Genomic DNA, 55,110 nt, shown 5'->3' with positions numbered 1-55,110 from the left:
CTTCGGCACGGTGACCGAGAAGTCGGTCTGGGACGCACGGGTGTCCCCCGCGGGCAGCTTGAGGTACGGCTCGGTGAGCGGGACCCCGTTGACGGACATCTGTCCGAGGTCGTTGCAGCACTTGACCTCGTCCCCCGGCAGCCCGATGACGCGCTTGATCAGGTGGTCGTCGCTGTCACCGGTGCCGAGTCCGACCTGCGTGAGCAGCCAGTCGGCCGCCTTGCCGATCGAGGTCGTCGGCTGGACGTTCGGCAGGGTCTCTCCGGTGAGCCACCCGCCCGGGTCCTTGAACACGACGACGTCGCCGCGCTGCAACTTGACGGCCCCGGGGACCAGTTCGTTGACGATCACGCGGTCGTTGACCTGCAGCGTGTTCTGCATCGACTCGGACGGGATGTAGAACGACCGGATCAGGAACGTCTTGACCAGGAAGGAGACCAGGAGGGCCGCGATGAAGATGATGACGAGGTCCCGCAGGAAGGTCAGGACCCCGTTGCGCGGCTTCTTCGCCGTCCGGGGCCGACGGGCTCCACCCTCTGTCGTGTCCGTCATTTCCGCTCTCGTCGACCTGTTCCCGGCACTGCTCCCGAGATGGTTCTGCCCCGGTGGCGACGGACTCCAGGAACGAACGAGCCCCCCGCCGATGCACAACCGTACATGGGCGAGGGGCTCGCAGAGGAACCGGCTTCCCGGTGCTCCCTGTGAAGGCGATCAGTTGTCGCGCTTCTCCTTGATCTTGCGGCGGGCCGCCTTGCCGCGGAGTTCGCGGAGGTAGTAGAGCTTCGCGCGACGGACGTCACCGCGGGTGACGATCTCGACGTGGTCGATGATCGGGGAGTGCACGGGGAACATGCGCTCGACGCCGACCTGGAAGCTCACCTTGCGGACCGTGAAGGTCTCGCCGATGCCGTGGCCCTGGCGGCCGATGACGACACCCTGGAAGACCTGGATACGCGAGCGCGTGCCTTCGACGATGTTGACGTGGACCTTGACGGTGTCGCCGGGGCGGAAGTCCGGGTGGTCGGTGCGCAGGGCACCGGCGGTCACGTGGTCGAGGAGCTGCATGATGGTGTCACTTCCTGCGGACGCACACGGGTCGCCGCGGATCGATTTCGGAAAGAACGAGACGTGCCCGGTGTCGGCGACTCCCCCGTGGCAGAGTCCAGCCAGGGCACGATCGATCATCATGCCACAACAAGTGCACTGCAGCCAACCGGCAGGATGGTCCCATGATCGAACTCCGCACCCCCGCCGAACTCGACGGACTGCGTGTCGCCGGCCGTTTCGTCGCTGATGTCCTGGACGCCCTGCTCGAGACCGTCGACGTCGGCGTGAACCTGCTCGACCTCGACCGCGTCGCCGCACGCATGATCGCCGAGCGCGGGGCGGAGAGCTGCTACGTCGACTACCACCCGTCGTTCGGCAAGTCGCCCTTCGGCAAGAACCTCTGCACCTCGGTGAACGACGCCGCCCTGCACGGTCTGCCGTACGACCTGGTCCTGCAGGACGGCGACCTGGTCAGCCTGGACTTCGCGGCGAGCGTCGACGGCTGGGTGGCGGACTCCGCCGTCACGGTCCAGGTCGGCACTCCGCGCGACGAGGACCAGCGACTCATCGCGACCGTCGAGCAGTGCCTGGCCGCGGGCATCGCGCAGGCGGCACCCGGCAACAAGCTCGGTGACGTCTCGGCCGCGATCGGTTCGGTCGCCCGCGGTGCCGGCTACGACGTGAACCTGCAGTTCGGTGGCCACGGCGTCGGACACACCATGCACGGCGACCCGCACGTCCCGAACGACGGGCGTCCCGGCCGCGGCATGAAGCTCCGCCCCGGACTGGTCGTCGCCATCGAACCCTGGCTCATGCAGGGCACGGACGAGCTCTACCAGGACGAGGACGGCTGGACCCTCCGCAGCATCGACGGCTCGCGCGCCGCACACGTCGAGCACACGGTCGCGGTCACCGAGCAGGGCCCCGAGGTCCTGACGCTCCGTCGCGCCCAGCGCGACGCCTGACCCGGGACCACCCACGTCACGGGAGGCCCGTCACCAGCTGGTGACGGGCCTCCCGTGGTGTCCGTGGTCGGTGCGCGACCCGCTCAGTCCGGCAGCAGGTCCGGTCGGACGCGTCGCGTCCGCTCCACCTGCTGCTCGTGCCGCCACGCGGCGACCCGGCCGTGGTGCCCGCTGAGCAGGACGTCCGGTACGTCGAGACCACGCCACGACGCCGGCTTCGTGTACGAGGGGTACTCGAGCAGGCCGTCCTCGTGGGACTCCTCGACGAGGGACTCGGGGTTGCCGACCACACCGGGGACCAGCCGACCGACGGCTTCGATCATGGCCATCGCCGCGACCTCACCGCCGTTCAAGACGTAGTCCCCGAGCGAGAGCTCGACGACGGTGCTGCGGGTCGCGGCCCACTCGAACACCCGGGCGTCGATCCCCTCGTACCGCCCGCAGGCGAAGACGAGGTGCTCGTGCTCGGCGAGCGAGCGGGCGATGGTCTGGCGGAACGGCGTGCCCGCGGGCGTCGGGACGACGAGGGTCGACGAGCCGTCCGAGCGCAGGATCGAGGACAGTGCCTCGGCCCACGGCTCGGGCTTCATGACCATGCCGGCGCCGCCACCGTACGGGGTGTCGTCCACCGTGCGGTGTCGATCCGTCGTCCAGGACCGCAGGTCGTGGACGTGGAGGTCGAGCAGACCGCCCTGCCGCGCCTTGCCGAGCAGGGAGACGTCGAGCACCCCGAAGAACTCCGGGAAGATCGTGACGATGTCGATCCGCACGGATCAGTCCTCGGTGTCGGGAGCCGACGCGTCGGGAACCGGCGTCACCGTCTCGGGACGGCTCAGGTCCTCGGGGTCCTCGAACAGACCCGTCGGCGGCGTCACCGTGACGGTGCCGGCCTCCAGGTCGACCGCGGGCACGATCGCCGCGACGAAGGGCACGAGGACCTCGCCGCGGGACTCGGTGTCGACCGCGAGCAGGTCCTGGGCCGGCATGTGGTCGACCCGTGCGACGGTGCCGACCTGCACGCCGTCGCGGAGCACCTTCAGGCCGACCAGCTGGTGGTCGTACCAGGCGTCGTCCTCGCCGGTCTCTTCCTCGGTGTCCTGCTCGACCCAGAGGATGGCGCGCGCGAGGGTCTCGGCGGCACTCCGGTCGGCGATGCCCTCGAAGAAGGCGACCGGGTGCGAGTTGTACCAGCGCAGCTCATCGAGCGCGATGGTCTTCCCCGACCAGGGAGAGTCGTCGGGGACCTGGAGCGTGAAGACCGCTCCCGGCGTGAACCGACGATCCGGGTCGTCGGTGTAGAGCTCGAGCTTGATGCCGCCCTTGAGCCCGTGCGCCTTCGTGATGCGACCCACCCGGAGCTGGGTCGTCTCCCTAGGAATCGCTGTCCACCACGTCGACCCGCACGCGCTTGCCGTCGGCCAGGGCCGTGACGAGCGTGCGGAGCGCCTTCGCAGTGCGACCGGCGCGACCGATCACGCGGCCGAGGTCCTCGGGGTGCACACGCACCTCGAGGACCTCGCCACGCGCAGAGGTGGAGCTGGCGACGCGCACGTCGTCAGGGTGATCGACGATCCCCTTGACGAGGTGCGTCAGCGCGGATTCGAGCAAGGACTACGCCTCGGTCGTCTCGTCGGCGGTCTCGGCTGCGGCCGGAGCGGCGGGGGCCGTCTTCTCCGACTTGGGCTTGAGGACGGCCTTCTTGGAGCTGTCGACCGTGAAGGCCGGCTTCGGCTCGCGGACCTTGACCTTGGACTCGGTGTCCTTCTCGCCCTTGAACTTGGCCCAGTCACCGGTCAGCTTGAGGAGCGCGGCGACCTGCTCGGTCGGCTGCGCACCGACGCTGAGCCAGTACTGCGCACGCTCGGACTGCACCTCGATGAACGAGGGCTCCTCGGTGGGGTGGTACTTGCCGATCTCCTCGATCACACGACCGTCGCGCTTGGTGCGCGAGTCGGCGACGACGATGCGGTAGTAGGGCGCTCGGATCTTGCCGAGGCGCTTGAGACGGATCTTGACAGCCACAATGACTCCTGTTGCGTACGTGTTGTGGTTGAACCGGAACCGCGGGCGTGGGGGCACACACGGTGGAAGCTCGATGAGATCGTGATCCGCTGGATAGAGGGTCGAGCGGACACGATTCGACCGTTCATTCTTGCAGATTCCGGAGCGGGAAGCGAGCCACCTCCCGCGGCGCGTCGGCGGACCGCTACGGCGCCAGGCGTCGGACGGCCTCGAGGGCCTCGCTCGTGGCCCGGACCGCATCGACGCTGCGGGCGTCCCGTGCTCCGCCGACGACCGCGTACGGAACGTCTGCGGTTGCCAGGCCCGACGTCAACTCGTCCCGCGCCTCCTGTCCGGCACAGACCACGACGACGTCGGCCGGCACCGCGACGTCGTTGCCGCACTCGTCCCGGATCCAGAGCCGGCCTGGTTCGATCCGCAGGTACTCCTGCACCCCGCCGACCATGCGGACACCGGCGTCCCGCAGCCGTCCGAGCGCGACCCAGCGTGAGGTGAGGCCGATCCCCTGCCCGAACTTCCCGGTCCGGCGGAGCACCGTGACCTGGGACCCGGGCCGGACGGTACGGTGCGCGGTGGGCTGGCGCTGCGGCAGGTCCCCGACGAGTTCGCCGGAGACCGGCACCTGCCACCGCGCACCGAACTCGGTGGCGCGGACGGCCTCGTCCGGGGACTCGGTGAGGAACGCCGCGGTGTCGACGCCGATCCCGCCACCGCCGATCACCGCGACCGTCCCGTCGGGCACGCCGTCGCGGAGGGCCTGCTCGTAGGTCATGACGTGCGGCAGGTCCACCCCGGGGAGGTCGACCACGCGTGGGGTCACCCCCGACGCGAGCACGACGGCGTCGCTGTCCCCGAGGTCCGTCACGGTGGCCACGCGACCCAGGTGGATCGTCGCGCCCCGTTCCACCAGTTCCGCGCGGGCGGCCTGCACGGGGCCGGCGTAGTCCTCTTTCCCCGGGATCTCGGCGGCGAGTCCGAACTGTCCGCCGAGGACGTCCGATGCTTCCCAGAGCCGGACGTCGTGTCCACGCCGGGCAGCGTCGACGGCGGCGGCGAGCCCAGCCGGTCCCCCGCCGACGACGTCCACACGCTTCGGCACGGTCGTCGGACGGAGCGGGAACTGCACCTCGCGCGCGGCTCGCGGGTTCACCAGGCACGACACCGGCGCGCCGACCACGGACCGGTCGAGGCACGCCTGGTTGCACCCGATGCAGGTGTTCACGAGGTCGAAGCGTCCGGCCAGGGAGCGTTCGACGAGCCCCGCGTCGGCGAGGAACGGCCGGGCGAGCGCCACCGCGTCGATCCGACCGTCGGCGAGGACCGCTTCGCCGTCACGCAGGTCCGTCATCCGGTTCGACGCGATCACCCGCACGTCCGGGTGGTCGGAAGCCCGGACCACGTCCGCGATCCGCGCCGCCTGCTCGATCCACGCGCCGTGTGGCACGGACGCCTGGATCGTCGGGGTCCGCGACTCGTGCCAGCCGATGCCCACCGAGATCGCGTCGAGTCCGAGCGGCAGCAGTTCGCGCACCAGGGCGTCGACGTCGGCGTCGGTGGAGGACCCCGGCATCAGGTCGGCGCCGGAGAGCCGGATCGTGACGGCGAGGTCGGGCACCGCGGCGCGGACGGCCCGGACGACCTCGACCGCGAAACGACGACGACGCTCCGGAGTGCCGCCCCACTCGTCGTCGCGCAGGTTCGTCAGCGGCGACTGGAACTGGTTGACGAGGTACCCCTCGGAGGCCATGATCTCGACGCCGTCGAAGCCGATCGCCGCGGCGGTCCGGGCGGCCGTGGCGAAGTCCTCGATCGTCCGCCGGACTTCGTCCGCCGTCAGCTCCTCGGGCACCACGCCCCGCGCGGCCGCCCAGGGCAGCGCCGAGGGCGCCACGGCGCGCTGCGGTCGACCGGAACGGTCCGTCAGACCCCCGACGAGCGCGTAGCGGCCGGCATGGAACAACTGCGCCAGGACGGCGCCGCCCTCGTCGTGCACGGCCGCGACCGCCCGGCGGAAGCGTTCGTCCGCACCGCCGACGCCGAACACGGCGAAGTCCGGGCCGCCGCGGGCCTCGTCGCTCACCGCGATCCCCCCGGTGATGATGCACGCGGCACCGCCGGCAGCACGCTCCCGGTAGAACTCAGCCATCGCGACGCCGTCGTCGTCCAAGACCTCGAGTCCGGTGTGCATCGACCCCATCACCACCCGATTGGACAGGTGCAGGGGCCCGAGCGTCCAGGCCGAGGCCACGGTGCGGAGCTCGGCGGGCACGTCGGCAACGGGCGGAACGACAGTGGTCACGCAACGAACACTAGGCGAACGTGCCCGCTCACCGGCAGACCGGACACGCCGGGCTCTCCGTCGTTCCCGCGGGACGGACGGGCAGGATGGCCCCATGGACATCCGGTTCTCCGAATCCGCCCCGTCGACGATCGGCGTCGAGTGGGAGTTGCCCCTCGTCGACCGTGCGACGGGCGACCTCACACCGCGCGCCCCGGCGGTGCTCGCCGCCGTCCGGGAACGCCTGGACGATCCGGACCGGGTGACGGAGGAGCTCCTCACGAACACGGTCGAGGTCGTCACCGGCGTGCACCGCAGCGTCGGTGGCGCCACCCGCGAGCTCTCCGGGATCATCGGCCAGGTCATCGACGCCGCCGAGCCCCTCGGTGCGCAGGTGATGTGCTCCGGCACCCACCCGTTCGCCGTGTGGGACCAGCAGGAGATCACGCCGGACAGCGAGCACTACACGGAACTCATCGACCGCACCCGCTGGTGGGGCCGGCAGATGCTCATCTGGGGCGTGCACGTGCACGTCGGCATCGACGACCGTGACAAGGCCGTCCCGATCATGAACGCGATGCTCGGCTACGTCCCGCACCTGCAGGCGTTCACGGCCTCGAGCCCGTTCTGGGCGGGGACCGACACGGGGTACGCCTCGAACCGGGCCCTGATGTTCCAGCAGCTCCCCACCGGTGGGCTCCCGCCGCAGCTCGGGGCGTGGGCGAACTTCGAGGAGGTCGTCGGCGACCTCGTGCACACCGGCGTCATCGACGGCGTGAAGGACCTGCGGTGGGACATCCGCCCCTCCCCGGGCTGGGGCACGCTCGAGAACCGCGTCTCGGACGGCATCTCCACGCTCCACGAGGTCGGCGCGGTCACGGCCCTCGTGCAGTGCCTGGTCACCGAGAGCTCGGACCGGATCGACGCCGGCGAGACCCTGCAGGCGATGCAGCCCTGGTTCGTCCGCGAGAACAAGTGGCGTGCAGCCCGGTACGGCATGGACGCCGAGATCATCACGAACGTCGCCGGCGACGAACGGCTGGTCACCGACGAGGTCCACGACCTGGTCACCCGCCTGGACCCGATCGCCGAACGGCTCGGCTGCCAGGAGGAACTGCACCACCTCGACACGATGATCGAGCGCGGCGCTTCCTACCAGCGTCAGTTGGCGGTCGCGCAGGCGAACGGCGGCGACCTCCGCGCGGTCGTCCAGCACCTGGTCGGCGAGCTCCGCGACTCGCTCTGATCCGTCGCGACGCGACCACGGCCGGACGGGCGCGCCCCGCGTGCCGCTGGCGCGTCACGCTGAGCGGGGCGCGCCCGTCCGTCAGGTGGTCGGATCAGCGACCGAGGAACTTCTGCAACGACGCGAGCTCTTCCTCGGACGGCACCCCACCGTTCTTGCCGGCGCCCATGCCGAGCCCGAGACCCGCGCCCTTCGGCGCCTGCTGTGGCGCGGGGGCGGTACCGGAGGCGAGGGCAGCGCGCTTCGCCGGGTTGCCGACCTTCTTCTTCTTGCCCTGCGGCTGCTGCTTCTTGCCGCCGTGCATGCCCGGGATCGGGCCCATGCCGGGCATCTGCGGCACCCCGCCACGGGCGACGGTCTTCATCATCTTCGCGGCCTGCTCGAAGCGGTTCACGAGAGCGTTCACCTCGGTCACCGTGGAGCCGGCACCGCGCGCAATCCGCAGGCGACGGGACCCGTTGAGGAGCTTCGGCAGTTCGCGCTCCTGCGGGGTCATCGACTGGATGATCGCCTCGGTGCGGACGATCTCGCGCTCGTCGAAGTTGTCGAGCGCTTCCCGCATGCCCTTCGCGCCGGGGAGCATGCCGAGCATGCCCTTGATCGAACCGGCCTTCCGCAGCTGCTGCATCTGCTGCAGGAAGTCGTTCAGCGTGAAGTTGTCGGTCGCGATCTTCTCGGCGACCGCACGGGCTTCGTCCTCGTCGAAGGCGGACTGCGCCTGCTCGATGAGGGACAGGATGTCACCGAGATCGAGGATCCGGCTCGCCATCCGGTCCGGGTGGAACGGCTCGAAGTCGTCGAGGCCTTCGCCCGTGGACGCGAACATGATCGGGCGGCCGGTGATCGAGGCGACCGACAGGGCCGCACCACCGCGGGCGTCACCGTCGAGCTTGGACAGGACGACGCCGGTGAAGTCGACGCCCTCCTGGAAGGCGCGGGCCGTCGTGACGGCGTCCTGACCGATCATCGCGTCGATGACGAAGAGGACCTCGTCCGGGTCGACGGCCTTGCGGATGTTCGCGGCCTGCTTCATCAGCTCGGCGTCGACACCCAGGCGACCGGCGGTGTCCACGATGACGGTGTCGTACTGCTGGTCGACCGCGGCCTTGATCGCGTTCTTGGCGACCTTGACCGGGTCGCCGACGCCGTTGCCGGGCTCCGGGGCGAAGACGTGCACGCCGGCCTGCTCGCCGACGACCTGCAGCTGCTGCACGGCGTTCGGACGCTGGAGGTCCGCCGCGACGAGCATCGGGGTGTGGCCGTCCTTCTTGAGCCACTTGCCGAGCTTGCCCGCCAGGGTCGTCTTGCCGGCACCCTGCAGGCCCGCGAGCATGATGACCGTCGGCGGACGCTTCGCGAACTCGAGGCGTCGCTGCTGCCCGCCGAGGATGCCGACGAGTTCCTCGTTGACGATCTGGACGACCTGCTGCGCCGGGTTGAGCGCCTTGTTGACCTCGTCCGAGAGCGCCCGCTCGCGCACCGAGGCGGTGAAGGACTTCACGACCTCCAGCGCGACGTCCGCGTCGAGCAGCGCCCGCCGGATCTCGCGGACGGTGCCGTCCACGTCGGACGGCGTCAGCCGTCCCTTGCTCCGCAGGTTGCGGAAGGTCTCGGTGAGCCGATCGGAGAGTGAACCGAATTGCGCCATGATCCGACCATCCTACCGTCCGTGGCGTGCGGCCCGGGAGGCTCGGCACCGGCCCGCCCCGCCGGCGCCGGTCACGCGCGCTCGCGTCGGAACCGCTGCGGCACGCGTCGGGCGACCGTCAGGGCGACGAGCGCCATCGCGGTCGAGCCCACGGCCATGAGGGCCGACGCCGCGTCCTCGGCGGCGAAGTACCGGAGCGTGATGGTCCCGGCGACCGCCCACGGCATCCAGGCCACGGCGAGCGCCGCGGCGAGGACGGGGCGCCGATGTCGGACGAGTTCGACGACCGCGACCAGCACGAGCACCCCCACCACGCCGAGGAGGGCCGGCGTGACCCCGGCTCCCCACCACGCTCCGTCAGTGAGCAACGTCGACTCGAACGGGTGACCGGTCGGCAGCTGCAGTCCGACGAAGAGCGCGAGTCCGCCGGCGACGACCCCGAACGCGATGCCGAGTGCCCGGCGGTCCCGCGGCGCCCCGACGTTCGCGACGACGACGAGCGCCGCCACCGTCACGAGGGTCGTCGTCCCCGGGCCGTTCCAGTTCTCGGTCGCCTGCACCGTGACGCGCGCGACGACGATGCCGAGCACCGCGAGGAGACCGGCCAGGTGCGCGAGCATCCGCTGCCGGCCGAGTGCGGCGAGCGCGCCGAGCAGGACCGGGACCGCGAACAGGACGCCGGGGTTCCGGAACGGCCCGAACCCGGGCATGTCGGGCCAGGCAGTGCCGGGCGGTTGACCCCACGGCACCCACGAGACCGCGAGCAGGTAGACCAGGGCGAACCCGGCGGCGGCCCCGGTGCCGATCGACGCCGCGAGCACGCGCACGTCTCCCGGCACGACCGCGTTCACGCGCTCGCGGACGCCCTGCCACCGCAGTTCGGCGAGCTCGCCGGGCGCCGGTCGGCTGCGACCCTCACCGTCGGCGACGTCGAGCAGCGTGCCGAGCATGGCCGGCCCGTGCGTCCGTCGCCACCGCGTCGGGTACCACCCGAGCGCCCTGCCGTAGTCCTGTTCCAGCCTCGTGTTCGTCACGACACTCCCCCCGGTCGGATGCGGATGCTGCGCGTGGCCGGAGTCGGCCGCCACGCGGTGAGCCGCGCGCGTGCGGCTGCGGCGTTCGCCTCGATGCGACGGACCTCGGTGTCGAGGGCATCGGCTCCGGCGTCGGTGAGTTCGAAGTAGCGCCGGAGTCGCCCGTCGACCACCTCTTCCCCCGCCTCGGAGACGAGCCCCTGGTCGAGGAGCCGGTCGAGGACGGCGTAGAGCGTGCCGACCTTCAGTCGCACCCGCCCGTCGGACAGTTCGGCGGCGTCGCCGATGAGCCCGTACCCGTGCTTGCGCCCTCCGGCGAGGGAGGTCAGCACGAGCAGGGTCGGTTCGCGCATCTCGGCATTGCTCATGCGGCGAAGATACTCTGTTGCCCAGAGCATGGCAAGAGGCGCGTCAGACCGGACCGGCGGTCAGTCCGGTCCGGCCCCGCCGCAGACGGACGGGAGGCTCCCCACCAGCTGGTGGGGAGCCTCCCGTCCGTCGTCGTGCCGTGCGTCAGACGCGCGAGCCGCCACCGCGGACGCGCCGGAGGATCCAGCCGATGACGGCGAGGACGATGAGCACCAGGCCAATGAACAGCAGGACCTTCAGCGCGGCGCTGACGATGCCGGTCACCAGCAGGACGACGCCGACGATCAAGGCGATGATGAGCAGTGCAGGCATGTGGGGTTCCTCTCCCGGTCGGTCACGTACCAGGCGGACGGTACACGCCCGCCGTGCCCGACGACCGGGGCAGGCTGCCTCGAGGGGCGCGGAGGCTCAGCCGACGAGGTTCTGCACGAAGACGTGCGGCGTGAAGCCCGTGAGGTCGTTGATGCCCTCGCCCTGCCCGATGAGCTTGATCGGGATGCCCGTCTTCTCCTGCACGCTGAGCACGAACCCGGCCTTCGCCGACCCGTCGAGCTTCGTGATGACGAGACCGGTCACGCCGGCACCCTCGATGAAGGCCTGCGCCTGCGCCAGGCCGTTCTGGCCGGTCGTCGCGTCGAGGACGAGCAGGACCTCGGCGATCTCGGTCTGCTTCTCGACGACGCGCTTGATCTTGCCGAGCTCGTCCATCAACCCGGCCTTGGTGTGCAGTCGGCCTGCGGTGTCGATGACGACGATCTCGATGCCCTGCCGGATCGCCTGCTCGACGGTCTGGTACGCGACCGAGGCCGGGTCCTGCCCTGGCTGCGAGGGCCGGACGACGTCGACGCCGGCGCGCTGCGCCCACGTCGCGACCTGCTCGACGGCCGCGGCTCGGAAGGTGTCGGCGGCGCCGACCAGGACCGTGCGGTCGTAGGTGCGGAGGAACTTCGCGAACTTCCCGATGGTCGTGGTCTTGCCGACGCCGTTCACCCCGACGACGAGCACGACGGCCGGTCGGGCGCTGAGCTTCAGCGTGGTGTCGAGCTTCGACAGGCGCTCTTCGAGGACCTCGCGGAGCATGCGGTTGAGGTCGGCGGGGTCGGTGGTGCCGTACCGGTCGACCCGGGCGCGGAGGTCCTCGATGATCTCCTCGGAGATGTCCGGACCGAAGTCGGCGCCGATGAGTGCGGTCTCCAGGTCCTCCCACGTCGTCTCGTCGATGGTCTTCCGCTGGAAGAGACCCCGGAGCCGGGAGGACAGTGACCAACTACTCGCCATGTTCCCAGCTTAGAGGGGCCCGGGTGAGCGCGACCTTCGGTAGTGTCGGAGACGCGAAGGGGAGTATTCCCTCTCGGCGACCCCGTCAGTACGGCCCGGAACGACCCGGACCCGGGGCGTCGGTCGCGGCCCAGCTCGGAACCGACCTCGTCGGACACCGGACAGGACCGCGGCGGAAGAGACCTTCAGGCTCTGGCGTACCCGTTTTCCGAACCACTTCCGTGGTCGGAGCTCGTCGATGGACGATGTGGTGCGCCCCTGACCTGGAGGTTCCAGTGGACGTTCCCCTGTACGTGTGGCTCATCACGATCGCAGGCATCCTCGCCTTGCTCGTGTTCGACTTCTTCTCGCACGTGCGCACCCCGCACGTGCCGCACATCCGCGAATCGGCCTTCTGGTCGGTCGTCTACATCGCCCTCGCGATCCTGTTCGGCGTCGGCGTCTGGGTGTTCGGCGGCGGACAGGCCGGCGGCGAGTACTTCGCCGGCTGGTTGACCGAGAAGGCGTTGTCCGTCGACAACCTCTTCGTCTTCCTCATCATCATGACGACGTTCGCGGTGCCGAAGGAGTTCCAACAGAAGGTCCTGCTGGTCGGTGTCGCGATCGCCCTCGTCGCTCGCGGTGTCTTCATCGCCCTCGGTGTCACGATCATCGAGAACTTCTCGTGGGTCTTCTACCTGTTCGGTCTCCTGCTGTTCTGGCTCGCCTGGTCGCAGGCGAAGGGCGGCGACGAGCACGGCGCCGAGGACGGCGACTCGAAGCTCATCCGTCTGCTCCGCCGTGTCATCCCGACCTCGGACCACTTCGACGGCGACCGCATGACCACCCGGGTCAACGGCAAGCGCCTCTTCACCCCGATGCTCCTCGTCATGGTCTCGATCGGCCTGACGGACGTGCTCTTCGCGCTCGACTCGATCCCCGCGATCTTCGGCCTCACGCAGGACGCGTTCATCGTGTTCACCGCGAACGCGTTCTCGCTGCTCGGGCTGCGCCAGCTCTATTTCCTCATCGCCGGGCTGCTCGAACGCCTCATCTACCTCGGCCAGGGTCTTGCCGTCATCCTCGCCTTCATCGGCGTGAAGCTCGTCTTCCACGCGCTGCACGTCAACGAGGTGCCGTTCATCAACGGCGGCGAGCACGTCGAGTGGGCACCGGAGATCCCGATCTGGTTCTCGCTCGGGTTCATCCTGCTGACGATCACCGTGGCCACGGTGGCGAGCCTCGTGGTGTCGAAGCGCCGTCAGCAGCGCGGCCTCACCCCGACGGGCGACAAGCCGGTCGAGGCCGACGTGCAGTAGGCGTCCGCACCGCACGACGGGAGGCCCGGTACCAGCTGGTACCGGGCCTCCCGTCCGTCGTGGGTCAGGCGGTCAGGCGACCGCCGGCTCCGCCGTCGCCTCCGTGGCCGGCTCCGGTCGCTGCACCCGCTGGCCGACGACCGCCGAGACGCCGTCCTGCCGCATCGACACCCCGTAGAGCGCGTCCGCGATCTCCATCGTCCGTTTCTGGTGCGTGATGACGATGAGCTGCGATGCCTCGCGCAGGCGGCCGAACACGGTCAGCAGACGGCCGAGGTTGGCGTCGTCGAGGGCCGCTTCGACCTCGTCCATGATGTAGAACGGGCTCGGCCGGGCGGTGAAGATCGCCACGAGGAGCGCCACCGCAGCCAGGGACCGCTCACCACCGGACAGCAGCGTCAACCGGTCGATCTTCTTGCCGGCCGGCTTCACCTGCACGTCGATGCCCGTCGTCAGCATGTCGTCGGGGTTCGTCAGCGAGATCGAGCCCGATCCGCCCGGGAACAGGATCGGGAACACGACGTCGAACGCCGCCCGGGTGTCCTCGAACGCCGACGCGAAGATCGTCTGCATCTTGCCGTCGAGTTCCTCGATGATCGTGAGCAGGTCGGTGCGCGTCTGCTGCAGGTCCTCGAGCTGCTCGGACAGGAAGGCGTGCCGCTGCTCGAGTGCCTGGAACTCCTCGAGCGCCAGCGGGTTCACCTTGCCGAGCCGCCCGAGGTCGCGTTCGGCGGCAGCGAGCCGGCGTTCCTGCTCCTCGCGGACGTAGGGGGTGGTCGGGACGTCCGCCGGGTCGACGTCGGGTGCCTCGAACTCCGGCAGCGCTGGGCCACCGGGCAGGGTCGACTCGGCGTCGACGAGCGCGGTGTCGGCGTCGACGAGCGCGGTGTCGGCGTCCGCCTCCGTGTCCGCAACGGCTTCCGAGTGGTCGGCCTCGACCTCGGCATCGGGTCCGGCAGCCGCAGCCGCACGCGCAGCCTCCCGGTGGCGTCGTGCCAGGACGCGCGGGTCCACCAGCACGTCGACCGGCACCGGCACGTCCGGCCCGTACTCCGCGACCAGGACGGACTCCCCCAACCCGAGCTCGCTCTGCGCCCGGTCGAGGACCCCGGTGACGTGCAGCCGCTTCTCGTAGATCTCCATCTCCAGCGAGTGCACGCCGTCCGTGAGGGTCTGCAGCCGGTCGCGCAGCTCGCGCTCCTCGTTCCGGATCGTCTGCAGTTCGGAGTTGCGACGGGAGCGCTCGGACTCCTCGGTCGCGAGCTGCACCCGCGCCTCGGCGAGCGACCGGTCGACGGCGGCCAGCACCACCGGCAGGTCCGCGAGCACCCCTTCGGCCGACGCGATCTGGGCGCGGCGGATGACCGCCAGCCGCGCCGCTTCCTCCGCCGCGGCCCGCTCGGCCTCGAGCTGCCGTTCCAGCTGGTCGGCACGTCGACGCTCGGCACGCGCCCGTTCCCGGGCGGTCTCGACCTGCAGCCGGTGCTCGATCTCCGCGGCCCGGGCGGAGTCGACCGCGTCCTGCGCCGCCGGCCGGGCCGAGGCGTCGACGACGGGCTTCGGCCGGTCGGTGAAGTCCCGGAGCGCCGCTTCCGCCTCTGCCAGCGCTGCCTCGGTGACGGCCGTCGTGCCGTCGGTCTCGGCCAACGCGGCCCGCAGACGCTCGACCTCGGCGACCGTGTTCTCCGCGCGGGCCCGGGCCGACGCACTGGCCCGGTCGTACTCGGCACTCGCGCGGGCGTGTTCGCGGGCGGCACGGTCGGCCTCGTCCACGGCGCGTCGCGCCGCCTCGACCGCCGTGCGCGCGGCCTGGAGGCCCGTGGCCGCGTCCTCCGCCTCCGTCACGACCGTCCGTCGTCGCGTCTCGGCGGCGTCCCGGTCGGCGACGAGCTCGATGCGGGAGGTGGTCCGTGCCCCGCCCCCGGTCACCCGGGCAGCGCGGACCAGGTCGCCGGACCGCGTGACGACGGTGGCGTCCGGGGCGGCGGCGAGCACGGCCTCCAGGTCGACGTCGTCGGTGTCCGCGACCAGCGTGTCGGCCAGCAGGGCGGTGAGGGCCGGCGGTCCGTCCACCAGGTCGAGCGCCCGCCGGACGGACGACGGCAGCACGGCCGGCAGTCGGGACCCGGAGCCGGCGACGTCGGCGACGACCACGTCGATCCGGCCGAGGTCGGCGGACCGGGCGTGCTCGACGGCGCCGAGTGCGACCGCGCGGTCCTCCGCGAGGACGGCGTCGGCCAACCCGTCGAGCGCCGTCGCGACGGCCGCCTCGAACCCGGGCGTGACGGTGAGGCGGTCGGCGAGACGGCCGACGATGCCGTCGCGGCAGGCGTCGATGACCGCCTGGGACCCGTCGCGCACGTCGATCGACAGCGCCAGGGCTGCGATCCGGGCGTCGAGCGCGTCCCGTTCCCGCTCGAGCGCGTGCAGGCGATCACGGTGGCCGTCCCGGTCACCCTGGGCGTGGTCCAGCTGCTCGCGCGCGGCGGTGAGGGCGTCGGTCAGGGCGTCCTCGTCCGTGTCGAGGGAGGGGTCACGGCCGACGTCCTCGAGCGCGGCGGCCGCCTGCTCGGCACGGGCGACGGCCTCGGTCAGCGAACGCTCCCGACGCTCTCGGTCGCCCGCGGCCGCGGAGCGCTTCGACCGGGCGACTTCGACCGCACTCGCCAGACGCTGCCCGTCGAGGTCGTGCTGCGCGACGAGGGCAGCCTGCGCCGCGATCTGCTCGTCCAGGGCGTCGAGCGCGGCACGGGCGGCCCGGACCTGGTCGCCGACCCTCGTCGTGCCGCCCTGCATGTCGCGGGCCCGCTCGTCGAGCCGGTCGGCCTCGGCGCGGACACCGGCGACCCGCTCCGGGGTGATCGTCGGACCCTGCTGCGGCGCCTCGGCCTGCTGCGCCAGGAACATCAGGCGCTGGTTGGCCAGCATCGACAGGCTGCGGAGGCGCTCCTGGACGCTCTCGAGCCGGTGCACCACGGTCCGGGCGCGGTCCACGTCGTCGCCGACCATGCTCGCCTCCACCTGCTGCTGGCGCTGCCGGATCTGGTCGAGCCGCTCCTGCAGGACGCCGCGCTCGGACTTCCGACCGGTCTCGACCGCCAGGTGGTCACGGAGTTCGCGGCGGAGGCGCACCACGTCGTCCGCGAGGAGCCGCGCCTTGGCATCCCGTGCGACCGCCGCGACGGACTGCGCCTTGCGGGCCACCTCGGCCTGACGACCGAGCGGCTTGAGCTGGCGACGGATCTCCCCCGCGAGGTCGGACAGCCGGGTGAGGTTGGTCTGCATCGCCTCCAGCTTGCGGAGCGTCTTCTCCTTGCGGCGACGGTGCTTGAGGATGCCCGCGGCTTCCTCGATGAAGCCGCGTCGGTCCTCGGGGGTGGCGTGCAGCACCTTGTCCAGCTGCCCCTGCCCGACGATGACGTGCATCTCGCGGCCGAGGCCGGTGTCACTGAGCAGCTCCTGCACGTCGAGCAGCCGGCAGTTCTCGCCGTTGATGGCGTACTCACTGCCGCCGTTGCGGAACAGCGTGCGGGAGATCGTCACCTCGGCGTACTCGATCGGCAGCAGACCGTCCGCGTTGTCGATCGTCAGCGTGACCTGTGCCCGACCGAGCGGCCCGCGGGTGGCGGTGCCGGCGAAGATGACGTCCTCCATCTTGCCGCCGCGCAGGGTCTTCGCGCCCTGCTCCCCCATCACCCAGGCCAGGGCGTCGACCACGTTCGACTTGCCGGAACCGTTCGGACCGACGATGCACGTGACGCCGGGCTCGAAGGCGAAGGTGGTCGGCTGCGCAAAGGACTTGAACCCCTTGATGGTCAGGCTCTTCAGGTACATGCGGGTCTCCGGGCGGTCATCGGTATGGCTACGCGCTTGTTCCGCAAGACTAGTGCCAGCGAACTCGCACCGCCGGCGTACCACACGGGCAGCCCCAGACTTTTGTCGCCGAGGTTAACCCGCCTTGATCTCGTCGATCGACACCTTTTTAGCAAATTCTTTGAATGCATCCGGCTGCAGGTTTTGGAGAGCCTGGAAAAGCCCCTCGAACGCCGAAATGGCCGCTTCTTTACCCTCACGAGAAACCCGCCCTCGATTGAAGGCAGGAAGCAGTTGGTCCGATAGAGGCAGCACTGCATCAATCACTGTACCCCAAAGGCCAGCAGCATCCGAGAGCGAGACGTTTCCCTTGAATCGAAGTCCGAAACGATTTGGAATCGTCTTACCTAAAATCGACTCTAGTGCACGTGCGATCACCTCGGCGAGAAGGTAAGGTGCTCCCTTGAGGGACAAGAACTCAAGTTCCTTGGCCTCCGCCTCAGTGAGCGGCGCATCCGCGCTTCGCGTTTTCTCCCTAAGCGTCAGAAGTCGAGTAGTGAGCGCGTCGTAGAGGGAGTATGCAAATAGGATATGCGTTGCCGTCGTTCGCTCGGAGAAGATGCGCGAATACATCGCATCATCAACCCAGATGTCCGCCTTTTTGTCATAAGCAGCAACTGGGTCACCATGGAAGGCCGTGAGGACCTGCCCGACCGTATAGGAAGCCAAAGCTGTTCTGCTCCGTTTGATGGCGTCACTCGACCCCCCGCGCCGACCACCGTCGTAGGAGACCCCGGTCATCTGAGCGAACTCAGCGCGCAAACGGTTCTGAATTTCGTCACCGCTGCGGAAGTCAGCAGCCTGCACTTTATTCTGAAGATTATTGAATTTGACGATTCGACCCAACAAATCCTCGTCGCTGGATTTGACGAAGCGAACAGGAACAAGCAAATCTTCAGAGGGCTCGTCGCTAAGAGAACCAATCGAGCCAGTGGTCTGAGCACCGTTCACGACGGAGATGCCAGTTATATCGAGACGCCTACCGTTTCTCGATCGGCCGCCAAGCTTGTAATCTAAAACAAGGGCAGTTAGCCCATTGTTGTAAACTGAAAAGTCTGCAGGCTCATCAACAGCAGTTTCTTTTATTCCGTTGTTGATATTCGCGTCACTACGCCGGGATCCGAGATAGTTCCGTACGTTTGCCGAGAAGAGATCCTCTTTGTGGTCCGCGAACATCCGGTGCAACCAAGCTCCGGACACCAGTGTTGTAACGGCACTCCACCGAGCACTCTCGGTTTCGATCGCGTCAGATACGCGCAGCGAGAATTTGTCCGTGACCTTAATAGTGCGCTTCGACCCTAGGTACCAACGCTCAAGGGTTTCTGATCCTACTTCCGCGCCGAATATCTGAATGCCACCGCGCTTAGCCAGCAGCTTCGCCGCCGTTTTCTCGGCATTGCTGACTTCAGCACTGGCGTTGCGAGATTCGGGCGCATTATGCACATACCAAAGGTGGAAATCCTGAATGAGATCCGCGTCGATCGCGTCCCGAACCTCAGAAACTCTGCCGCGCAGGCCCTCCGGAACGGATTCGAGGCTCGAGCTCAACAGCCAAGCAACCGCTGTGTTCAAATCCGATGCCTTGTTCGCGGGGGCCGATGCTTTAACCTTCGGAGACTCAAAACACTGAGCCACGACGAGAAGACCGCGATTCACATCCATGTAGATGATGTCTAGCTTTTTGTCATCTCCACCCCCGGTGATTGACTCCGCAGCGGCGGTGCGAACGTCATCGATCCCAAAGCGCTGATCGATAGCAAATAGGCCGATTCCGTCCACGCCGAGCTCGAAGCTGCTCGCGAATTGCTTGAAAGCCGCTTTCCAACTCTCGCCAACCTTGGTGCTCGACTGTGCCACAGTTACCCCCATCTACTCGTCCTAGGCACTCTGCAATGAGCGCCAGATCAGCCTAGCGGTCGTGTCGCAACAGCCTCCTAACGACCCTGCCGGATCGTGACGCGGTTGCGGGAGCGGACGCGCGGGACGGGCTGGCACACGGGGCAACGGTGGCTGGAGCGGTTCATCCACGGCTCGCGCACGATCGGCGTCCCGCACCGCGGGCACGGCTCGCCCTGCTGCCCGTACACCGCCAGGCGCTGCGAGAAGTAGCCGGACTGCCCGTTCACGTTGACGTACTGGGCGTCGAAGCTCGTGCCGCCGTCCTCGAGCGCACGCCGCAGCACCGCCCGGACCTCGTCGAGGAGCCCGCGGAGGGTGGCTCGCGGCAGCCGGTCGGCGGGGCGGTCGAAGTGGAGCTTCGCGGCCCACAGCGACTCGTCCGCGTAGATGTTCCCGATGCCGCTGATGACCCCCTGGTCGAGGAGGACCCGTTTGATGCCGCTCGACCGCTTCCGTGCGGCGGCGAGGAACCGGTCGTCGTCGAACGCGGGGTCGAGCGGGTCGCGGGCGATGTGTGACACCTGGAACGGGATCCGGCGACGCCAGGCCGCGTCCGGGTCGGTCGTGTCCACGGCACCGGCGAGCCCCGCGGGAGCACCGTCGATCGTCGGCAGCATGCGGTCGATCGCCATCGACCCGAAGGTGCGCTGGTCGACGAACTCGAGCTGCACGGGAGCTTCCGGAGCGCCGTCGCGGTCCGTGCCGGGAGGCTGCACGTCGAGGACGATGCGCCGGTGTCGGGCTGCGGGCCGGTCGCGGCCGAGGAGGATCTGGCCGCTCATGCCGAGGTGTGCGACGAGGGCCTCGGAGGGCCGGGCTGCGGGGTGCTGGGCTGCGGGGTTTCCGGCGCCGGTGCGGGCGACTCCGGGGCGCTCGGCTCCGGGGCGCTCGGCCTCGGGGTCGTCCTCGAGCGGGAACCACATGAACTTGCCGCGGCGGACGGCGGCGGCGATCGTCCGGCCGGTCAGCCGGTGCACGAAGTCCTCGGCCGGGCCGTCGTGCCGGGTCAGGGCGCGCTCGTCGAGCACCTGCACGTCCAGCACCCGAGCGCCGGTCACCGCGGGTTCGAGGCCGGCGCGGACGACCTCGACCTCGGGGAGTTCGGGCACCTGGTCAGGCTCCGGCGGTCCGACCGGAAAGTCGCGTCCAGGCGTCCAGCGCGGCCGACATCTCGGCGGTCTTCTTGCTCGTCCCGGTGCCGGTGGCGATGTCCTCGCCCTGCAGCACGACGGTGGCGTGGAAGGTCTTGTCGTGGTCGGGGCCCGCCTCGGTGATCCGGTAGGCCGGGTTGCCGAGGGTCAGCGCGGACGCCAGCTCCTGCAGGCTCGTCTTCGGGTCCATCGCCGCACCGAACCGCGCGGGGTCGACGAGCAGCGGCGCCACGAGACGCAGCACCAGGTCCGTCGCGGAGTCCGCACCCGCGGACAGGTAGGTCGCACCGATCACGGCTTCGACGGTGTCGGCGAGGATCGAGGACTTGTCCCGACCGCCCGTCTGCTCCTCGCCCTTGCCGAGCCGGAGGTACGCGCCGAGGCCGATGAGTCGGCCGATCTCCGCCAGGGCGACCGTCGACACGAGGCTGGCACGCCGCTTGGCGAGCTCACCCTCGTCGAGCTCCGGGTAGTCCCGGAAGAGCTTGACGGTCACGGCCTGGCCGAGGATGGAATCGCCGAGGAACTCCAGCCGCTCGTTGTGCCGGATCCCGCCGTGCTCGTACGCGTACGAGCGGTGGGTCAGCGCGAGCTGGAGGAGCTCGAGGTCCACAGGGACCCCGAGGAGGTCACGAAGACGAACGACGTCCGGCCCCACGGGGCTGGACCCCGCGGCGCCGGACGTCGCAGTCATGAGTGCGGTCCGATCAGACGTCGGCGACCTTGCGGCCCTTGTACTCCATGTACAGAGGGGTGCCGGCGGAGTCCTCGACGACCTTCGCACGGTGCGGGAGGCTGTAGACGACCTTGCCGTTCTCGATCGTCTTCACGAGCTGGACCGGTGCGGCCTTCCACTGCGATCGACGGGCGTGCGTGTTCGCACGGGACTGCTTGCGCTTGGGGACGGCCATGGTGGTTCTCTTTCGCTTGGTCGGTGGTCAGTCGCGGATGGTGGCGGTCACTCGGCCTGGTCGGCCGGCGTCCGCTCCTCGTCCGCGGTGGTCTGGTCAGCGTCGTGGTGCCCGCTGGTGTTCTGGTGCTCGTTGCTGTCGTCGTGCTCGTCGTTGTCGTCGGGCTCGTCGTTGTCGAACTGGATCCCGCCGAGCGCGGCCCAACGGGGATCGGCGGCCGACGGAGCCGGCTGTTCGCCGACGTCTGCCAGACGCTCACCCGTCACCGGGTCGAGTCCTGGGCAGTCCGGTCGGCAGACCGGGGTGAACGGCAGCGACAGCACCACCGCGTCTCGGACCACCGGTTCACAATCCACGTGGTCGTCGTGAACCTGGTAGTCGAATTCCTCCGAGGCATCATACGCGAACACTTCGGCGAATTCGACATCGACGGGCTCGCTGATGTCGATGAGGCAGCGCGAGCACTCCCCCGTCGCTTCAGCCCGGGCGTGTCCGGACACCAGGATGCCCTCGTGCAGACCCTCGAGCTTCACGTCGAGGTGCATCTGGTCGCCCTTACGCACGGCGATCAGACCGGCACCGAGCGTGCTCGGCACGACGATGTCGACCGAGACCTCGCGCATGTCGCCCGCCCGTTGCGCGAGGTCACGCACACGCAGGGCATAGGGGCTGTTCACGGAGGAATACACGATCAACCAGCCTAGCGCGCCCGAGCCGAGGAGTCGAGCACCCGACGCGTGTCGCGGACCGTGGCGAGGGTCGTCGACGGCAGCGCGGTGTCAGTGCCGGTCGTCGAGCGCTCGCGCCACGACCCGGGGCACGTACGGCGTGACGTCCCCGCCCAGGCCGGAGACCTGCCGGATGAGCGAGCTCGACACGTGCGCACGGGCGGCGTCCGGCAGCAGGAACACCGTCTCGACGCCGGCGAGGTGGCGGTTCATGATCGCCATCGGCGTCTCGTACGCCACGTCCTCGCCGGAGCGCACGCCCTTCACCAGGATCTTCGACCCGACCTGTCGGCAGTAGTCGACGAGCAGCCCCGACGTCCACTCCCCGACCACGACGCTGCCGGGCACGCCGACCTCGGTCAGGGACTCCTCGATGAGCCGCACGCGGTCGCCGGCGTCGAACAGGGCGGACTTCTTGTCGGGGTTGTGCACGACGAGCACGTGCACCTCGTCGAACAACTCGGCGGCACGGGCGATGACGTCCAGGTGCCCCAGTGTCACGGGGTCGAAGGAACCGGGCACGACGGCGATCTTCGTCATGCAGGCGACCATACCGGCGCCCGGTCCCGGCCAGCCCGGTCCTGGCCGGCCCGGTGCTGATCGGCAGCGGTCAGTTCTTGCCGAGGAACGCCGCGTCGGACTCGTCGAGGCGTCGTGCGAGGGCATCCCGCAGCGCCGGGCTCCCGCTGAGGTCCGGGTCGTGCTCCAGGAGCCGCTCGGCCTCTTCCCGCGCGTCGATGATCACGTCGGCGTGCTGCACCACCCGCAGCAGGGTCAGCGACGACCGGCCGCCGGACTGCCGTTCGCCGAGCACGTCGCCCTCGCGGCGGAGCTCCAGGTCCACCCGGGCCAGTTCGAACCCGTCATCGGAAGCGGCGACCGCGTCCACACGCTCACGCGAGACCGTCTCGGCCTCGGCGTGGGTGACGAGCAGGCAGACGCCGGCGTACTGCCCGCGGCCGATGCGTCCGCGGAGCTGGTGCAGCTGCGAGACGCCGAACCGGTCGGCGTCGAGCACCGCCATCATCGATGCGTTCGGGACGTCCACGCCGACCTCGATCACCGTGGTGGCGACGAGGACGTCGACGGCCCCGTCGGCGAAGGACGTCATCACCCGGTCCTTCTCCTCAGCCGTCATCCGCCCGTGCAGCACCTCGATCCGACGACCCTCGAGCACCGGCATCGTGCGCATCCGTTCGGCGGTCGCCAGGACCGTCGCGGGCTTCCGGGCCGGTGTGCCGTCCGGGTCGCCGCCGTCGGCGGTCGGCTCGGGGGCGCCGTCGTCTTCACCGTGGGCGTCGTCGATCGCCGGGCAGACGACGAACGCCTGCCGGCCGTCGGCCAGCTCCTCGGCCATCCGTGTCCAGATCCGGGACTCCCACCCCGGGTGCTCGGCCAGTCCGACCGTGAAGGTCTCCACCCCGGCGCGACCGGAGGGCATCCCCTGGATGGTCGAGACGTCGAGGTCACCGAACACCGTCATCGCGACCGTTCGCGGGATCGGCGTCGCGGTGAGCACCAGCACGTGCGGCGGGGTCGTGCCCTTCGTCCGCAGGGCTTCGCGCTGCTCGACGCCGAAACGGTGCTGCTCGTCGACGACGACCAGACCGAGCTCGGCGAAGTCCACGCGGTCACCGAGCAGCGCGTGCGTCCCGACGACGAGCCGGGACCCGCCCGAGGCCGCCGCCAGCAGTGCCCGTCGGCGTTCGTCGGTGGACTGCGAACCGGTCAGGATCACCGGTCGGAGCTCCGCGGCGAGGTCGGGGCCCAGGAACTTCACGATCGACCGGAGGTGCTGCGCCGCCAGGACCTCCGTCGGGGCGATCAGGGCGGACTGGCCGCCCGACTCGGCGACGGTGAGCATCGCCCGGATCGCGACGAGGGTCTTGCCCGAACCGACCTCGCCCTGCACCAGTCGGTGCATCGGCCAGGTGCCCGCCATGTCCTGCGCGATCTCCGCACCGACCGCCCGCTGGTCGTCGGTGAGCGTGAACGGCAGGGTCGCGTCGAAGCGCTCGAGGATCCCGCCCGGTGCGGCCGCCCGTGACACCGAGGCCGTCGCGCGGGCCGCGATCCGGCGCTGCACCAGCGCGGTCTGCAGCACGAAGGCCTCGCGGTAGCGCAGGGCGTCCTGGGCGCGCTTGAAGTCCGCCACCTTCTCGGGCCGGTGCAGCATCTCGAGTGCCTTCCGGAACGGCACCAGGTCGAGACGGGTGCGCACCGAGGCGGGGATCGGGTCGGCGACGTCCGGCAGGGTGTCGAGCACGATCCCCATCGCCTTCGCGATCTGCCACGACGACAGCGACGCGGTCGCCGGGTAGATCGGGATCGGCTGTCGCGACCACCGCATCGCCTCTTCCGACTCGGGGTCCGCCGAGGCCCGCGGGTCGTCGCGGTCGAACAACTCGTAGTCCGGGTGCGCCAGCTGCCGAGCGCCGCGGTAGTCGCCCACCTTGCCGGCGAACACCCCGCGGGCGCCGGGGACGAGGTCCTTCGTGCGCCACCCCTGGTTGAAGAACGTCAGCGTCAACAGGCCCTTGCCGTCCCCGATCTTCGCCTCGAGGATCGAGCCGCGCCGCGCCCGCATCGTGCGCTCGCGGACCTCGACCACCTCGGCCACGATCGTCACCGGCTCGCCGATGGCCAGGGAGTCCAGGGCGGTCAACGCGCCGCGCTCGGCGTACCGCCGGGGGGCGTGCTCCAGGAACTCGCCGACCGTGCGGTGCCCGAAGGCCTTCTCGATCGCCTTCGCGGTCCGCCCGCCCAGGACGTTCGCCAGCTTCACGTCGAGCGGCGCCGTGCCCCACTGCACGTCAGGGGTCGGCACGTCGGCGGGGCCGTCGGGGGTCGTCGGAGCGGTGTCGGCGCGGGAGGTGACCACACGCCAACGGTACCCGGGACGACCGACCCGTCACGGGCCTCGCGGACGCCTGTGGAGAACGCCGGAGGGCTGCTGACGGCCCGCTACGGTGACTACATGACCCGCATCATCGCCGGTGCCGCCGGCTCCACGACGCTCCGGGTGCCGAAGTCCGGCACCCGGCCGACGAGCGACCGCGTGCGCGAAGCGCTCTTCTCGTCGCTGGAGGCGCGCGGGCTGATCGACGACACCTCGGTTGCCGACCTCTACGCCGGGACCGGTGCCCTCGGGCTCGAAGCGGCGTCACGAGGTGCGGTGGAGGTGTCCCTCGTCGACCGGGCGGCGCCCGCCGCGGCCGCCTGCCGCGACAACGCCAAGGCGGTGCAGAAGCGTGTCCCCGGCGTCCGCATCGCCGTGCACGCGCAGCCCGCGCTCGGGTACCTGCGGACCACGGCGAAGACCTTCGACCTGGTGTTCATCGACCCGCCGTACGAGGTCCCGGAATCCGAGCTCACCGACGTCCTCGACGCGCTGGTGTCCCGGCTGACGGCCGAGGCGGTCGTCGTCGTCGAGCGGGGCACGCGGTCGCCGGAACCGACGTGGCCGGCCGGGCTGACGCCGTTCAGCAAACGGTCATGGGGCGACACCGTCGCGTGGGAGGCCGTTGCCGACTCCGCCGGCTGATCCGCGCCGACCGCCTACTGCGCAGTCGGGCGCGCGGCCGTCAGCCCGCCGCGCCGTCCCAGTCGGCGTAGGGGTCCCAGCCCGTCGTGGGGACCGGCTCCCCACCGCGCACGAGGTCGACACCGTGGCCCCGGTCACCGCCGTGGTCGTCGTCCGCGACTCGAGCGCGGACGAGTCCGATCCGTCGGAACCCGCCCGGGAGGCCCGCCCCCGCCGGGAAGGTCGCCAACAGTCCGTGGTCCTCACCGCCGTGCAGCGCGACCGGGTCCAGCGCCGGCTCGACGTCGAGTTCCAGCGTCACCCCACTCGCGCGGGCCAGCCGACCGGCGTCGATCGCCAGGCCGTCCGAGAGGTCGAGCATCGCGGTCGCCCCGGCGGCGGCAGCGAGCGGTCCGTCGGTGACCGGCGGGACCGGACGGCGCTGCCGGGCGACGTCCGGATCAGCGTCCGCACCGTTGGCCCGCACCCGGCCGGCGTCCGGCTCACCTGCGTCGTCGACCCCGTCGCGGAACAGACGGGCGAGTCCTCGGGCGGCGGGCCCGAGTTCGCCCGAGACCGCGAGCACGTCGCCGGGGCGGGCGCCGGAGCGGACGACCGGGGCGCATCCGCCGAGGTCGCCGAACGCGGTCACGGTCAACGAGAACGTCGCCGATGTCGACAGGTCGCCGCCGACGACACCGATGCCCGGAGCGAGCGCCTCGATCGCGAGCCGGAACCCGTCGGCGATGCCCTCGAGCACCGTCACCGGCGTCTCCTGCGGGGCGGCGATGGCGACGACGAGGCCCGAGGGTGCTGCGCCCATCGCGGCCACGTCGGACAGGTTCGTGGCGGCGGCCTTCCAGCCGACGTCCTCGGGCGAGGACCACGCCCACCGGAAGTCCGGACCGTGCACCATCATGTCCGTCGTCACGACGAACCGCCCGTCGGGAGCGGCGACCACCGCGCAGTCGTCCCCGGGGCCGAGCAGCGGCGAACCGGGCGGCAGACGCCGGGTCACGCGGTCGAGCACCGCCAGTTCACCGAGCGCCCCCACCGTCTCCGCCGGGGTGCCGGGGCTGTGCTCGTGCGTCGCGTCCACACGAGAACGGTAGCCTGGACGTCGATGGACACCGCACCCCGCCGCCCCCGGAACGCCCGCCGTCGGCTGGGCAGCGCGTTGGGCGGTGTGGCCCTCGCCGCCGCCGTCGTGGTGGGACTGACCGGCTGCACGAACGCGGTCGCCATGCAGCCCGCGCCCTCGGCGAACGCCGCCGCCTGCGCCGGTGCGCAGGTCCGCCTGCCCGCCACCCTGAACGGGACGCTCCCGCTGCGGAACACCTCCGCGCAAGCGACCGCCGCGTGGGGCTCCCCCGCCGCGGTGCTCTACCACTGCGGCGTGGCCGTGCCGACGGTCTCCGACCTGCCGTGCTTCGCACAGGGCTCGGTCGACTGGATCCGCGACGCCCGGGGGCAGAACGTGGTCTACACGACGTTCGGGCGCTCCCCCGCGGTGCAGGTCGTCATCGACACGAAGCGGGCCACGCCGGATGCCCTGCAGGACCTGGGCGACGCCTTGTCGACGCTGCCGGAGGACGGTCACCGCTGCCTCGACCCGCAGGACGTCGGCTAGGACGCTCGGCACCCTGGCACTGCCGACGTGCCTGCAGCCGACGTCCCAGCCGACGTCCCGGAGCGTCAGCGGACCGCGATGCGTCCCAGCTCGATGAGCTCGGCGACCAGCTCCGGGTAGGCCAGGCCCGACGCCGCCCAGCAGCGCGGGTACATCGAGAACGGCGTGAAGCCCGGCATCGTGTTGACCTCGTTGACCACGAAGCCGTCGTCCGTCAGGAAGCAGTCCACGCGGGCCAGACCCGCGCCACCGATCGCCTCGAACGCACGGGCGCCGATCGACCGGATCTCGTCCGTCTCGGACTCGCTCAGCGGGGCCGGGCAGAGCAGCTGCTCGTCGCCGCCCAGGTACTTGGCGGTGAAGTCGTAGAAGCCGTCCTCAGCGACGACGATCTCGCCCGGCAGGCTCGTGCGCGGAGTGCCGTCACGGCCCTCCAGGACGGCGACCTCGACCTCCCGACCGATCACCCGGGGCTCGACGATGACCTTGCTGTCGTGCTCGAACGCCAGGTCCATCGCGGCCCCGAGCTGTGCGGGGTCGTCGACGCGCGAGACACCCATGCTCGACCCCGCACGGGCGGGCTTCACGAAGAGCGGGAACCCGTGCGCGGCGACCGACTCGGCGACGTCGACGGGGTCCGACTGCCACTGTCGTCGGAGCACCGTCGTCCAGGGCGCGACCCGCAGTCCGGCGTGTTCGAGGACGGCCTTGGCGACGTGCTTGTCCATCGCCAGGGCACTGGCGAGCACGCCGTCGCCGACGTACGGCAGGCCGGCGGTCTCCAGGAGGCCCTGGATCGTGCCGTCCTCACCGAACGGGCCGTGCAGGATCGGGAACACCACGTCGACAGACCCGAGGGACTCCACCGACCCATCGGGCAGCTCGACGAACAGCTCCCGGGAGTCGCCGGAGACCGGGAAGCGGACGCGGGTGCCGTTGTCCGGCACCGTCGGCAGCTCCTGGCCGAGCAGCGCCCAGTCCGACGGGTCGTCGGGCTGCAGGGTGAACGCGCCGTCCTTGGTGATGCCGATCGGCAGCAGGTCGTACCGGTCGCGGTCGACGACGTCCATGATCCCGCCCGCGGTGACGCAGCTGATCTCGTGCTCGCTCGATCGTCCACCGAACAGCACGGCGACGGTGGTCCGCTCGGCGTCGGTCGACGCCGCGGGCACGGCTGCGTCGATCGGTTCGGGTGCGGGCGCGGTGCTGCTCATGGACGCTCCAAGCGGTGGGTACCGGGACCGGTCACTCGCCCTGGGGCTCGTCGGTCTCCGTGAGGTGCGGCGCGATGTTGCGCGGATCGAGCCTACCGGCGAGGACCTCGCCGACCTGTCCGACGATGGGCATGTCGACGCCGTTCGCCCGGGCCAGTTCGAGGATCGGCGCGACCGACGCCAGGCCCTCCGCGGTCTGGTTCATCTGCCGGACGACCTCGTCGAAGCGGTACCCCTGGCCGAGCAGCCGGCCCGCGGTGTTGTTCCGCGAGAGCGGCGACTGGCACGTGGCGATGAGGTCACCGAGGCCAGCCAGCCCGGACAGCGTCGACGGCTGCGCACCGAGGGACACCGCGAACTCGGTCATCTCGGCGAGACCGCGGGTGATGATCGACGCCTTGGTGTTCTCGCCGTAGCCGACGCCGTCGACGATGCCGATGGCCACCGCGATGAGGTTCTTGAGGACCCCGCCGAACTCGGTGCCGATGACGTCCGTGTTGATGAACGAGCGGAAGTAGGGGTTCGTCGCGACCGCGGCGACGGCGGTCGCGGTGTCCACGCTCGAGGACGAGACCACGGCGGCGGTCGGCTGTCGGCGGGCGATCTCGAGCGCCAGGTTCGGCCCGCTCGCGACGGCGATGCGGTCCTGGTCGATGCCGAGCCCCTCGAGGAGCACCTCGCTCATCCGCAGCCCGCTGGCCTTCTCGACGCCCTTCATCAGGCTGACGACCGGCACGTCGGCCGGCAGGAGCTCACGGATCGCGGCGAGGTTCGAGCGGAGGGTCTGCGACGGCACGGAGACGTACACCTGCTCGGCGCCGGCGAGCACCGCGGCGAGGGACGTCGACGCGGTCAGGGTCCGCGGCAGGTTGATGCCGGGCAGGTACTCCGAGTTCCGCTTGGTCTCGGTGATCTCCCGTGCGATCTCGGGCCGCCGGGCCCAGAGGACGGTCTGGGCGCCGCCCTCGGCGAGCACCTTCGCGAACGTGGTGCCCCAGCTGCCCGCGCCGATGACGGCCACGCGTGGCTTGTCCGTCGACTGCATGACGACGCGGATCGCGGCGGTGTCGACGGCGCCACGGGCGGCGACGGAGGGGTCCGGGCGGTCGTCGTGCGGTCGGAGACCGGGGGCTGTCCCCCGGTCGGCTGCGTCACTCAAACTTGCCGGTCTCCTTCTGGCGGTTGGCACTGGGGTCCCAGCGCTGCTCCGGAGCGCGCTCACCGCGGAGCTGCTCGACGAGCTTGGTGATCTCGGCCATCAGCGCGTCGGTGACCTGCTGCAGGAGCGCCTGGTCGATCGGCTTGCCGCGGTACGCGGACAGGTCCATCGGCTCGCCGAACAGGATGTCGACGTTGGCCTTCCGGAACAGGTTGAGGCGCTTGGAGTACCGCGGCAGGATCCGCTGCGTGCCCCAGTGCGCCATCGGGATGAGGGGCACGTCGTTCTCGAGCGCGATCCGTGCCGCGCCGGTCTTGCCGCGCATCGGCCACAGGTCCGGGTCACGGGTGAGCGTGCCCTCCGGGTAGACGATGACCGCCCCGCCGTTCCGGACGAGTCCGCCACCGCCCTGCAGTGGGTTGCTGGAACGGGTCCGCCCGGAGCGTTCGACGGGGATCTGTCCCATTCCGGACATCAGCTTGCCGACGACGGGCACGTCGAAGATCGACGCCTTCGCCAGGAACAGCGGTGGTCGGCGGCTCACCCAGACGGCGGTGCCGACCACCAGCGGGTCGATGTTCGTGTAGTGGTTCGGCGCGAGCACGAACGCCCCGTCCGCCGGCAGGCGGTTCGGGCCGTGCCAGCGGTACGCCGCGACCGCACGGAACAGCGGGATCACGAAGACCGAGGTGATCCGGAACGCGACGTTCAGGTCACCACGCTTCCAGCGCCTCCCGGGGTTCGGGAGGCCCGTGGTGACCTGCTCCACCGCACCGGCTCGGGCGTCGGCCGGCTCGGCGCTCATTCCGCGAAGTCGAAGTCCGCGCCGAGCTTGCGGAGCTTCGGGATGAAGTGCTCGTAGCCACGGCTGATGATGCCGACGTTCGTGATGCGCGACTCGCCCTCGGCGGTCAGCGCCGCGATGAGGTGGCTGAAGCCACCGCGGAGGTCGGGGACACGGACGTTCGCACCGTGGAGCTTCGTCGGGCCGGTGATGACCGCGGCCTGCTCGAAGGGACGACGGGCGACGCGGCGGTCGTGACCCGGCAGGCCCTCCTTGTGCACGACGATGTCGGCACCCATCTCGTTGAGCGCGTCGGTGAAGCCGAAGCGGTTCTCGTAGACGGTCTCGTGCACGACGCTCTGGCCCTCGGCCTGCGTGAGCGCGACGACGAGGGGCTGCTGCCAGTCGGTCATGAAGCCGGGGTGCACGTCGGTCTCGATGACGACGGGCTTGAGGACGTCCAGCTCGCGGTAGAACCGGATGCCGTCCTCCTGGATGTCGAACCCGCCGCCGACCTTCCGGAAGACGTTCAGGAACGTCATGAGCTCCTGCTGCTTGGCACCCTCGACGAAGATGTCGCCGTTGGTGGCCAGCGCGGCGGACGCCCAGCTCGCGGCCTCGTTGCGGTCGTTGATCGCACGGTGCGTGTACCCGCGGAGCGACTTGACGCCCTCGATGAAGATCGTGCGGCTGGGCTCGACCGTGACGATCGCACCCATCTTCTGCAGGATCGCGATGAGGTCCATGATCTCGGGCTCGATCGCGGCGTTCCGCAGCTCGGTCGTGCCCTCGGCGAGGACGGAGGAGAGCAGGACCTGCTCGGTCGCACCGACGCTCGGGTAGGGCAGCTCGATGTTCGCGCCCTTGAGGCCGTTCGGGGCCGTGATGTGGATGCCCGAGATCTGCTTGTCGACGACGGCACCCATGGCACGGAGGGCGTCGAGGTGGAAGTCGATCGGACGGTCGCCGATGCGGCAGCCACCGAGGTCGGGGATGAACGCCTCGCCCAGCTTGTGCAGCAGCGGGCCGCAGAAGAGGATCGGGATCCGGCTCGACCCGGCGTGCGCGTCGATCTCGGCGAAGTGCGCCGTCTCGACCCGCGACGGGTCGAGGATGAGCTCGCCCCGTGCGGGGTCGGTCACGCGCACGCCGTGCACCTCGAGCAGGCCGCGGACGACCTTGACGTCGGAGATGTCCGGGACGTCCTTGAGGATCGACGGGGTGTCACCGAGGAGCGCCGCGACCATGGCCTTGGTCGCGAGGTTCTTCGCACCGCGGACCTCGATGCGTCCCACGAGGGGCTTGCCCCCGCGGATGACGATCTCGTCCGACTTGAGACCGACGCGCGCCCCTGCAGCTGCTGCGTCCTGTACGAGAGAGTTCACTACTTCACCGGCAATGTCTTCGGCCGCCAACTGGAGCGGCAGTGTTCGAACTCCGTGATCGAGGTCTCGTCACGGAGGGTGAGCCCGATGTCGTCGAGCCCTTCCATCAACCGCCAACGAGTGTAAGCGTCGATCTCGAAAGCCACGTCCACGTCGCCGATCGACACGCGCTGTGTCGCGAGGTCGACCGTTGCCTCGATCCCCGGCTGGGCTTCGATCGCCGCCCACATCCGCTCGATCTCGGGCTCCGACACCATCGCGGTGACCAGTCCCTGCTTGCCGGCGTTGCCCTTGAAGATGTCCGCGAAACGGGGTGACACGACCACGCGGAAGCCGAAGTCACGGAGGGCCCACACCGCGTGCTCGCGGGACGAACCGGTGCCGAAGTCCGGTCCGGCGACCAGCACACGGGCTCCCTGGTACGCGGGCTGGTTGAGCACGAAGTCGGGGTCCTGGCGCCAGCCCGAGAACAGGGCGTCCTCGAACCCGGTCTTCGTGACCCGCTTCAGGTACACGGCGGGGATGATCTGGTCGGTGTCGACGTTCGACCGCTTCAGCGGTGCGGCGATCCCGGTGACGGTGCCGATCTTGTCCATCAGTGGTTCCCTCCAGCGGTCGCCGGCACGGCCAGGCGAGCGTCGTCGTCTTCCAGGTCCCACGGGCTCGACAGCGTCCCGCGGACGGCGGTCGCGGCGGCGACCAGCGGCGAGACCAGGTGGGTCCGACCGCCCTTGCCCTGCCGGCCCTCGAAGTTGCGGTTCGAGGTGGAGGCGCAACGCTCCCCCGGCGCGAGCTGGTCGGGGTTCATGCCGAGACACATCGAGCAGCCGGCGAACCGCCACTCGGCGCCGAAGTCGGTGAACACCTTGTCGAGCCCCTCGGCCTCGGCCTCGAGCCGGACCCGTGCGGAGCCGGGGACGACCATGACGCGGACGCCGGGCGCCTTCTCGCGGCCCTGGATCACGGACGCGAAGGCCCGGAGGTCCTCGATGCGGGAGTTCGTGCAGGAACCCATGAAGACCGCGTCGACCGCGATGTCCTTCATCGGCGTGCCCGCCTGGATGTCCATGTACTCGAGCGCACGGGACGCGGCGGCGCGGTCGTTCGGGTCCGCGTAGTCCGCCGGGTCCGGCACCGACTCGGACAGCGAGACGCCCTGACCGGGGTTGGTGCCCCAGGTGACGAAGGGCTCGAGCGTGTCGGCGTCGATGAAGACCTCGGCGTCGAACACGGCGTCGTCGTCCGTCGCCAGGGTCTCCCAGTACGCCACGGCGTCGTCCCAGTCGGAGCCGGTCGGCGCGTGGTCGCGGCCCTGCACGTAGTCGTAGGTGGTCTGGTCGGGAGCGACCATGCCGGCGCGGGCACCCGCCTCGATCGACATGTTGCAGATCGTCATCCGGCCCTCCATCGAGAGCGCCCGGATGGCCGAGCCGCGGTACTCGAGCACGTAGCCCTGGCCGCCACCGGTGCCGATCTGCGCGATCACGGCGAGGATGACGTCCTTCGCGGTGACGCCCGGGCGCAGCGTGCCCTCGACCGTGACGGCCATCGTCTTGAAGGGCTTCAGCGGCAGGGTCTGCGTGGCCAGGACGTGCTCGACCTCGCTGGTGCCGATGCCGAACGCCATCGCGCCGAAGGCACCGTGGGTCGAGGTGTGCGAGTCCCCGCAGACGACCGTGATGCCGGGCATCGTCAGTCCGAGCTGCGGACCGACGACGTGCACGATCCCCTGCTCCTTGTCGCCGAGCGAGTGCAGGCGGACACCGAACTCCTCGCAGTTGCGGCGGAGGGTCTCGATCTGAGTGCGGCTCGTCGGGTCCGCGATCGGGCGGTCGATGGCGAGCGTCGGGGTGTTGTGGTCCTCGGTCGCGATCGTCAGGTCGAGCCGCCGCACCGGGCGACCGGCCTGCCGCAGGCCGTCGAACGCCTGCGGGCTCGTGACCTCGTGCACGAGGTGGAGGTCGATGTACAGGAGGTCGGGGTTGCCGTCCTCTCCCTTGACGACGACGTGGTCGTCCCACACCTTCTCGGCGAGCGTCCTGCCCATGCCCGTGCCTCCTCGTTCGCGTTCCGATGCCGCTGTCACGGCACCGTACAAGCACTCTAGCAGCTTGGTATACCAATCAGAGGCCCCTGCCAGGCGGCCCACCCCTCCTCGACGACACCCGTCGCGGTGAGAGGATGGCCTGGACATGACGACAGCTCCGCACTCGACCCGCACCACCAACCTCGAGGGCGCGGCCCGCGCCGCGATCGCGGGCGGCGTCCCGCTCGCGCTGCTCATCGGACTCGGGATGCCGCAGTACGCCGCGTTCGCGATGTTCGCCGGCTTCACCGCGATCTTCGGCGCGACCGAGCCCTACCGGCAGCGTGCCGTGACCACCGGGGTCGCCGGCGCGCTGCAGGTCGCGTGCATGGCCGCGGGCATCGCGGTGTCACTCCTCGGCGCGCCGCTGTGGTTGCAGGGCGCGGGGCTCGTCCTGGTGCTCGTCGTCGCGGTCGCCACGCTCAGCGCACTCCGGACGATCCCCGCGCAGCCGATCTTCCCGGTCTTCGCGTTCGTCGTGTCCGCCCTCGTCCCGGTGCGGACGGGCGACCTGCCGCTCGTCGCCACGATCATCCTCGGCTCGGTCGTCTGGGCGTGGCTGGTCGCGATGTCCGGAGCCGCCTTCCGTCGCGTCCTGCACCCGCACGCGCCGCACCGGTTCCGTCCGCTCGCTGCCCGGAAGCACCGGTCCCTCGCGGTCCTCGGCACCTCGGCGCTCTGGGAGACCATCGCGCTCAACGTCCTCGGCGCGCTCGTCGCCGGCGCCGTCGCCGAGGTCCTGCCCGGTCTCGGGCACCCCTACTGGGCCGTGATCGCCGTGGTGTCGACGCTGCCCGCGCTCCGGCAGCGCCACACGGTCTCCCGCGCCGTGCAGCGTGTCGTCGGCACCGTCGGCGGCACCGTCGTCGCGGTCGGCATCCTGCTGCTCGAGCCCTCGGCCTGGTGGATCGTCGTGATCGCCGTGGTCGGGCAGTTCATGGCGGAGGTCTTCGTCGCCCGGAACTACGCCGTCTGCCTGCTCTTCCTCACGCCCCTCGCCCTCGCGGTGTCGTGGCTGAGCCTCCCCGAGGCGCCCGGGCTCCTCGCCCTCGACCGGATCGGGCAGACCCTGCTCGGCGCCGTCGTCAGCGTCTGCCTCCTCGCCGTGGGACGGGTCGTCGAGCGGCGTCGCGGACGCGCACTCGGCGCGACCAGCAGCATCCGGACCGTCTGAGGGACGCGCGCGGTGCGGACGAGCCGCAGCGGGCCTCCCGTCCGGATCGCGGTGCCAGCCGGGAGGCCCGGCCCTGTCGGCCGCGTCCGGCACCCTGGGTGCATGGACGAGACCTACACACTGCTCCCGACGGCCCCGCCGCTCGACGACTACCTGCGCCTGCGACGCGACTCCGGCTTGACGCCCGTCACCGCGGAGCAAGGCGCACCGGCCGTCGTCGGCGCCTGGTCGGCCTGTCACGTCGTCGACGGAGCGGGCACGCCCGTCGCCATGGGACGGGTGATCGGCGACGGCGGGTGGTACTTCCACGTCGTCGACATCGCCACCGACCCGACACACCAGCGCCAGGGGCTCGGTCGAGCCGTGGTGGAGTGGCTCCTGGCCGACATCGGCGACCGCGCCCCCGCGGGGGCGTACGTCTCGCTCATCGGCGACCCGCCCGGACAGCGGCTGTACCGGTCGCTCGGGTTCGACGACGTGGCGCCGAGCCTCGGCATGGGGATGGTGCTCGGCGCCGGGGGCTGAACCGACCCCTCAGGACGGCGTGATGTTCCAGGCGTCGATGACCGGTCGACCGTGCTCGTACCCGAGCGTGCTGACCGTGGCCGTGCCGAGCTTCAGCACCGCGCCGTCCTGCGGAGCCAGCCGGATCCACGCGGCGCCGAGTGCACGCAGCACGTGCCCGTGCGCGACGAAGATGGCGTCCTGCCCCTCGGCCAGGACGGGTCGGGCGCGGTTGATCACGCGTTCGACGCGGACGCGCACCTCGGCGGCGTTCTCACCGGGCGTGTCACCGGCCGGGACCCCGTCGGTCCAGAGGTCCCACGGCCCGTGCCGCTGGACCTTGATCTGCGGCGTCGTCAGCCCCTCGTACGCGCCGTAGTCCCACTCGTACAGGTCCTCGTCGAGTTCCGGGTCGACGCCGACGATGCGGGCGGTCTCGCGGGCGCGGGCGAGCGGACTGGAGAGTGCCAGCGCGAAGTCACGGTCCGCGAGGAACCGACCGGCGCGCTCGGCCTGGGCCACACCGTTCTCCGTCAGCGGGATGTCGGTGCGGCCGGTGTGCTGCCCGCTCTTCGACCACTCCGTCTCTCCGTGGCGGACGAGGACGAGTTCGCCGGGGCGTTCCGAGGTCATGGGTTCCTTCCGAGCTGGAGGCCAAGCGCAGCGGCGCCGACCGAGACGACGAGCATCCCGAGGCCGTTCAGGACGGCGAGCCGGGTGTTGCCGGATCGGAGGAGCTGCACGGTCTCGACGCTCGCCGTCGAGAACGTCGTGTACCCACCCATCATGCCCGTCCCCACCACAGCGACCATCGGGGCAGCGATCGCACCGGACTCCCCGAGGCCCGTGACGAACCCGAGGACGAGTGATCCGGTGACGTTGATCAGCAGCGTGCCGACGGGGAAACGCGTCACCCGGGCCTTGAGGAACCCGTCGAGGACGAACCGCAGCGCTGCGCCGACGCCGCCGCCGACCGCGACGAGCAGGAGGGTGAGGACGGTCATCGCGTTGCTCGCTTCGTGCGCGCGCCCGCGACCGCGAGCCCGGCGACCACCGCCGCGAGCCCGAGCAGGACCGACAGCAGCGCGTACCCGCTCCCGGCAGCCCAGCGTCCGACGTCGAGCAGCCGTGCGGTGTCGTCGGCAAGCGTGCTGTACGTCGTGAACCCGCCGAGCACACCGGTGCCGACGAACAGCCGCAGTGCCCGACGTCGTCCGACGTCCGGCCCCCGGCGGGCGAGGGCGTCGAGCAGCAGGCCGAGGCAGAACGCGCCGACGACGTTGATCGCGAGGACCGTCCAGCTGATGCCGTCGACGGCCGGCAGCGCCTGGGCGAGCACGGCCCGGACCGCGGTGCCGATCGCGCCGCCGAACGCCACGAGGGCGATGAGGGACCAGCGGGTGTGTGGCGGCGGGTCCAGCGCAGGACGACCTCCGCCTGTCTCGTCCGTGTCCCGCATGAGTCTCCGCTCGCCGACCTGCCGACGCGATGGTACCGCCGGCTCTCGCACTCTCGGGCGGATCCACCCCGTTCATCTGCTCTTGTCGTATTATCAATGTACGTATTGAGGAGCCGATGATGCTGTACCAGTCGACGTTCGAAGACCTCCGGTCCCGCATCCGGTCCGGAGAGTTCCCCGTGGGGGCGCGCCTCCCGTCTGAAGCCGACCTCCTGGCGCACTACGACATCAGCGCGATCACGCTGCGGCGAGCGCTCGACATGCTCCGCGAGGACGGGTACGTCGCCCGGCGACCACGGGTCGGCACGACCGTCGTGAGCACCGAGCCGACGGCACGTCTCCGGCCGACCGACCGGATCGACGTCGGAGTGGTCCTCACCAACTTCGACGACACCTTCGGCACCCGGGTCCTCGAGGGCATGCTCGACGAGGCCGGCACCGACACCGACGTGATCGTCAAGCGCACCCACGGTGACCACGATGCCGAGGATGCGGCGATCCGCGCGCTGGCGGCACGGGTACAGGGCTTGGTCGTGCTGCCGAGCAGCTCCGAGTTCATCCCACCGGGGGTCCTCGAGCTCCTGCCCACGGGGTTCCCCGTCGTGATCCTCGACCGTCGGTACGAGGGCATCCCGGTGTCGGACATCTCCACGGACAACATCGGTGCCGGTGCTGCAGCGACGGAGCACCTGTTCGGCCTCGGGCACCGGCGGGTGGCCCTCGTCACATCGGACAGCCGGGTGACGTCCAACGACGACCGTCGCCGCGGCTGGGTCGGTGCGCACGCCCGGAACGACAAGGCGCTCGACGACGCGCTGGCGTTCCACGACGTCGAGTCGACACTGCCGGGGTCGACGGACCGCCCGGAGGACGACGTCGCTCGGCTCGTCGCGTTCGTCGAGGCCCACCCCGAGGCGACGGCGTTCGTCGCCGGCGAGTACAACATCGCGCTGCTGCTCCGGGACGCTCTGGAGCAGGTGGGCAAGCGGGTTCCCGACGACGTCTCCATCGTCTGCTTCGACCACCCGGATGCGACATTCGACCGCCAGCTGTTCCGGTTCACGCACATCGCGCAGGACCAGCCCGGGGTCGGACGTCAGGCGGTGGCCCAGGTGCTGCGGCAGGCACGAGGCGAGAGCGGGTCCCGGAAGATCCTCGTGCCTGCGCAGCTGGTGACCGGCGCGTCGACTGCGCAGCCGCCTACTGGTCGAGTCGGGCGCGCAACTCGGTCGCCATCGCGGCGCTGAGCTGCGTCGAGTACGGCACCGCGCCGACGGGACGCTCGGTCCAGTCGTTGGCGGCAGGCCGGTCGAGCTCCTCCGGGAACGCCCCCCAGAGCGCGTCGGTGCTGGCACGGACGAACGCCGTCAGGGCGACGCGGTCGGCGTCCCCGTCCGGCAGCCGCTCCAGGAGGAGCCCGAGGTACCGGTAGTACACGCCCTTGAACAGGCCCTCGTCGCCGCCGTCGCCCTCCTGGCGGAAGACGACACCGTCGGACAGCTCGGTGACCGCGGTCCGTGCGGTCCGGACTGCGACGGCGAGCAGGTCGACGTCCGGTCGGCGATCGGCCAGCTCGACAGCGGCCCCGACGTACAGCCCCTGGTTGTAGGTGAACCGCCACTGCGTGTCCACCCTGCCGTCGCCCTCACGGTTGACCCCGTCCTCGACGAACCCGTCGGCGGCGTCGACGAGGTGGTCGGTCAGCCAGTCGAACGCCGTCTCCGCGTGCTGCAGGAACCGGCCGTCACCGGTGATCCGGTGCAGCCGTGCGCCGAGGATGACGAGCGGTCCGTTGGCCGGGGTGTTCTTGTACGCGAGCTGCTGCCTGCGCCACGCCAGGCTCGTCCCGCCGGTGTCGTTCCAGCCGTGCTCCACCACGTGGTCGAACAGGGCGACGGTGTCGTCGAGGTACTGCTGCTCCCCGGTTGCGCCGTGCAGCCGCAGGGTCGCGAGGGCGAACCAGAGCATGTCGTCGAAGTAGTCGTTGAACAGCGAGCCGCCGTTCCGCTCGACGATGTTCCGGTGCGCCGCCCGCGCCTGCTCCAGTCGGACCGGGTCGCCGCTGCGCTCGAACGCGTCGAGACGGACGTCCATGAGGTGCGCGAGCCACCAGTAGTTGAACGTGCTGTCGTCGGCTTCCTGCACCGGCCACGAGTTGTGGAGGTACTGCGGCCACGGCGCTCCGTAGAGGCGCTCGATGCTGTCCTGCATGCGGTCGGCGCGGTCCGCCCAGACGCCGGTCATCGTGTCGGTCACTTGCGGTTCTCCTGGAGGATGCGGTCGCCCTGCTTCGCAGCCTGGGCGAGTGTCTGCTCGGCAGACAGCTGGCCGGACATGAACTTCTCGAGCGCCGGGGTGAGTGCCTTGCCCTCGACGTCGCTGTACCCGGGGACGTCGGGCCGCACGGTGGCGTAGTCGAGCGTCTTGACGAAGCCGGCGTACCGCGGGTCGTCGGTGAAGAACGGGTCGTTGGCGGAGGACCGGTTGGCCGGGATCCACCCGGAGACCTTGGCGAAGTCGACACCGTTCTCGGGCTTCGTCGCCCACCACTTCTCGAACGCCCAGGCGCCGTCGGACTGCTGCGCGCCGGTCGGGATCACGAGACCGAACCCGCCCATCACGGCACCCTTCTCGCCGCTCGGTCCGGCGACCGGTTCGGTCACGCCCCACTTGAGGCCATCGGCCTTCTCGAGGTTCGGCACGTCCCACGGTCCGTCGTACTTCATGGCTGCCTGGCCCGCCGCGAAGACGTCGTTGCTGTCGCCGAAGCCGTTCGTGTACACGCCGTCGTCCGTCAGGCTCTTCCAGAAGTCGAGTACTTCGACGCCTTCGGGGCTGTTGAACGCGGTCTTCGTGCCGTCCTTGTTGAGGAGTCGCCCGCCGGCCTGCTGGAGCCACATCGAGAACAGACCGGGGTCGTTGAGCATGAACCCGGATTGCTGCAGCTTCCCGCCCTTCGTGACGGTGAGCTCTCGCGCGTCGGTCTTGAGTTCGTCCCACGTCGTCGGCGGCGTGAGTCCGGCCTTCGCGAACAGGTCTTCGTTGTAGACGAGGGACCGGTTGTCGACCAGGAGCGGCAGGCCGTAGAGCTTGCCGTCGTGCCGCATCTCGGACAGTGCCTGCGGGTAGAACTCCTCCGTGTCGACGCCGTCTTCCTCGACCCGGTCGTCGATCGCCTGCAACGCGCCCTTCGGTGCGTAGAGGGACGTCTGGTAGCGGTCCCAGAGCACGAGATCGGGGACCTTCCCGCCGGCGATCGCGGTGAGCAGCTTCTGCTCCACGAGTTCCTGCGGGACGTACTTCACCGTGTACTTCGTCTGCGCCTTGTTGAAGGCACTGGTCATGGTGTTGATCTGATCGACCTGGTCACCGGACCAGGAGCCCCACATGGTGACTTCTTGCCGGCCGCCGGCACCCGTGGCACCGGAGGAACCGGACGAGCAACCGGTGAGGACGAGCGCGGCGGCAGCGAGTGCCGCGGCCGCGCCGAGGAAGTGGCGTGACTTCATTGTCGTGTGCTTTCTGGTGTGCGGGGCGCGGCGGGCGTGCCGACTCCCCGGGGTGGATGAGGGGACTACTTGGTGCCGGCGTGCGCGATGCCCTCGATGATCCAGCGCTGGGCGAGGATGAACACGACCAGGACGGGGAGCATCGTGATGATCGTCCCGGCCATCAACGGGCCGTAGTTCGTCGTGTAGTTGTTGACGAAGCCGGCGAGCCCGACCTGGACGGTCATCATCTTCGGGTCGTTGAGCACGATCAGCGGCCAGAGGAAGTTGTTCCAGCCGGCCTGGAAGCTGAGCAGGCCGAGGACGGCGAGCCCGGCCTTCGTGAGCGGGAAGTAGATCACCGCGAAGATCCGGAACTCGCCGGCACCGTCGATCCGCGCGGCCTCCCCGAGTTCGTCGGGCAGTGTCTCGAAGAACTGCTTCATGAAGAAGACCGCGAACGCACCCGCTGCTCCCGGGACGATGACTGCCCAGTACGTGTTGATGAGGCCGAGTCCGCCGTTGCCGCCGAGGTCGTTGCCGCCGAGCAGCGGGAAGTGCCGGAGGATCAGGAACGTCGGGATCATCGTGACGATGCTCGGGACCATGAGCGACGACAGGAAGGTGATGAACACCGCCTGGCGTCCGGCGAACCGCAGCTTCGCGAGGGCGTACCCGGCGAGGGAGCCGAAGAACAGGTTGGCGACTGCCCCACCGACGCCGAGGACGAGCGAGTTGACGAAGTACCGCCCGTACGGGACGGTCGTCACGGCTTGCACGAAGTTGTCGACCGTCGGGCGCTGCGGGATGAGGGACAGCGAGTGGGCGAGGATCTCGCCGGCGGGCTTGAGCGATGTCGCGAGTGTCCAGATCAGCGGTGCGACGGTGACGATGCTGACGAGGCAGACGCCGATCCACCAGGCGGTCGTCTTCGTCCGGCGGACGGCAGCGGCCCGTCGTCGGAGCTGTTGTCCGTCGCGGCTCGGGGCACTGGCGGATCCGGTCGGAGTGGCGGTCGTGGTCATCGTTCGGAGTCCCTGTTGGTGAGGCGGGCGTTGACGAGGGAGAACGCGAGGATGATCACGAACAGGATGAACGACAGCGCGGAGGCATAGCCCATCTGCAGGGACCCGAACCCGCGATCGTAGATGTAGTAGACGATCGTCACGGTCGAGTTGCCGGGACCGCCCTTCGTCAGGACGTACGCCTGGTCGAACACCTGGAAGGCGTTGATGATGAGCAGCGTCGACACCAGGAACGTGGTGCGGCGGATGCTCGGCAGCACGACGTACCGGAAGACCTGCCATGCGTTGGCGCCGTCGAGTCGTGCTGCTTCGCGGAGGTCCGGCGAGACACCCTGCAGCCCGCCGAGGAAGATCATCATGTTCCCGCCGAAGCCGGCCCAGACGCTCATCATGACGATCGCGAACATCGCCCAGTGTGAGTCGTAGAGCCAGGCGGGTCCGTTGATGCCGAACCAGCCGAGCGCCTCGTTGAGCAGACCGTGCTGCGGGTTGAGCACCCAGTACCAGATCGTCGCGGTCGCCACGGTGGACGAGACGACCGGGATGTAGAACAGCGTGCGGAAGACGCGCGCGCTCCGGGCGCTCCGGTTCAGCAGCAGTGCGGTGGCCATCGCGATGACCAGGCCGAGCGGCACGTACAGCACCGTGTAGAGCACCGTGTTGCGGAGCGAGATCCAGAAGAACGGGTCGGAGGCGATGTGGACGTAGTTGTCGAAACCGGTCCAGGTGAGGGGCCCGATGACGGCGTAGTCGCTGAGGCTCACGACAGCCGCGATGACGACCGGGAGCGCCGTGAACAGCAGGAAGAGCGCACCCGGCAGTGCGAGGAACACCCAGGCCGCGCGGGTCTGCTGCTTGCGCGTCGCACTGACGCCGCTTCCCCGCTCGGTCCGGTGCCGCTTCGGAGGTGTGGAATCGAGGGCGCCGTCGGCTTCACCCGCGACGACGGCCTGCTCCTCGGGGGTCGTCACGACGCTCATCGGGTGCTCCGTTCCGGGACCGGTGCCGGAGCGCTGCGCAAGCCGGCGAGGTCGAGCACGAACTCGCAGAACATCGCGTTCGCCCAGGAGAACCAGGGACGGGTGTACGTGGTCGGGTCGTCGACGTCGAAGGACTCGTGCATGAGCCCCGTCCCTGCGTGTGTGGCGCACAGCTGCTGCAGGAGGTGGCCCCGTTCCTCGGCGTCAGTTGCGGTGAGCCCCTGGACGGCGAGTGCGATCGGCCACACGTTGCGCCCGGGGGTGTGCGGGCTGCCGATGCCGCTGCCCGTCGCACCGCTGAACCAGTACGGGTTCGTGGGCGAGAGCACCGCGGCGCGGGTGCGCCGGTAGAGCGCGTCGTCACGGTCGCACCAACCGAGCATCGGCAGGGACAACAGGCTCGGGACGTTCGCGTCGTCCATGAGCAGGGCGCCGCCGGTACCGTCGACCTCGTAGGCCAGGACGACGCCGTGGTCCGGGTGGTCGACGACGCCGTGAGTCCGGATGGCGTCGTCGATCTCGTCGGCGAGGGCCGTTGCCCGCCGAGCCAGCTGCGCGTCGTCGAGCACCGCGGTGGCGAGCACGGCGACGTGTCGCAGCTCGGTGACGGCGAAGGCGTTCCCCGGGATGTTGAAGCCCAGCGTCGTCGCGTCATCGCTCGGCCGGAACGCGCTCCAGGTCAGACCGGTCCGGGCGGTGCGCGGGCCGCGGCCCTGGCGGACGAGGGTGTCACTCGGCAGCAGCGGGTCGGGGCGTTCGAACCGGTACGGCGAGCCCGCCTCGTGGTCCTGCTCGACGGTCCACAACGCGATGGCCGCAGCAGCGACCTCGGCGAACCGGTCGAGGTGGTCGGTGCGCCCCGTGCGCTCCCAGAGGTCGTACGCCAGGCGGATCGGGTAGCAGAGCGAGTCGATCTCGTACTTGCGCTCCCAGACCCACGGGTCCATCGCCGTGTCGTCGTCGGCGTGACCGGCGCCATCGGGGGCGCGATTGAAGGCGTTGGCGTAGGGATCGACGAGGACGTACTCGAGCTGCCGCCGCGACACCGACGCCATGGTGTCGGCCAGCGCTTCGTCCTCGGCGACGAAGTGCAGGTACGGCGTGAGCTGCGCGGTCGAGTCGCGCAGCCACATCGCCGGGATGTCGCCGGTGACCATGAAGATCGTGCCGTCCGGCATGTCCGTCATCGTCGTCGACAGCGTGTTCGCGAAGCAGTTCGCGAACACCGCGCCGACGTCGGACCCCATCCGGTCCTCGACCTGCCGGGCGACCCTGCCCACGAGGTCTGCATGTATCTGAGCCACGTTGCTCCCTTGACTTTCGCTGGTACTGCTCCAACTATATTGATTGGCCCAATTCACGCAAGAAGTAGTTCAAGTATACTTTTTTGCGCCTGCACCGGGCAGGGCGGATCAAGGGTCGGATCGAAGGAGATCCCATGCAGCACAGACTCGTCAGCCTGCTCGTGGCCGGTGCCGTCGCGTCGGCCACGCTCACCGGTGTGGGCATCGCAACCGACCCTGGCCGAGCCTCCGCCCTGACCACCACCCAGGCGACCGACGCGTACGACGCGTTCGTCGCCACCTACTGGGACGCGGACGCGAAGTACTTCACCACCTACAGCGACCGCCAGGTCCACCAGGAGCACGCGGTCGGACCGCAGGGTGGGCTCTACACGGACTACTGGTGGGAGGCCCAGAACTGGGAGGCGGTGATGGACCGCTACGAACGCACCCACGACGCAACGAGTCGGCAGATGATCGACGACGTCTTCGACGGCTGGCAGGCGGCGTACCCGGACTTCCGGCAGAACGACTGGAACGACGACATGGGCTGGTGGGCCCGTGGCGCGGTCCGCGCGTACGAACTGACCGGGGAACAGCGGTTCCTCGACGAATCGGAGGAGGTCTTCGGCTTCATCGCGCAGTACGAGGACACGACGTACGGCGGTGGCATCTGGTGGAAGAACGTCGACGTCGGTGACGGCAGCAAGAACGAGAAGAACGTGGCGACGAACGGCACCGCCGTGCAGACGGCGCTCCGGCTGTACGCTGCGACCGGCGACACGACCTACCGGGACACGGCCGAGCGGCTCTTCGCCTGGCTGCAGACCGACTTCGACCGGAACGGGCACATCCGCGACCACGTCAGCGGCACCGGGCAGTTCACCGACTACGACTGGACGTACAACCAGGGCCAGTACGCCGGCGCCGCCCTGCAGATGTACCTGCTCACGAACGACCAGCAGTACCTGGCCGACGCCACCCGTGCCGTGGACTGGGCGGTGGCGAACCTGACCGTCGCCGATACCTTCCTCAACGAGGGCTCGAGCGACACACAGGGGTTCAAGGCCATCCTCACCCGGGACATCCGAGACCTGATCGACGACGCCGGACAGACCCAGTACGAGTCGGTCCTCACCGCGAACGCATCGCAGGCAGCGGCGCACGTCTCGCCCGAGGGCATCGGCGGACCGGACTGGACCGCCCCGACCCCGTCGACCAGCACCGCCCCGCAACAGTCCCTCGCAGCGTCGGCCACCGTGGCGATCGTGCAGCAGGCGACACCGGACGGCTCGACCGTGGTGGAGCAGGGTGACGGCGTGTACCAGGCGGAGAACATCGACCACCCGGGCATCCCGACCGAAGCGACCGGTACCGGCTACACCGGGCGCGGCTACCTGGCCGGGTGGAACACCGCAGGTACCGCGGCGACGGCGCACGTCAACGTCGCGAGCGCGGGGACACACAGCGTGACACTCCGGTACGCGGCCGCAGCGGGGACCGCGACGCGCATCGTCCGCGTGGGCAGCGGGACCGCGACCACCGTGACCCTGCCGGCGACGGGATCGTGGTCGACGTGGAGCACGGTCACGTTGCCCGTGCAGCTGACAGCAGGGTCGAACGCCCTGTCGATCGCCGTGCCCGCCAGCAACGGGAACTACGTCAACCTCGACTCGGTGTCCGTCTCGCTCTGAACGACAGAGCGACGGCGACACGGCCGCCACCAGGACGACGAAGGCCCTCACCCGGTCGGGTGAGGGCCTTCGAGCTGGTGACCCCAGCGGGATTCGAACCCGCGTTACCGCCGTGAGAGGGCAGCGTACTAGGCCGCTATACGATGGGGCCGCGGCGATGTCCCGGATCGGGACGTGTGTCGGTTCGGAGTGTGTCACTCGTGGTGACCCCAGCGGGATTCGAACCCGCGTTACCGCCGTGAGAGGGCGGCGTACTAGGCCACTGTACGATGGGGCCGTTCCGACAACTCGACAAGTATGGCACAGGGTGTGAGCGAGCACCAAAACGCCCGGGTCCGCGCCGGTGTGTCGCCATGCCGACCAGGGCACACGGAGGGTCGGCATACGGTGGGTCGATGACGGTGCGCATCGGCCTGTCCGGCTGGCAGTACGACTCGTGGCGCGGCGACTTCTACCCCGCCGGGCTCGCCAAGCGGCGCTGGCTCGAGCACGTCGGCACGCGCTTCCCGACGGTCGAGGTCAACGGCTCCTTCTACTCGCTGCAGCGTCCGTCGCGGTACCGTGCCTGGCGTGCAGCGGTCCCCGAGGACTTCCGCTTCGCGCTGAAGGGCGGCAGGTACCTGACGCACATGCTCCGCCTGCGGAACGTCGACACGGCGCTGGCGAACTTCTTCGCCTCCGGGCCGCTGGAGCTCGGTCCGACCCTCGGCCCGGTGCTCTGGCAACTCCCCGAGCACGTCGTCCCGACGCCTGACGTGCTCGACGCGTTCCTCGCCCTGCTGCCCGCCACCCACGGCGAGGCCGCCGCCCTCGCCGCCGGGCACGACGCGAAGGTCGTCGAGCCGTCGACCACGGCGGAGGACCCGGCACTGCCGGTCCACCACGTCCTGGAGGTCCGCTCCCCCGACGCCGTCACCCCGGACCACCTCGCCGTCCTCCGCACACACCGCACCGCGCTCGTCGATTCGCACGCGGGCGACTTCCCCCGCTTGGTCCACGACACCGACGCGCCGCTCGCGTACCTCCGGCTCCACGGCGCGCCGCACACGTACCACGACGGCTACGGCCGGGAGGCCCTGCTCACCTGGGCGGACACGGTCCGGCACCACGTCGCCGCCGGACGTGACGTCTGGGTCTACTTCGACAACGACGCGGAACGCCACGCCCCGTGGGACGCACTCGAGCTCGGCGGACTGCTCGGGCTACCGACCCTCAGACGGTGAACGACTCCCCCGGTGCGAGCACGACGACCTCGCCCGCGGGCTCGACGACCTGCCGGATCCGGTCCGTGTGCCCCGCGAACCCGATGTCGGACAGCGTGGCCTCATGGATCGGGATCGCCCGTCGTGGGGCGACGGCGAGCAGGTGGTCCATCAGCTCACCGATCTTCAGCCAGGGCGCCCCGACCGGTGCCGCGAACACCTCGACGGGTGCTCCGGGGTCGATGTAGGCGTCACCCGGGTGGAACAGCGTGCTGTTGACGAACACCCCGGTGTTGTCGACGACCGGCACGGACGAGTGGATCAGCTGGTGCCGCGTGCCGTGGAACGACAGGGTGAAGGCCCCGACGGTCCGGGTGTCACCGTCCGCCACGACGTCCACCTCGACGGCCGCCGCCAGCGCCGACGCGACCCCGGCCGGGCCGAACACCGGGATGCCCGGGTTCCGGTCCAGGATCCGGTCGAGCTGCTCGGCCGTGCCGTGGTCCGGGTGCTCGTGGGTCACGACGACGGCGACGACATCGCTCACCTCGACCGGGCGCGTGTAGGCGCCGGGGTCGATGACCAGGCGGCCGCCGTCCTGCTCGACGACGAGACAGGCGTGCTCGAGCTTCGTGACCAGCATGCGGGCGAGGCTACGCCGGCCGCCCGGACGCCGACCAGCCGAAGCCGAGTCCCGGATGCCGGTCACGGGACGCCCGCCACCGGTTGCTCGATGCGGGACGCTCGCCCGCTGGGCGACCCGGTCACCGGCACGGCCGCGTGGTCGTCTGCCGCACCACGAGCCGCACGGCGGACGGCGCGAGGGGCCCCGGGGACGCACCCTGGGCCTCCAGGACGACCGCCCGTGCGGCCACACGACCCTGCGCCTCCGGGTCCTGCGCGACCGTCGTGAGGCCGAGGACCTCGCCGTACTCGTGCCCGTCGACGCCGGTGACGGACACGTCCCGCGGCACGTCGAGCCCGAGCCGGTGTGCGGCGACCACGACGCCGAGCGCCATCTCGTCCGAGGCGCAGACCACCGCGGTCGGCCGGTCCGGGGCCGCGACGTCGAGCAGCGCGGTCCCCGCCGCGACCCCGCCGGCGAACGAGAACCGACCGTCGGCGTACCAGTCGCGACGGACCGGGGCTCCAGCGCACACCATCGCCTCGGTGAACCCGTCCCGGCGGCGGTAGGGCACGGCGACGCTGAGGCCGGCTTCGTCCTGCCCGCCGACGTAGGCGACCTCGCGGTGTCCCAGTCCGGTGAGGTGGACGACCGCCAGGGCAGCCACCTCGTGGTCGTCGACACCGACGTTCCGCAGATCGTGCGCCGGCCCGCCGATCACGATCGTCGGCAGCTCGCTGACCTGCAGCTCGCGGCGTTCGGTCTCGTCGAGGGCCAGCGACATCAACACCAGCGCATCGACGCGCTGTCGCAGCATCGCGCGCCGGAACGCCCGGTGCCGATCACCCCCCGGTCCGCCGAGGTTGTAGAGGACGAGGTCGTAGCCGGCGGCTCGGAGTTCAGCGTCGACGCCGCCCAGGGCCTTGGCCGTGAACCAGCGGTCGATCACCGGCAGGACGACACCGACTGCGCGCTGGCGACCGGTGGCCAGGCCCGCCGCCGCCGAGCTCGGGACGTACCCGAGCTCGTCGGCGACCCGGCGGACCTGGTCGATCGTCGTCCCTGCCACCGTCGGCAGACCACGGAGCGCCCGCGAGACCGTCGCCTTCGACAGCCCGGTCACCTGCGCGATCTCCTGGATCCCCACGGGATCGTCCCGGGAGGCCCGTCAGCGGCCGGTCGCGCGCGTCGCGACCGCCGGCTGGTCCGGCTGGGCAGCGGCGTCGGTCCGCCGGAGTACCCGCCGTCGCCATCGGTCCAGGAGGACGATCGCCACGACGGTCCCGAGCAGCGTGAGCGCCCACCCGAGCGCCGGCCGCCCGGTGAGCTCGCAGAAGACGGTGACGCCGAAGAACAGCAGTCCGAAGCACCCGACGAACCCGATGGCCTCCTCGATCCGCGACGTGGGGCGGAGTGGTGCGCGCTGTGCCACGGTCAGCCCTTCACGCCACCGGCGGTGAGACCGGCCACGATGCGGCGCTGGAACACGAGCACCAGGATGACGAGCGGGATCGTGACGATCGTGCCCGCCGCCATCACCGCGGTGTACGGCTCCTGGTGCGGCTGCGACCCGGCGAAGGACGCGATCGCGACCGTGACCGGCTGGGTGGCGTCGCTCGACAGCTGGGACGAGATGAGGTACTCGTTCCAGGACGAGATGAACGCCAGGATCGCGGTCGTGAACACGGCCGGTGCGGCCAGCGGCAGGATGATCCGTCGGAACGCCTGGACGCGGGTGCAGCCGTCGATGCGGGCGGCCTCCTCGAGGTCCCACGGCATCTCCCGGAAGAACGACGCCAGTGTGTAGACCGTCAGTGGCAGCACGAACGAGATGCTCGGCAGGATCAGCGCCTGGTAGCTGCCCATCCACCCGATGTCGGTGAACAGCTGGAACAGCGGCGAGATCAGCGCGACGCCCGGGAACATCGACGCCGCGAGGATCGCGCCGGCGATCAGGGACTTGCCGCGGAACTCGAGCCGGGCCAGCGCGTAGGCGGCGGTCGTGCCGACGAGCAGGGCGATGATCGTGACGACGGCACCGATGAACACACTGTTGAGCAGCGCGCGTCCGAGGTGGTTGCCGAGCGCCGTCGAGAACGCCGTCGCGTAGTTGTCGAGCGTCACGTGGGTGAAGAACGGCGTCGGGTCGAACGTGTAGCCGACGTCGCGGAAGGACGTGACGATCATCCAGTAGAACGGCAGCAGGCACCACAGGGCGATGACGGCGGCCTGGATGCCGGTGCGGAGCCTCGGCCCCGCGTGGCGCTTCACACGGACATCGCCGCGTGCGTCAGCACGTTCGGCGGGAATGCGGAGACGGTCTGCTGCGAGGGTCACTTGAGTTCGCCCTTCTGCTGTGCTGCCTGGGTCTGCACGACGTTCGCGCCGAGGAACCGGACGAAGATGAACGCGACGACGAAGATGACCACGAACGTGATGGTGGACAGTGCCGAGGCGGAGTTGAAGCCCTGCCGGATCTGGTCGACGACCAGCACGGACAGCGAGACGGTCGCGTTCCCGGAACCACCACCACCACCGGTCATGATCGCGATGAGGTCGTAGATCCGCAGGGCGTCGAGCACGCGGAACAGGATCGCGACCATCAGCGCCGGCTTCACGAGCGGCAGGGTGATGTTGACGAACCGCTGCATGGTCGAGGCGCCGTCCATCTTCCCGGCCTCGTAGACCTCGTCCGGGATCAGCTGCAACCCGGCGAGGATGAGCAGCGCCATGAACGGCGTGGTCTTCCAGGTGTCGGCGATGATGATGGCGAAGCGGGAGGCCCACTCGTCGGAGAACCAGAGGACCTGGTGGCCGATGACGTGGTTGAGCACACCGTTCGCGTCGAAGATGAAGTACCAGAGCTTCGCGGTGACGGCGGTCGGGATGGCCCACGGGATGAGGATCGCGGCACGGACGAGGGCGCGGCCCTTGAAGTCGCGGTTCATGATGATGGCCATCCACAGCCCGATGACGGTCTCGAGCGCCACGGTCACGACCGTGAAGAAGAACGTGTTGCCGAACGCCGTCCAGAACTGGGAGCCGAGGTTGCCGGGCGGGCAGGCGGCGGTGCCGCACTGCTGGCCGAGCCAGTGCACGTAGTTCGTGACGCCGGCGAAGCCGCCCTCGACGAACAGGCCGGTGGCCTTGTCCAGTCCCTGGTCGAGTTGGAACGACTGGATGACCGCACTGACGACCGGGTAGCCGATGACGATCGCCAGGAGCACGAGCGTGGGGCCGATGAGGTACACGGCCCACCGACCGTGCTCGGCGTTGAGCCCGCCCTTGCGCCGCTTCGGCGGCTCCATCCCCTGGGGTTCGGGGATCGCTGCGGGGATCTCGGTTGCTGCTGACACGTCACGGCCTCCTTGCCGGTGTCGGGAACGCACAGAGGGAGGACGGGAGGACCGTGGTCGCGTGACCACGACCCTCCCGTCAGCGGGCGGCCTGAGCCGCCCTCGGTGTCAGTTGCCGCCGTCGGTCGCCGACGTGAGGGCCGCCTGCATGTCCTGCATGGCGGCGTCGACGGACTTCGACCCCTTGAGCGCGGCGTAGGTGTTGTCCTGGATCGCCTTGGTCACGGCCGGGTAGAACGGCGTCACCGGACGCGGCTCCGCGGACTTGATCGACTCGAGGAGCGTCGGGAGGTACGGCAGCTTCGCCGTGAGCTCCTCGTCCGTGTACAGGTCACCGACGACCGGGGCGAGCGAGCCCTGGGTCGCGAAGAACTTCTGCGTGTCGTTGGAGATGAGGAACTCGAGGAAGTCGTGCGCGGTGGCCTTGTGCTTCGAGTAGACGCTGATCGCGGCGTTGTGACCGCCGAGGGTCGAGGCACCGACGCCGTCGGCGCCCGGGATCGGGGCGATGCCGAAGGTGTCCTTCACCTTGCTGGAGCCGTCGGTCTTCGCGAGGCTGTACACGTACGGCCAGTTGCGCAGGAACAGCAGCTTGCCGTCCTCGAACGCCTGACGGCCCTGCTCCTCCTGGTAGGTGATCGCTTCCTTCGGGATGTTGCCGTTCTCGAAGGCGTCGACGAGCTTCTGCAGGCCGGCCTTCGCGTCGGAGGTGTCGACGTCCGGCTTGCCGCTGCCGTTGAGGACCGCGCCGCCCGCGCCGTTGATCGCCTCGGAGGCGTTGACGGTCAGCCCCTCGTACTTCGCGAACTGCCCCGCGTAGCAGCCGATGCCGGCGTCCTTCGCGATCGAGCAGTCCTGCATCATCTCGTCCCACGTCGTCGGCGGGGTCTTCACGAGGTCCTTGCGGTAGTAGAGCAGGGCGCCGTCGGAGGTCTGTGGGGCCGCGTAGAGCGTGTCGTTGTACGTCGCGGTCTTGACCGTCGACGGCAGGAGCTTCGACGTGTCGATCGCCATGTCGCCGGTGAGCGGGGTGAGCCAGCTCTTCGCGGCGAACTCGGCGGTCCACACCACGTCGACGTCGACCACGTCGTAGTTGTCGTCCTTCGCCTGGAAGTGCTGCACCAGGTCGTCGTGCTGCTGGTCTGCCTGGTCGGACTGCTCCTTGAAGGTGACCTTCTCGTCCGGGTGGGCCTTGTTCCACTTGGCGATCAGCGGGCGGACGACGTTCGAGTTGTCCTTGCCCTGCACGTAGGTGATCGGTCCGCGGCTGTCCTGGCCGCCCTTCGCGTCGTCCGAGGCCGAACTCCCGCTCGAGCAGCTCGCGAGCAGCAGGCCGACGACCGCGATCCCTGCGATCGAGGCCACGCGGCCCTTCGCACGTGTGTTCTTCACAGCGTTGTCTCCTCATCGAGATCACCAGGAGCGTCGCCGGACCGTGCCCGGCGACGCTGCACTGGAGCAGGCGACGCTGCCTGCTGAGCGAGGACGCTACGCCCCGGACGGGGGTCGTGCAACCGGTTGCACCAGCACCGTGACCGGAGCGTTACACAGCCGCTGCCGGCGCGTCAGGCGCCCGTCGGCGGCAGGGTCTCCTGCGCCAGGTGTGCCTGCTGGGCACGCTCGCTGTCGGCGATGAAGCGCTCGGCACCCTCGCGCGGCATCGACGACTGGCCGCCGCAGTACGCGCACTGCAGCACGTACCGTCCGTGCCCGAACGGGAACACCGGCACGAAGAACAGCGTGAACCAGGTCCGCAGTCGGTGCAGGCGCTGCGCTGCGGTCGACCCGCAGAGGGTGCAGGCGAAGAACAGCACCCCGGCGAGGGCGGAACGTGTGCGGCTGCCGAAGATGATCATGGGTCCCCCTGCTCGTGGCGCACCCGGACGGTGTCCGGGCGTGGCGGCGCGGTGTCCGCCCTCGTCCGACGACGATAGCCCACAGCCGGCGAGCCGGAGCCGGAGCGCGCGGCCCCGAGCGCGCCGCCCCGAAACGACGAAAGCCCCCGGTCTCCCGGGGGCTTTCGTGTGTCCAACTGCTGGGGTACCTGGACTCGAACCAAGAACGACGGTACCAGAAACCGCTGTGTTGCCAATTACACCATACCCCAAAGGCCTTGCGGCCCTGCGCCCCGTTGTCCGGGGCACGATCAACTACTGTACAGCATCCCGGAGGTCTCCGAGACCACCGACCAGGTCACGGTGCACGGCCGCCGCGGTCGACGCACCGTGTCCGGCCGCGACGATGAGCTGCTCGGGCCCGGGCGGGGTGACGTCCCCGACCGCGTACAGTCCGGGGAGGTTCGACCGACCGAGCCGGTCCACCCGCACGAAGCCCAGCTCGTCGCGGTCGAGGTCCGCGTCGACCCAGTCCAGGTCCGCGTGCCACTCGGGCCGGACGAAGGCGCCCGAGCGCGGTACCACGTCCCCGTCGGCCAGCCGCACCCCGGTCATGCCGCTCCGGTCCCCCTCCAGGTCCGCCACCGGACGCTCGTCGATGCGGATGCCGGCCGCGACCAGGCGTGCCCGCCCGGTCTCGGACACCGGAGCCACCCCGTTCGTGAAGACGACGAGGTCGTCGGTCCACGACCCGACGAGCAGAGCGCGGTCGACGACGTCGTCGGTCTCGCCGATGAACGCCAGCGGCGATCCGGCCTTGTCGTACCCGTCGCACTCCACGCAGCTGTGGACGTCGGTGCCGTAGAACGCCCGGAGCGACGGCAGCGCGGGGAACGACTCACGGAGGCCCGTGGCGATCACCACGGCGCGGGCGGTGGCCGCCACCTCGGCGCCACGCCAGGTGCCGTGCACGTTCCAGGCGCCGTCGGTCTGCCAGACCCGGTCGACGACGGCCTGCGTGACCGTCGCCTCCGGGTACCCGGCGACCTCGTCCCGCCCGAGCTTCCGCAGCTCGAGGGGCGAGATGCCGTCCCGCGTGATGAACCCGTGCGACCGGAGGGTCGCGGCGTTCCGCGGGCGGTTCGCGTCGAGGAGCAGCACCGTGCGTCTCGCGCGCACCAGGTTCAGCGCAGCGCTGAGCCCCGCGGGACCCGCGCCGATGACGACGACGTCGACCACGGACGTCAGCGCGCCGCGAGGGAACGGAGCCGCGCGAGCGTGGACTGCTTGCCGAGGATCTCCATCGACTCGAAGAGCGGCGGGCTGATCCGACGACCGGACACCGCCACGCGCAGCGGACCGAACGCCACCCGGGGCTTCAGCTCGAGGCCGTCGATGAGCGCCGTCCGGAGCGACTGCTCGATGGCGGCCGTCGACCAGTCGTCCAGCTGTTCGAGAGCGGTGATGCCGGCCTGGAGGACCGGGGCCGGGTCGCCCTTGAGGGATCCGAGGGCGTCGTCCTCGACCACCAGGTCGTCGTCGGAGGTGAACAGGAAGCCGAGCATCGCGGGTGCCTCGCTGAGCAGCTGCATGCGCTCCTGGACCAGCGGGGCCGCGAGCTCGAGCACGCGCTCCTGCTCGGCCGTCGCCGGCTCGTCGAGGAACTCCGTGAGGTAGGGCTGGAGCCGGCCACGGAAGTCGGCGGGATCGAGCAGGCGGATGTGGTCGCCGTTGATCGACTCAGCCTTCTTGTGGTCGAAGCGCGCCGGGTTCGGGTTCACGTCCGTGACCTCGAACGCCGCGATCATCTCGGCGATCGAGAAGACGTCGCGGTCGGGGCCGATCGACCACCCGAGCAGCGCCAGGTAGTTCACGAGTCCTTCGGGCACCATGCCGTTCGACCGGTGGTGGAACAGGTTGGACTCGGGATCCCGCTTCGAGAGCTTCTTGTTGCCCTCCCCCATCACGTACGGCAGGTGACCGAACTGCGGGATGAACCGAGCGAGACCGATCTCGTGGAGCGCCTCGTACAGCGCGATCTGCCGCGGCGTCGACGACAGCAGGTCCTCGCCACGGAGGACGTGGGTGATCCCCATCAGGGCGTCGTCGAGGGGGTTCGTGAACGTGTAGAGCGGTTTGCCGTTCGGACGCACCACGACGAAGTCCGGGAAGGAGCCCTGTGGGAAGGTGATGTCACCGCGAACCAGGTCCTGGAAGCTGAGATCGCGGTCCGGTACGCGCAGGCGCAGCGCCGGCGCACGGCCCTCGTCCCGGAACGCCTGGCGCTGGGCGTCCGTGAGGTCGCGCTCGTGGTTGTCGTAGCCCTGCTTCGGGTCTCGACCGTTCGCGACGTTGCGGGCTTCCATCTCCTCGGGAGTGACGTACGACTCGTAGACGTGCCCCGCTGCGGTGAGCTGTGCGATGGCGTCCGCGTAGATGTCGGCCCGCTCCGACTGCCGGTACGGGCCGTGGGGTCCGCCGACCTCGACGCCCTCGTCCCAGTCCAGCTGCAGCCAGCGCAGTGCCTCGATGATCTGCGCGTAGGACTCCTCGCTGTCCCGGGCGGCGTCGGTGTCCTCGATGCGGAACACGAGCTTGCCACCCGTGTGCCGGGCGTAGGCCCAGTTGAACAGGGCAGTGCGGACCAGGCCGACGTGCGGCGTCCCGGTGGGCGACGGGCAGAACCGGACGCGGACGTCGGAACCGGTGGCAGAAGAGAATGGCGCTGTCATGACGCCCTGATCCTACCGCGACCGCCCGTCCGACTGGAGGGCGGCGATGGACAGCAGGGTGGAATGCAGAAAACCCCTGACAGAGGGAGCGGATGCTCCCCGTGTCAGGGGTCTTCATGAAAAGAAGTCCGGCGGCGTCCTACTCTCCCACAAGGTCCCCCTTGCAGTACCATCGGCGCTGAGAGGCTTAGCTTCCGGGTTCGGAATGTGACCGGGCGTTTCCCT

Annotated in this window: 54 protein-coding genes, 3 tRNA genes, 1 rRNA gene and 1 pseudogene (1 of these 59 only partly in view); 10 read left to right on the top strand and 49 right to left on the bottom strand. The window is 70.1% G+C overall.

Features of this window, described 5'->3' with window-relative positions; translation table 11 throughout:
• Nucleotides 1-552: the 5' portion of a signal peptidase I gene (lepB, locus tag DEJ33_RS15100; RefSeq protein WP_111043864.1), read on the bottom strand. The gene continues 198 nt to the left of window position 1, outside the view; 552 of the gene's 750 nt are visible here — the first part of the coding sequence; its start codon is at nucleotides 550-552; its stop codon lies off the left edge, out of view.
• Between the two features lie 159 nt (nucleotides 553-711).
• Complete coding sequence (rplS, locus tag DEJ33_RS15095) at nucleotides 712-1,065, bottom strand: 50S ribosomal protein L19 (protein ID WP_110826147.1); 354 nt, start codon at nucleotides 1,063-1,065, stop codon at nucleotides 712-714.
• 164 nt (nucleotides 1,066-1,229) lie between these two features.
• On the opposite strand from rplS, the gene map reads away from it, so the two are divergent.
• Nucleotides 1,230-2,012: a type I methionyl aminopeptidase gene (gene map / locus DEJ33_RS15090; protein ID WP_111079207.1), complete on the top strand. Its 783-nt coding sequence runs from the start codon at nucleotides 1,230-1,232 to the stop codon at nucleotides 2,010-2,012.
• Between the two features lie 83 nt (nucleotides 2,013-2,095).
• Here map and trmD read toward each other — a convergent pair whose 3' ends face one another.
• The 5 genes from trmD to DEJ33_RS15065 form a co-directional block, all read right to left on the bottom strand.
• The gene (gene trmD / locus DEJ33_RS15085; protein WP_111079208.1) at nucleotides 2,096-2,782 is read right to left on the bottom strand and encodes a tRNA (guanosine(37)-N1)-methyltransferase TrmD; all 687 of its coding nucleotides are present in this window, start codon (nucleotides 2,780-2,782) and stop codon (nucleotides 2,096-2,098) included.
• Nucleotides 2,783-2,785: 3 nt separating this feature from the next.
• Entirely contained in the window at nucleotides 2,786-3,364 is a 579-nt protein-coding gene (gene rimM, locus DEJ33_RS15080) for a ribosome maturation factor RimM (RefSeq protein WP_111079209.1), read from the bottom strand.
• A gap of 19 nt (nucleotides 3,365-3,383) precedes the next feature.
• Nucleotides 3,384-3,620: an RNA-binding protein gene (locus DEJ33_RS15075; RefSeq protein ID WP_110826143.1), complete on the bottom strand. Its 237-nt coding sequence runs from the start codon at nucleotides 3,618-3,620 to the stop codon at nucleotides 3,384-3,386.
• Nucleotides 3,621-3,623: 3 nt separating this feature from the next.
• Nucleotides 3,624-4,034: a 30S ribosomal protein S16 gene (rpsP, locus tag DEJ33_RS15070; protein ID WP_110902036.1), complete on the bottom strand. Its 411-nt coding sequence runs from the start codon at nucleotides 4,032-4,034 to the stop codon at nucleotides 3,624-3,626.
• A 184-nt stretch (nucleotides 4,035-4,218) separates the two neighbouring features.
• Nucleotides 4,219-6,333, bottom strand: coding sequence for an FAD-dependent oxidoreductase (locus DEJ33_RS15065; RefSeq protein WP_258374572.1), 2,115 nt, complete (start codon nucleotides 6,331-6,333; stop codon nucleotides 4,219-4,221).
• A gap of 94 nt (nucleotides 6,334-6,427) precedes the next feature.
• On the opposite strand from DEJ33_RS15065, the gene DEJ33_RS15060 reads away from it, so the two are divergent.
• Complete coding sequence (locus tag DEJ33_RS15060) at nucleotides 6,428-7,558, top strand: glutamate--cysteine ligase (RefSeq protein ID WP_111079211.1); 1,131 nt, start codon at nucleotides 6,428-6,430, stop codon at nucleotides 7,556-7,558.
• Between the two features lie 94 nt (nucleotides 7,559-7,652).
• Here DEJ33_RS15060 and ffh read toward each other — a convergent pair whose 3' ends face one another.
• The 5 genes from ffh to ftsY form a co-directional block, all read right to left on the bottom strand.
• Nucleotides 7,653-9,206 carry a signal recognition particle protein gene (ffh, locus tag DEJ33_RS15055; RefSeq protein WP_110902033.1) on the bottom strand — a complete coding sequence of 518 codons (1,554 nt, stop codon included), beginning with the start codon at nucleotides 9,204-9,206 and terminating at the stop codon, nucleotides 7,653-7,655.
• Between the two features lie 71 nt (nucleotides 9,207-9,277).
• Nucleotides 9,278-10,240, bottom strand: a complete 963-nt coding sequence (locus tag DEJ33_RS15050; RefSeq protein ID WP_111079212.1) for a hypothetical protein — start codon at nucleotides 10,238-10,240, stop codon at nucleotides 9,278-9,280.
• Complete coding sequence (locus DEJ33_RS15045; protein WP_111079213.1) at nucleotides 10,237-10,608, bottom strand: PadR family transcriptional regulator; 372 nt, start codon at nucleotides 10,606-10,608, stop codon at nucleotides 10,237-10,239. The genes DEJ33_RS15050 and DEJ33_RS15045 overlap by 4 nt, the downstream gene beginning before the upstream one ends.
• Before the next feature lie 145 nt (nucleotides 10,609-10,753).
• Nucleotides 10,754-10,921 carry a hypothetical protein gene (locus DEJ33_RS17335; RefSeq protein ID WP_181421429.1) on the bottom strand — a complete coding sequence of 56 codons (168 nt, stop codon included), beginning with the start codon at nucleotides 10,919-10,921 and terminating at the stop codon, nucleotides 10,754-10,756.
• A gap of 96 nt (nucleotides 10,922-11,017) precedes the next feature.
• Nucleotides 11,018-11,887 (bottom strand): signal recognition particle-docking protein FtsY, encoded by an 870-nt coding sequence (gene ftsY, locus DEJ33_RS15040; RefSeq protein ID WP_110902032.1) that lies wholly within the window; start codon nucleotides 11,885-11,887, stop codon nucleotides 11,018-11,020.
• A 275-nt stretch (nucleotides 11,888-12,162) separates the two neighbouring features.
• Between ftsY and DEJ33_RS15035 the strand changes: the two genes are divergently transcribed.
• Nucleotides 12,163-13,185, top strand: coding sequence for a TerC family protein (locus tag DEJ33_RS15035; RefSeq protein WP_111079214.1), 1,023 nt, complete (start codon nucleotides 12,163-12,165; stop codon nucleotides 13,183-13,185).
• A 72-nt stretch (nucleotides 13,186-13,257) separates the two neighbouring features.
• Here DEJ33_RS15035 and DEJ33_RS15030 read toward each other — a convergent pair whose 3' ends face one another.
• The 8 genes from DEJ33_RS15030 to DEJ33_RS14995 form a co-directional block, all read right to left on the bottom strand.
• Nucleotides 13,258-17,019 carry a chromosome segregation SMC family protein gene (locus DEJ33_RS15030; protein ID WP_111195397.1) on the bottom strand — a complete coding sequence of 1,254 codons (3,762 nt, stop codon included), beginning with the start codon at nucleotides 17,017-17,019 and terminating at the stop codon, nucleotides 13,258-13,260.
• Nucleotides 17,020-17,133: 114 nt separating this feature from the next.
• Nucleotides 17,134-18,927, bottom strand: coding sequence for an AIPR family protein (locus tag DEJ33_RS15025; protein ID WP_111195396.1), 1,794 nt, complete (start codon nucleotides 18,925-18,927; stop codon nucleotides 17,134-17,136).
• 65 nt (nucleotides 18,928-18,992) lie between these two features.
• Complete coding sequence (gene mutM, locus DEJ33_RS15020) at nucleotides 18,993-20,066, bottom strand: bifunctional DNA-formamidopyrimidine glycosylase/DNA-(apurinic or apyrimidinic site) lyase (protein WP_111079217.1); 1,074 nt, start codon at nucleotides 20,064-20,066, stop codon at nucleotides 18,993-18,995.
• 4 nt (nucleotides 20,067-20,070) lie between these two features.
• Nucleotides 20,071-20,802 carry a ribonuclease III gene (gene rnc / locus DEJ33_RS15015; RefSeq protein ID WP_110902028.1) on the bottom strand — a complete coding sequence of 244 codons (732 nt, stop codon included), beginning with the start codon at nucleotides 20,800-20,802 and terminating at the stop codon, nucleotides 20,071-20,073.
• A gap of 13 nt (nucleotides 20,803-20,815) precedes the next feature.
• Nucleotides 20,816-21,019 carry a 50S ribosomal protein L32 gene (rpmF, locus tag DEJ33_RS15010; RefSeq protein ID WP_110902027.1) on the bottom strand — a complete coding sequence of 68 codons (204 nt, stop codon included), beginning with the start codon at nucleotides 21,017-21,019 and terminating at the stop codon, nucleotides 20,816-20,818.
• A 47-nt stretch (nucleotides 21,020-21,066) separates the two neighbouring features.
• Entirely contained in the window at nucleotides 21,067-21,708 is a 642-nt protein-coding gene (locus DEJ33_RS15005; RefSeq protein WP_258374569.1) for a DUF177 domain-containing protein, read from the bottom strand.
• A 90-nt stretch (nucleotides 21,709-21,798) separates the two neighbouring features.
• Nucleotides 21,799-22,287 carry a pantetheine-phosphate adenylyltransferase gene (gene coaD, locus DEJ33_RS15000; RefSeq protein WP_111079240.1) on the bottom strand — a complete coding sequence of 163 codons (489 nt, stop codon included), beginning with the start codon at nucleotides 22,285-22,287 and terminating at the stop codon, nucleotides 21,799-21,801.
• A 70-nt stretch (nucleotides 22,288-22,357) separates the two neighbouring features.
• Nucleotides 22,358-24,559 carry an ATP-dependent DNA helicase RecG gene (locus DEJ33_RS14995; RefSeq protein WP_111079241.1) on the bottom strand — a complete coding sequence of 734 codons (2,202 nt, stop codon included), beginning with the start codon at nucleotides 24,557-24,559 and terminating at the stop codon, nucleotides 22,358-22,360.
• Between the two features lie 165 nt (nucleotides 24,560-24,724).
• Between DEJ33_RS14995 and DEJ33_RS14990 the strand changes: the two genes are divergently transcribed.
• On the top strand, nucleotides 24,725-25,291 hold the full coding sequence (locus DEJ33_RS14990) for an RsmD family RNA methyltransferase (protein WP_111195402.1): 567 nt from the start codon (nucleotides 24,725-24,727) through the stop codon (nucleotides 25,289-25,291).
• Between the two features lie 40 nt (nucleotides 25,292-25,331).
• Here DEJ33_RS14990 and thiL read toward each other — a convergent pair whose 3' ends face one another.
• A complete protein-coding gene (thiL, locus tag DEJ33_RS14985; protein ID WP_258378182.1) occupies nucleotides 25,332-26,369 on the bottom strand; it encodes a thiamine-phosphate kinase in 1,038 nt (345 codons plus the stop codon).
• A 24-nt stretch (nucleotides 26,370-26,393) separates the two neighbouring features.
• On the opposite strand from thiL, the gene DEJ33_RS14980 reads away from it, so the two are divergent.
• The gene (locus tag DEJ33_RS14980; RefSeq protein WP_111079219.1) at nucleotides 26,394-26,900 is read left to right on the top strand and encodes a DUF3515 family protein; all 507 of its coding nucleotides are present in this window, start codon (nucleotides 26,394-26,396) and stop codon (nucleotides 26,898-26,900) included.
• A 65-nt stretch (nucleotides 26,901-26,965) separates the two neighbouring features.
• On the opposite strand, the gene DEJ33_RS14975 is transcribed toward DEJ33_RS14980, so the two are convergent.
• From DEJ33_RS14975 to leuC, 6 genes are all read right to left on the bottom strand, one after another.
• Complete coding sequence (locus tag DEJ33_RS14975; protein WP_111079220.1) at nucleotides 26,966-28,114, bottom strand: D-alanine--D-alanine ligase family protein; 1,149 nt, start codon at nucleotides 28,112-28,114, stop codon at nucleotides 26,966-26,968.
• A 31-nt stretch (nucleotides 28,115-28,145) separates the two neighbouring features.
• On the bottom strand, nucleotides 28,146-29,159 hold the full coding sequence (locus DEJ33_RS14970; protein ID WP_111079244.1) for an NAD(P)H-dependent glycerol-3-phosphate dehydrogenase: 1,014 nt from the start codon (nucleotides 29,157-29,159) through the stop codon (nucleotides 28,146-28,148).
• A 106-nt stretch (nucleotides 29,160-29,265) separates the two neighbouring features.
• A complete protein-coding gene (locus tag DEJ33_RS14965; RefSeq protein ID WP_110902023.1) occupies nucleotides 29,266-30,078 on the bottom strand; it encodes a 1-acyl-sn-glycerol-3-phosphate acyltransferase in 813 nt (270 codons plus the stop codon).
• Nucleotides 30,075-31,442 (bottom strand): UDP-N-acetylglucosamine 1-carboxyvinyltransferase, encoded by a 1,368-nt coding sequence (gene murA / locus DEJ33_RS14960; RefSeq protein WP_111195395.1) that lies wholly within the window; start codon nucleotides 31,440-31,442, stop codon nucleotides 30,075-30,077. Before murA ends, DEJ33_RS14965 begins: the two co-directional genes overlap by 4 nt.
• The gene (gene leuD, locus DEJ33_RS14955; protein ID WP_111079222.1) at nucleotides 31,442-32,038 is read right to left on the bottom strand and encodes a 3-isopropylmalate dehydratase small subunit; all 597 of its coding nucleotides are present in this window, start codon (nucleotides 32,036-32,038) and stop codon (nucleotides 31,442-31,444) included. The genes murA and leuD overlap by 1 nt, the downstream gene beginning before the upstream one ends.
• The gene (gene leuC, locus DEJ33_RS14950; RefSeq protein WP_110902020.1) at nucleotides 32,038-33,489 is read right to left on the bottom strand and encodes a 3-isopropylmalate dehydratase large subunit; all 1,452 of its coding nucleotides are present in this window, start codon (nucleotides 33,487-33,489) and stop codon (nucleotides 32,038-32,040) included. Before leuC ends, leuD begins: the two co-directional genes overlap by 1 nt.
• 145 nt (nucleotides 33,490-33,634) lie before the next feature.
• Here leuC and DEJ33_RS14945 point away from each other — a divergent pair, with 145 nt between their 5' ends.
• Nucleotides 33,635-34,702, top strand: coding sequence for an FUSC family protein (locus DEJ33_RS14945; RefSeq protein WP_111079223.1), 1,068 nt, complete (start codon nucleotides 33,635-33,637; stop codon nucleotides 34,700-34,702).
• Nucleotides 34,703-34,804: 102 nt separating this feature from the next.
• Complete coding sequence (locus DEJ33_RS14940; RefSeq protein ID WP_111079224.1) at nucleotides 34,805-35,227, top strand: GNAT family N-acetyltransferase; 423 nt, start codon at nucleotides 34,805-34,807, stop codon at nucleotides 35,225-35,227.
• Between the two features lie 9 nt (nucleotides 35,228-35,236).
• Here DEJ33_RS14940 and DEJ33_RS14935 read toward each other — a convergent pair whose 3' ends face one another.
• The 3 genes from DEJ33_RS14935 to DEJ33_RS14925 are packed head-to-tail and all read right to left on the bottom strand — an operon-like array spanning nucleotide 35,237 to nucleotide 36,665.
• Nucleotides 35,237-35,839: a histidine phosphatase family protein gene (locus DEJ33_RS14935; RefSeq protein WP_110902017.1), complete on the bottom strand. Its 603-nt coding sequence runs from the start codon at nucleotides 35,837-35,839 to the stop codon at nucleotides 35,237-35,239.
• A complete protein-coding gene (crcB, locus tag DEJ33_RS14930) occupies nucleotides 35,836-36,210 on the bottom strand; it encodes a fluoride efflux transporter CrcB (protein ID WP_111079225.1) in 375 nt (124 codons plus the stop codon). The genes DEJ33_RS14935 and crcB overlap by 4 nt, the downstream gene beginning before the upstream one ends.
• Nucleotides 36,207-36,665 carry a CrcB family protein gene (locus tag DEJ33_RS14925; protein ID WP_111079226.1) on the bottom strand — a complete coding sequence of 153 codons (459 nt, stop codon included), beginning with the start codon at nucleotides 36,663-36,665 and terminating at the stop codon, nucleotides 36,207-36,209. Before DEJ33_RS14925 ends, crcB begins: the two co-directional genes overlap by 4 nt.
• 119 nt (nucleotides 36,666-36,784) lie before the next feature.
• Here DEJ33_RS14925 and DEJ33_RS14920 point away from each other — a divergent pair, with 119 nt between their 5' ends.
• On the top strand, nucleotides 36,785-37,912 hold the full coding sequence (locus DEJ33_RS14920) for a GntR family transcriptional regulator (RefSeq protein WP_181432852.1): 1,128 nt from the start codon (nucleotides 36,785-36,787) through the stop codon (nucleotides 37,910-37,912).
• On the opposite strand, the gene DEJ33_RS14915 is transcribed toward DEJ33_RS14920, so the two are convergent.
• The 5 genes from DEJ33_RS14915 to DEJ33_RS14895 all read right to left on the bottom strand — a co-directional run bounded on the left by DEJ33_RS14915 (nucleotide 37,866) and on the right by DEJ33_RS14895 (nucleotide 43,462).
• Nucleotides 37,866-38,921: a glycoside hydrolase family 76 protein gene (locus DEJ33_RS14915; RefSeq protein WP_111079228.1), complete on the bottom strand. Its 1,056-nt coding sequence runs from the start codon at nucleotides 38,919-38,921 to the stop codon at nucleotides 37,866-37,868. The genes DEJ33_RS14920 and DEJ33_RS14915 overlap by 47 nt on opposite strands.
• Nucleotides 38,918-40,174 carry an ABC transporter substrate-binding protein gene (locus tag DEJ33_RS14910; protein WP_111079229.1) on the bottom strand — a complete coding sequence of 419 codons (1,257 nt, stop codon included), beginning with the start codon at nucleotides 40,172-40,174 and terminating at the stop codon, nucleotides 38,918-38,920. Before DEJ33_RS14910 ends, DEJ33_RS14915 begins: the two co-directional genes overlap by 4 nt.
• 65 nt (nucleotides 40,175-40,239) lie before the next feature.
• Nucleotides 40,240-41,178: a carbohydrate ABC transporter permease gene (locus DEJ33_RS14905; RefSeq protein ID WP_111079230.1), complete on the bottom strand. Its 939-nt coding sequence runs from the start codon at nucleotides 41,176-41,178 to the stop codon at nucleotides 40,240-40,242.
• Entirely contained in the window at nucleotides 41,175-42,158 is a 984-nt protein-coding gene (locus DEJ33_RS14900; RefSeq protein ID WP_111079231.1) for a carbohydrate ABC transporter permease, read from the bottom strand. Before DEJ33_RS14900 ends, DEJ33_RS14905 begins: the two co-directional genes overlap by 4 nt.
• A complete protein-coding gene (locus tag DEJ33_RS14895) occupies nucleotides 42,155-43,462 on the bottom strand; it encodes a glycoside hydrolase family 125 protein (protein ID WP_258374565.1) in 1,308 nt (435 codons plus the stop codon). The genes DEJ33_RS14900 and DEJ33_RS14895 overlap by 4 nt, the downstream gene beginning before the upstream one ends.
• A gap of 134 nt (nucleotides 43,463-43,596) precedes the next feature.
• Between DEJ33_RS14895 and DEJ33_RS14890 the strand changes: the two genes are divergently transcribed.
• A complete protein-coding gene (locus DEJ33_RS14890) occupies nucleotides 43,597-45,135 on the top strand; it encodes a glycoside hydrolase family 76 protein (protein ID WP_111079232.1) in 1,539 nt (512 codons plus the stop codon).
• 75 nt (nucleotides 45,136-45,210) lie between these two features.
• Here the strand turns inward: DEJ33_RS14890 and DEJ33_RS14885 are convergent.
• Nucleotides 45,211-45,286, bottom strand: a tRNA-Glu gene (locus DEJ33_RS14885).
• Between the two features lie 50 nt (nucleotides 45,287-45,336).
• Nucleotides 45,337-45,412: transfer RNA gene (locus DEJ33_RS14880), tRNA-Glu, on the bottom strand.
• Between the two features lie 118 nt (nucleotides 45,413-45,530).
• On the opposite strand from DEJ33_RS14880, the gene DEJ33_RS14875 reads away from it, so the two are divergent.
• Nucleotides 45,531-46,358: a DUF72 domain-containing protein gene (locus DEJ33_RS14875; RefSeq protein ID WP_111079233.1), complete on the top strand. Its 828-nt coding sequence runs from the start codon at nucleotides 45,531-45,533 to the stop codon at nucleotides 46,356-46,358.
• Here the strand turns inward: DEJ33_RS14875 and DEJ33_RS14870 are convergent.
• The 12 genes and pseudogenes from DEJ33_RS14870 to rrf form a co-directional block, all read right to left on the bottom strand.
• Nucleotides 46,348-46,980 (bottom strand): MBL fold metallo-hydrolase, encoded by a 633-nt coding sequence (locus DEJ33_RS14870; RefSeq protein WP_111079234.1) that lies wholly within the window; start codon nucleotides 46,978-46,980, stop codon nucleotides 46,348-46,350. The two genes, DEJ33_RS14875 and DEJ33_RS14870, sit on opposite strands and share 11 nt — an antisense overlap.
• A gap of 121 nt (nucleotides 46,981-47,101) precedes the next feature.
• Nucleotides 47,102-47,953, bottom strand: a complete 852-nt coding sequence (locus DEJ33_RS14865; RefSeq protein WP_375334714.1) for a LacI family DNA-binding transcriptional regulator — start codon at nucleotides 47,951-47,953, stop codon at nucleotides 47,102-47,104.
• A gap of 27 nt (nucleotides 47,954-47,980) precedes the next feature.
• Nucleotides 47,981-48,112 (bottom strand): annotated as a pseudogene (locus tag DEJ33_RS17785) (helix-turn-helix domain-containing protein); the annotation flags it as partial.
• Nucleotides 48,113-48,130: 18 nt separating this feature from the next.
• The gene (locus DEJ33_RS14860; RefSeq protein ID WP_258374562.1) at nucleotides 48,131-48,394 is read right to left on the bottom strand and encodes a hypothetical protein; all 264 of its coding nucleotides are present in this window, start codon (nucleotides 48,392-48,394) and stop codon (nucleotides 48,131-48,133) included.
• A 2-nt stretch (nucleotides 48,395-48,396) separates the two neighbouring features.
• Entirely contained in the window at nucleotides 48,397-49,233 is an 837-nt protein-coding gene (locus DEJ33_RS14855; RefSeq protein ID WP_258374585.1) for a carbohydrate ABC transporter permease, read from the bottom strand.
• Between the two features lie 62 nt (nucleotides 49,234-49,295).
• Nucleotides 49,296-50,270, bottom strand: a complete 975-nt coding sequence (locus DEJ33_RS14850) for a carbohydrate ABC transporter permease (RefSeq protein ID WP_111079237.1) — start codon at nucleotides 50,268-50,270, stop codon at nucleotides 49,296-49,298.
• 156 nt (nucleotides 50,271-50,426) lie between these two features.
• Nucleotides 50,427-51,710 (bottom strand): ABC transporter substrate-binding protein, encoded by a 1,284-nt coding sequence (locus DEJ33_RS14845; protein WP_110902010.1) that lies wholly within the window; start codon nucleotides 51,708-51,710, stop codon nucleotides 50,427-50,429.
• 173 nt (nucleotides 51,711-51,883) lie between these two features.
• Nucleotides 51,884-52,174, bottom strand: coding sequence for a zinc ribbon domain-containing protein (locus tag DEJ33_RS14840; RefSeq protein WP_110902009.1), 291 nt, complete (start codon nucleotides 52,172-52,174; stop codon nucleotides 51,884-51,886).
• Nucleotides 52,175-52,353: 179 nt separating this feature from the next.
• Nucleotides 52,354-52,425 (bottom strand) — tRNA-Gln (locus tag DEJ33_RS14835).
• A gap of 43 nt (nucleotides 52,426-52,468) precedes the next feature.
• Nucleotides 52,469-53,392 carry an NAD(P)/FAD-dependent oxidoreductase gene (locus tag DEJ33_RS14830; protein WP_258374561.1) on the bottom strand — a complete coding sequence of 308 codons (924 nt, stop codon included), beginning with the start codon at nucleotides 53,390-53,392 and terminating at the stop codon, nucleotides 52,469-52,471.
• A 5-nt stretch (nucleotides 53,393-53,397) separates the two neighbouring features.
• On the bottom strand, nucleotides 53,398-54,885 hold the full coding sequence (gene gltX, locus DEJ33_RS14825) for a glutamate--tRNA ligase (protein WP_111079239.1): 1,488 nt from the start codon (nucleotides 54,883-54,885) through the stop codon (nucleotides 53,398-53,400).
• A gap of 126 nt (nucleotides 54,886-55,011) precedes the next feature.
• Nucleotides 55,012-55,110 (bottom strand): 5S ribosomal RNA (gene rrf / locus DEJ33_RS14820); the annotation flags it as partial.

Source organism: Curtobacterium sp. MCPF17_047, from assembly GCF_003234045.1.
Classification (GTDB): domain Bacteria; phylum Actinomycetota; class Actinomycetes; order Actinomycetales; family Microbacteriaceae; genus Curtobacterium.
The sequence above is the reverse complement of the archived record's forward strand: the minus strand, read 5'-3'. Positions and strand labels throughout refer to the sequence as shown.

What these genes read in the sequence shown, in the direction of transcription:
- DEJ33_RS14970 (WP_111079244.1), bottom strand. Translation starts at nt 29,159, where the DNA reads ATGCAGTCGACGGACAAGCCACGCGTGGCCGTCATCGGCGCGGGCAGC.
- DEJ33_RS14910 (WP_111079229.1), bottom strand. Translation starts at nt 40,174, where the DNA reads ATGAAGTCACGCCACTTCCTCGGCGCGGCCGCGGCACTCGCTGCCGCC.
- DEJ33_RS14975 (WP_111079220.1), bottom strand. Translation starts at nt 28,114, where the DNA reads ATGAGCAGCACCGCGCCCGCACCCGAACCGATCGACGCAGCCGTGCCC.
- coaD (WP_111079240.1), bottom strand. Translation starts at nt 22,287, where the DNA reads ATGACGAAGATCGCCGTCGTGCCCGGTTCCTTCGACCCCGTGACACTG.
- DEJ33_RS14935 (WP_110902017.1), bottom strand. Translation starts at nt 35,839, where the DNA reads ATGACCTCGGAACGCCCCGGCGAACTCGTCCTCGTCCGCCACGGAGAG.
- DEJ33_RS14840 (WP_110902009.1), bottom strand. Translation starts at nt 52,174, where the DNA reads ATGATCATCTTCGGCAGCCGCACACGTTCCGCCCTCGCCGGGGTGCTG.
- DEJ33_RS15025 (WP_111195396.1), bottom strand. Translation starts at nt 18,927, where the DNA reads ATGGGGGTAACTGTGGCACAGTCGAGCACCAAGGTTGGCGAGAGTTGG.
- DEJ33_RS14925 (WP_111079226.1), bottom strand. Translation starts at nt 36,665, where the DNA reads ATGCGGGACACGGACGAGACAGGCGGAGGTCGTCCTGCGCTGGACCCG.
- DEJ33_RS15030 (WP_111195397.1), bottom strand. Translation starts at nt 17,019, where the DNA reads ATGTACCTGAAGAGCCTGACCATCAAGGGGTTCAAGTCCTTTGCGCAG.
- rpmF (WP_110902027.1), bottom strand. Translation starts at nt 21,019, where the DNA reads ATGGCCGTCCCCAAGCGCAAGCAGTCCCGTGCGAACACGCACGCCCGT.
- DEJ33_RS14980 (WP_111079219.1), top strand. Translation starts at nt 26,394, where the DNA reads ATGGACACCGCACCCCGCCGCCCCCGGAACGCCCGCCGTCGGCTGGGC.
- ftsY (WP_110902032.1), bottom strand. Translation starts at nt 11,887, where the DNA reads ATGGCGAGTAGTTGGTCACTGTCCTCCCGGCTCCGGGGTCTCTTCCAG.
- DEJ33_RS14945 (WP_111079223.1), top strand. Translation starts at nt 33,635, where the DNA reads ATGACGACAGCTCCGCACTCGACCCGCACCACCAACCTCGAGGGCGCG.
- gltX (WP_111079239.1), bottom strand. Translation starts at nt 54,885, where the DNA reads ATGACAGCGCCATTCTCTTCTGCCACCGGTTCCGACGTCCGCGTCCGG.
- map (WP_111079207.1), top strand. Translation starts at nt 1,230, where the DNA reads ATGATCGAACTCCGCACCCCCGCCGAACTCGACGGACTGCGTGTCGCC.
- DEJ33_RS14965 (WP_110902023.1), bottom strand. Translation starts at nt 30,078, where the DNA reads ATGAGCGCCGAGCCGGCCGACGCCCGAGCCGGTGCGGTGGAGCAGGTC.
- leuC (WP_110902020.1), bottom strand. Translation starts at nt 33,489, where the DNA reads ATGGGCAGGACGCTCGCCGAGAAGGTGTGGGACGACCACGTCGTCGTC.
- DEJ33_RS14940 (WP_111079224.1), top strand. Translation starts at nt 34,805, where the DNA reads ATGGACGAGACCTACACACTGCTCCCGACGGCCCCGCCGCTCGACGAC.
- DEJ33_RS14900 (WP_111079231.1), bottom strand. Translation starts at nt 42,158, where the DNA reads ATGAGCGTCGTGACGACCCCCGAGGAGCAGGCCGTCGTCGCGGGTGAA.
- DEJ33_RS17335 (WP_181421429.1), bottom strand. Translation starts at nt 10,921, where the DNA reads ATGCCTGCACTGCTCATCATCGCCTTGATCGTCGGCGTCGTCCTGCTG.
- DEJ33_RS14890 (WP_111079232.1), top strand. Translation starts at nt 43,597, where the DNA reads ATGCAGCACAGACTCGTCAGCCTGCTCGTGGCCGGTGCCGTCGCGTCG.
- DEJ33_RS14875 (WP_111079233.1), top strand. Translation starts at nt 45,531, where the DNA reads ATGACGGTGCGCATCGGCCTGTCCGGCTGGCAGTACGACTCGTGGCGC.
- DEJ33_RS14920 (WP_181432852.1), top strand. Translation starts at nt 36,785, where the DNA reads ATGCTGTACCAGTCGACGTTCGAAGACCTCCGGTCCCGCATCCGGTCC.
- crcB (WP_111079225.1), bottom strand. Translation starts at nt 36,210, where the DNA reads ATGACCGTCCTCACCCTCCTGCTCGTCGCGGTCGGCGGCGGCGTCGGC.
- DEJ33_RS14870 (WP_111079234.1), bottom strand. Translation starts at nt 46,980, where the DNA reads ATGCTGGTCACGAAGCTCGAGCACGCCTGTCTCGTCGTCGAGCAGGAC.
- rnc (WP_110902028.1), bottom strand. Translation starts at nt 20,802, where the DNA reads ATGACTGCGACGTCCGGCGCCGCGGGGTCCAGCCCCGTGGGGCCGGAC.
- DEJ33_RS14990 (WP_111195402.1), top strand. Translation starts at nt 24,725, where the DNA reads ATGACCCGCATCATCGCCGGTGCCGCCGGCTCCACGACGCTCCGGGTG.
- rplS (WP_110826147.1), bottom strand. Translation starts at nt 1,065, where the DNA reads ATGCAGCTCCTCGACCACGTGACCGCCGGTGCCCTGCGCACCGACCAC.
- DEJ33_RS14905 (WP_111079230.1), bottom strand. Translation starts at nt 41,178, where the DNA reads ATGACCACGACCGCCACTCCGACCGGATCCGCCAGTGCCCCGAGCCGC.
- ffh (WP_110902033.1), bottom strand. Translation starts at nt 9,206, where the DNA reads ATGGCGCAATTCGGTTCACTCTCCGATCGGCTCACCGAGACCTTCCGC.
- leuD (WP_111079222.1), bottom strand. Translation starts at nt 32,038, where the DNA reads ATGGACAAGATCGGCACCGTCACCGGGATCGCCGCACCGCTGAAGCGG.
- DEJ33_RS14850 (WP_111079237.1), bottom strand. Translation starts at nt 50,270, where the DNA reads ATGGAGCCGCCGAAGCGGCGCAAGGGCGGGCTCAACGCCGAGCACGGT.
- DEJ33_RS15060 (WP_111079211.1), top strand. Translation starts at nt 6,428, where the DNA reads ATGGACATCCGGTTCTCCGAATCCGCCCCGTCGACGATCGGCGTCGAG.
- DEJ33_RS15045 (WP_111079213.1), bottom strand. Translation starts at nt 10,608, where the DNA reads ATGAGCAATGCCGAGATGCGCGAACCGACCCTGCTCGTGCTGACCTCC.